General features: G+C 38.1%; 49 protein-coding genes (2 of these 49 running past the window's edge). 15 read left to right on the top strand and 34 right to left on the bottom strand.

Annotation, left to right across the window (positions count from 1 at the left end; genetic code table 11):
- The 11 genes from EG339_RS18200 to EG339_RS18150 all read right to left on the bottom strand — a co-directional run.
- On the bottom strand, positions 1-417 hold the beginning of the coding sequence (locus EG339_RS18200; protein ID WP_123871346.1) for a TonB-dependent receptor. 2,457 nt of this gene lie to the left of the window's left edge; the window shows 417 of its 2,874 coding nt (coding positions 1-417); it begins with the start codon at positions 415-417; the stop codon falls past the left edge of the window.
- A gap of 487 nt (positions 418-904) precedes the next feature.
- Complete coding sequence (gene cysI, locus EG339_RS18195; protein WP_123871345.1) at positions 905-2,578, bottom strand: assimilatory sulfite reductase (NADPH) hemoprotein subunit; 1,674 nt, start codon at positions 2,576-2,578, stop codon at positions 905-907.
- A gap of 32 nt (positions 2,579-2,610) precedes the next feature.
- Complete coding sequence (locus EG339_RS18190; protein ID WP_123871344.1) at positions 2,611-4,320, bottom strand: diflavin oxidoreductase; 1,710 nt, start codon at positions 4,318-4,320, stop codon at positions 2,611-2,613.
- Entirely contained in the window at positions 4,310-5,155 is an 846-nt protein-coding gene (gene cobA, locus EG339_RS18185; protein ID WP_123871343.1) for a uroporphyrinogen-III C-methyltransferase, read from the bottom strand. The genes EG339_RS18190 and cobA overlap by 11 nt, the downstream gene beginning before the upstream one ends.
- Positions 5,156-5,180: 25 nt before the next feature.
- Positions 5,181-6,092 carry a cysteine synthase A gene (gene cysK / locus EG339_RS18180; protein ID WP_123871342.1) on the bottom strand — a complete coding sequence of 304 codons (912 nt, stop codon included), beginning with the start codon at positions 6,090-6,092 and terminating at the stop codon, positions 5,181-5,183.
- A gap of 29 nt (positions 6,093-6,121) precedes the next feature.
- On the bottom strand, positions 6,122-6,952 hold the full coding sequence (epsC, locus tag EG339_RS18175; protein WP_123871341.1) for a serine O-acetyltransferase EpsC: 831 nt from the start codon (positions 6,950-6,952) through the stop codon (positions 6,122-6,124).
- 6 nt (positions 6,953-6,958) lie between these two features.
- Positions 6,959-8,197, bottom strand: a complete 1,239-nt coding sequence (locus EG339_RS18170) for a sulfate adenylyltransferase subunit 1 (protein WP_123871340.1) — start codon at positions 8,195-8,197, stop codon at positions 6,959-6,961.
- 84 nt (positions 8,198-8,281) lie between these two features.
- Entirely contained in the window at positions 8,282-9,190 is a 909-nt protein-coding gene (gene cysD / locus EG339_RS18165) for a sulfate adenylyltransferase subunit CysD (protein ID WP_123871339.1), read from the bottom strand.
- A 12-nt stretch (positions 9,191-9,202) separates the two neighbouring features.
- The gene (locus EG339_RS18160) at positions 9,203-9,916 is read right to left on the bottom strand and encodes a phosphoadenylyl-sulfate reductase (protein ID WP_123871338.1); all 714 of its coding nucleotides are present in this window, start codon (positions 9,914-9,916) and stop codon (positions 9,203-9,205) included.
- A gap of 80 nt (positions 9,917-9,996) precedes the next feature.
- Positions 9,997-10,377 carry an RrF2 family transcriptional regulator gene (locus EG339_RS18155; RefSeq protein ID WP_262706869.1) on the bottom strand — a complete coding sequence of 127 codons (381 nt, stop codon included), beginning with the start codon at positions 10,375-10,377 and terminating at the stop codon, positions 9,997-9,999.
- Between the two features lie 152 nt (positions 10,378-10,529).
- Positions 10,530-11,384 carry an AraC family transcriptional regulator gene (locus EG339_RS18150; RefSeq protein ID WP_123871336.1) on the bottom strand — a complete coding sequence of 285 codons (855 nt, stop codon included), beginning with the start codon at positions 11,382-11,384 and terminating at the stop codon, positions 10,530-10,532.
- Positions 11,385-11,473: 89 nt separating this feature from the next.
- Here EG339_RS18150 and EG339_RS18145 point away from each other — a divergent pair, with 89 nt between their 5' ends.
- Both EG339_RS18145 and EG339_RS18140 read left to right on the top strand, forming a co-directional pair.
- The gene (locus EG339_RS18145; protein ID WP_123871335.1) at positions 11,474-12,454 is read left to right on the top strand and encodes a polysaccharide deacetylase family protein; all 981 of its coding nucleotides are present in this window, start codon (positions 11,474-11,476) and stop codon (positions 12,452-12,454) included.
- Between the two features lie 44 nt (positions 12,455-12,498).
- On the top strand, positions 12,499-12,885 hold the full coding sequence (locus EG339_RS18140) for a DoxX family protein (RefSeq protein WP_123871334.1): 387 nt from the start codon (positions 12,499-12,501) through the stop codon (positions 12,883-12,885).
- Positions 12,886-12,949: 64 nt separating this feature from the next.
- Here the strand turns inward: EG339_RS18140 and EG339_RS18135 are convergent, their stop codons facing one another.
- The 7 genes from EG339_RS18135 to EG339_RS18105 form a co-directional block, all read right to left on the bottom strand.
- Positions 12,950-13,450: a GNAT family N-acetyltransferase gene (locus tag EG339_RS18135; RefSeq protein ID WP_123871333.1), complete on the bottom strand. Its 501-nt coding sequence runs from the start codon at positions 13,448-13,450 to the stop codon at positions 12,950-12,952.
- A 286-nt stretch (positions 13,451-13,736) separates the two neighbouring features.
- Positions 13,737-15,887 (bottom strand): M43 family zinc metalloprotease, encoded by a 2,151-nt coding sequence (locus EG339_RS18130; RefSeq protein ID WP_123871332.1) that lies wholly within the window; start codon positions 15,885-15,887, stop codon positions 13,737-13,739.
- An 82-nt stretch (positions 15,888-15,969) separates the two neighbouring features.
- Complete coding sequence (locus EG339_RS18125) at positions 15,970-17,235, bottom strand: NAD(P)/FAD-dependent oxidoreductase (RefSeq protein ID WP_123871331.1); 1,266 nt, start codon at positions 17,233-17,235, stop codon at positions 15,970-15,972.
- Between the two features lie 15 nt (positions 17,236-17,250).
- Positions 17,251-18,249: a 4-hydroxyproline epimerase gene (locus tag EG339_RS18120; RefSeq protein WP_123871330.1), complete on the bottom strand. Its 999-nt coding sequence runs from the start codon at positions 18,247-18,249 to the stop codon at positions 17,251-17,253.
- A complete protein-coding gene (locus EG339_RS18115) occupies positions 18,246-19,730 on the bottom strand; it encodes an aldehyde dehydrogenase (NADP(+)) (protein ID WP_123871329.1) in 1,485 nt (494 codons plus the stop codon). The genes EG339_RS18120 and EG339_RS18115 overlap by 4 nt, the downstream gene beginning before the upstream one ends.
- Before the next feature lie 16 nt (positions 19,731-19,746).
- Positions 19,747-20,652 (bottom strand): dihydrodipicolinate synthase family protein, encoded by a 906-nt coding sequence (locus tag EG339_RS18110; RefSeq protein ID WP_123871328.1) that lies wholly within the window; start codon positions 20,650-20,652, stop codon positions 19,747-19,749.
- Between the two features lie 88 nt (positions 20,653-20,740).
- Positions 20,741-21,625, bottom strand: a complete 885-nt coding sequence (locus tag EG339_RS18105) for an AraC family transcriptional regulator (RefSeq protein WP_123871327.1) — start codon at positions 21,623-21,625, stop codon at positions 20,741-20,743.
- A 187-nt stretch (positions 21,626-21,812) separates the two neighbouring features.
- Here EG339_RS18105 and EG339_RS18100 point away from each other — a divergent pair, with 187 nt between their 5' ends.
- The 5 genes from EG339_RS18100 to chrA all read left to right on the top strand — a co-directional run bounded on the left by EG339_RS18100 (position 21,813) and on the right by chrA (position 27,813).
- A complete protein-coding gene (locus EG339_RS18100) occupies positions 21,813-23,207 on the top strand; it encodes an aminopeptidase P family protein (RefSeq protein WP_123871326.1) in 1,395 nt (464 codons plus the stop codon).
- 14 nt (positions 23,208-23,221) lie between these two features.
- A complete protein-coding gene (locus EG339_RS18095; RefSeq protein WP_123871325.1) occupies positions 23,222-25,393 on the top strand; it encodes a S9 family peptidase in 2,172 nt (723 codons plus the stop codon).
- Positions 25,394-25,632: 239 nt separating this feature from the next.
- The gene (locus EG339_RS18090; protein ID WP_123871324.1) at positions 25,633-26,238 is read left to right on the top strand and encodes a DNA-3-methyladenine glycosylase; all 606 of its coding nucleotides are present in this window, start codon (positions 25,633-25,635) and stop codon (positions 26,236-26,238) included.
- Positions 26,239-26,264: 26 nt separating this feature from the next.
- The gene (locus EG339_RS18085; protein ID WP_123871323.1) at positions 26,265-26,693 is read left to right on the top strand and encodes a DoxX family protein; all 429 of its coding nucleotides are present in this window, start codon (positions 26,265-26,267) and stop codon (positions 26,691-26,693) included.
- Positions 26,683-27,813: a chromate efflux transporter gene (gene chrA / locus EG339_RS18080; protein ID WP_123871322.1), complete on the top strand. Its 1,131-nt coding sequence runs from the start codon at positions 26,683-26,685 to the stop codon at positions 27,811-27,813. Before EG339_RS18085 ends, chrA begins: the two co-directional genes overlap by 11 nt.
- Positions 27,814-28,267: 454 nt before the next feature.
- Here chrA and EG339_RS18075 read toward each other — a convergent pair whose 3' ends face one another.
- Positions 28,268-28,771: a TlpA family protein disulfide reductase gene (locus tag EG339_RS18075; RefSeq protein ID WP_228459649.1), complete on the bottom strand. Its 504-nt coding sequence runs from the start codon at positions 28,769-28,771 to the stop codon at positions 28,268-28,270.
- A 1-nt stretch (position 28,772) separates the two neighbouring features.
- Positions 28,773-29,201 (bottom strand): rhodanese-like domain-containing protein, encoded by a 429-nt coding sequence (locus EG339_RS18070; RefSeq protein WP_123871320.1) that lies wholly within the window; start codon positions 29,199-29,201, stop codon positions 28,773-28,775.
- 189 nt (positions 29,202-29,390) lie between these two features.
- On the opposite strand from EG339_RS18070, the gene EG339_RS18065 reads away from it, so the two are divergent.
- The 3 genes from EG339_RS18065 to EG339_RS18055 all read left to right on the top strand — a co-directional run bounded on the left by EG339_RS18065 (position 29,391) and on the right by EG339_RS18055 (position 33,118).
- Complete coding sequence (locus EG339_RS18065) at positions 29,391-30,494, top strand: SMI1/KNR4 family protein (protein ID WP_123871319.1); 1,104 nt, start codon at positions 29,391-29,393, stop codon at positions 30,492-30,494.
- A gap of 133 nt (positions 30,495-30,627) precedes the next feature.
- Positions 30,628-32,304, top strand: coding sequence for an FAD-binding dehydrogenase (locus EG339_RS18060; RefSeq protein ID WP_123871318.1), 1,677 nt, complete (start codon positions 30,628-30,630; stop codon positions 32,302-32,304).
- A 10-nt stretch (positions 32,305-32,314) separates the two neighbouring features.
- Positions 32,315-33,118 (top strand): SDR family oxidoreductase, encoded by an 804-nt coding sequence (locus EG339_RS18055; RefSeq protein ID WP_123871317.1) that lies wholly within the window; start codon positions 32,315-32,317, stop codon positions 33,116-33,118.
- A gap of 99 nt (positions 33,119-33,217) precedes the next feature.
- On the opposite strand, the gene EG339_RS18050 is transcribed toward EG339_RS18055, so the two are convergent.
- A complete protein-coding gene (locus EG339_RS18050) occupies positions 33,218-34,207 on the bottom strand; it encodes an aldo/keto reductase (protein WP_123871316.1) in 990 nt (329 codons plus the stop codon).
- A gap of 213 nt (positions 34,208-34,420) precedes the next feature.
- Here EG339_RS18050 and EG339_RS18045 point away from each other — a divergent pair, with 213 nt between their 5' ends.
- The 3 genes from EG339_RS18045 (at position 34,421) to EG339_RS18035 (ending at position 38,812) form a co-directional block, all read left to right on the top strand.
- A complete protein-coding gene (locus EG339_RS18045; RefSeq protein ID WP_123871315.1) occupies positions 34,421-35,695 on the top strand; it encodes an NAD(P)/FAD-dependent oxidoreductase in 1,275 nt (424 codons plus the stop codon).
- A gap of 40 nt (positions 35,696-35,735) precedes the next feature.
- Positions 35,736-36,734, top strand: a complete 999-nt coding sequence (locus EG339_RS18040) for an SDR family oxidoreductase (RefSeq protein ID WP_123871314.1) — start codon at positions 35,736-35,738, stop codon at positions 36,732-36,734.
- A gap of 230 nt (positions 36,735-36,964) precedes the next feature.
- Positions 36,965-38,812 carry a chloride channel protein gene (locus EG339_RS18035; protein WP_123871313.1) on the top strand — a complete coding sequence of 616 codons (1,848 nt, stop codon included), beginning with the start codon at positions 36,965-36,967 and terminating at the stop codon, positions 38,810-38,812.
- 135 nt (positions 38,813-38,947) lie between these two features.
- On the opposite strand, the gene EG339_RS18030 is transcribed toward EG339_RS18035, so the two are convergent.
- The 8 genes from EG339_RS18030 to EG339_RS17995 all read right to left on the bottom strand — a co-directional run bounded on the left by EG339_RS18030 (position 38,948) and on the right by EG339_RS17995 (position 51,003).
- Positions 38,948-39,892, bottom strand: coding sequence for an aldo/keto reductase (locus EG339_RS18030; RefSeq protein WP_123871312.1), 945 nt, complete (start codon positions 39,890-39,892; stop codon positions 38,948-38,950).
- A gap of 238 nt (positions 39,893-40,130) precedes the next feature.
- Complete coding sequence (locus EG339_RS18025) at positions 40,131-41,939, bottom strand: hypothetical protein (protein WP_123871311.1); 1,809 nt, start codon at positions 41,937-41,939, stop codon at positions 40,131-40,133.
- A 314-nt stretch (positions 41,940-42,253) separates the two neighbouring features.
- Positions 42,254-43,405, bottom strand: coding sequence for an efflux RND transporter periplasmic adaptor subunit (locus tag EG339_RS18020; protein ID WP_123871310.1), 1,152 nt, complete (start codon positions 43,403-43,405; stop codon positions 42,254-42,256).
- Between the two features lie 7 nt (positions 43,406-43,412).
- Positions 43,413-47,750 (bottom strand): CusA/CzcA family heavy metal efflux RND transporter, encoded by a 4,338-nt coding sequence (locus tag EG339_RS18015; RefSeq protein WP_123871309.1) that lies wholly within the window; start codon positions 47,748-47,750, stop codon positions 43,413-43,415.
- A 188-nt stretch (positions 47,751-47,938) separates the two neighbouring features.
- Positions 47,939-48,301 (bottom strand): hypothetical protein, encoded by a 363-nt coding sequence (locus EG339_RS18010; protein WP_123871308.1) that lies wholly within the window; start codon positions 48,299-48,301, stop codon positions 47,939-47,941.
- A 95-nt stretch (positions 48,302-48,396) separates the two neighbouring features.
- Positions 48,397-48,966, bottom strand: coding sequence for a Crp/Fnr family transcriptional regulator (locus EG339_RS18005; RefSeq protein ID WP_123871307.1), 570 nt, complete (start codon positions 48,964-48,966; stop codon positions 48,397-48,399).
- 83 nt (positions 48,967-49,049) lie between these two features.
- The gene (locus EG339_RS18000; RefSeq protein WP_123871306.1) at positions 49,050-49,655 is read right to left on the bottom strand and encodes a hypothetical protein; all 606 of its coding nucleotides are present in this window, start codon (positions 49,653-49,655) and stop codon (positions 49,050-49,052) included.
- Positions 49,656-50,196: 541 nt separating this feature from the next.
- On the bottom strand, positions 50,197-51,003 hold the full coding sequence (locus EG339_RS17995) for a helix-turn-helix domain-containing protein (RefSeq protein WP_123871305.1): 807 nt from the start codon (positions 51,001-51,003) through the stop codon (positions 50,197-50,199).
- 71 nt (positions 51,004-51,074) lie between these two features.
- On the opposite strand from EG339_RS17995, the gene EG339_RS17990 reads away from it, so the two are divergent.
- Positions 51,075-52,280, top strand: a complete 1,206-nt coding sequence (locus EG339_RS17990; protein ID WP_228459016.1) for a CynX/NimT family MFS transporter — start codon at positions 51,075-51,077, stop codon at positions 52,278-52,280.
- 65 nt (positions 52,281-52,345) lie between these two features.
- Here the strand turns inward: EG339_RS17990 and bioA are convergent, their stop codons facing one another.
- The 5 genes from bioA to EG339_RS17965 all read right to left on the bottom strand — a co-directional run bounded on the left by bioA (position 52,346) and on the right by EG339_RS17965 (position 57,231).
- Entirely contained in the window at positions 52,346-53,635 is a 1,290-nt protein-coding gene (gene bioA / locus EG339_RS17985) for an adenosylmethionine--8-amino-7-oxononanoate transaminase (protein ID WP_123871304.1), read from the bottom strand.
- Positions 53,636-53,848: 213 nt separating this feature from the next.
- Complete coding sequence (gene bioB, locus EG339_RS17980; protein WP_123871303.1) at positions 53,849-54,832, bottom strand: biotin synthase BioB; 984 nt, start codon at positions 54,830-54,832, stop codon at positions 53,849-53,851.
- Positions 54,833-54,834: 2 nt separating this feature from the next.
- Positions 54,835-55,446 carry a dethiobiotin synthase gene (gene bioD, locus EG339_RS17975; protein ID WP_123871302.1) on the bottom strand — a complete coding sequence of 204 codons (612 nt, stop codon included), beginning with the start codon at positions 55,444-55,446 and terminating at the stop codon, positions 54,835-54,837.
- 59 nt (positions 55,447-55,505) lie between these two features.
- Positions 55,506-56,615, bottom strand: a complete 1,110-nt coding sequence (locus tag EG339_RS17970) for an aminotransferase class I/II-fold pyridoxal phosphate-dependent enzyme (RefSeq protein ID WP_123871301.1) — start codon at positions 56,613-56,615, stop codon at positions 55,506-55,508.
- Positions 56,608-57,231, bottom strand: a complete 624-nt coding sequence (locus EG339_RS17965; protein ID WP_123871300.1) for a hypothetical protein — start codon at positions 57,229-57,231, stop codon at positions 56,608-56,610. Before EG339_RS17965 ends, EG339_RS17970 begins: the two co-directional genes overlap by 8 nt.
- A gap of 66 nt (positions 57,232-57,297) precedes the next feature.
- Between EG339_RS17965 and EG339_RS17960 the strand changes: the two genes are divergently transcribed.
- Positions 57,298-57,671, top strand: the 5' end (the start) of a protein-coding gene (locus EG339_RS17960; RefSeq protein ID WP_123871299.1) for an aminotransferase-like domain-containing protein. Its footprint extends 1,114 nt past the window's final position; only the first 374 of its 1,488 coding nucleotides appear in the window; it begins with the start codon at positions 57,298-57,300; its stop codon lies off the right edge, out of view.

Genomic DNA, 57,671 nt, shown 5'->3' with positions numbered 1-57,671 from the left:
AATATCAATCTTCTCAATAGCGATCGGAGATTTCAGTATTTTTTCCGGGATCCGGGATGCAGAAATAACCACATCATCAATGATGGTATTCTGAGGATTAAGCCCAATCGTAAGTTTATTGGAAAGTGAAAGTATTTCTACAGTTTGGCTGGAGAAGCCATCTTTATTGATAATCAAACGGAAAGGAATGGTAACTCTGGTTCTTATTTTAAAATTACCGAGCTTATCTGTTGATGCGGTGTCCTGGGTGTTTTCAACCTGAACTTTTACCGCGTCAAGCCCCTTTTGGGTTCCTGTATTTCTGATGATTCCGCTTAATTCTATAAGCTGTTGTGCTTCTGCCAGATTGCAGAATAAAAATGTGAATAGTATAACTCCTGTTTTAGGCAGGAAATATCCCTGTCTTTTGTTTTTCATTGTTCTTCTATTTTTAGGTGAGTAAGAATGGAGCTGTTTGGAACTTTTATTTTTTTAACCACAAAAGACACAAAAGTTATTATTTTAAACACTTTAGTTTACATAAGTTGAAAATCATAGATTTTCATAATGTTAAAGTGTACTTAATCCGCGCAAAGCTTGTTACTAAAAAAAACTTAAGTGTTTAAAGCTTTTGCTACTTTTGTGGTTTAAATTTTCCCACAGACAGCACAGATAACACAGATTGCTATACATTAAAAAATCTTAGATTTTAAAAACTTATGTGTACTTCTATGCGCAAAGTTTTTCACTTCAAATAACTTAAAAGTGTTTAAAGCTTTTGTAACTTTTGTGGTTAAAATAGAATTCAAACAGCCTGTATGCTGTCATTATTGATAATCAACAACACATACACATTCGCTCACTTAGAAGAAATGGTTGATGTTTTTTTAGTTTTTTCTGGTCATAAAAAAGGCTGATCATATTTTCAGTTTAAGGTTTGTAAATAACGGTATGAAAAGTCACCAAAGGTTTCTTCTGTATGTTTTTCCTGTACATAGATGCCGAAAAGCTCATCCAGAGTGGCCAGAATTTCTTCTTCACCGATGTTCTCTCTGTACTTTGTATTCAGTCGCATTCCCAGTCGGTCTCCTCCGATGTGAAGATTGTATTTTCCATAGGCTGTTCCTACAAATCCGATTTCAGCATTGGGAGATCTTCCGCAGCCGTTAGGACATCCGGTCATCCTGATGGTAATATCTTCTTCTAAAAGGCCATATTTTTCAAGAATAGGTTCTATTTTGGTCACCAGAGAAGGCAAATATCGTTGTGCTTCTGCTAAAGCCAAAGAACAGGTATTCAGGGCAACACATGCAACTGAGTTTTTACGTAGTGCGCTTGCTTTTTCTGTATGTTCTGAAATTCTATATTCCTTCAACAGGCTTTCGATCTTTGCTTTATCCTCTTCACTGATATCAGCAAGGATCAGGTTCTGGTTACATGTAAATCTGAAGTTTACATGTGCAGCCCGGGCAATCTTCAACAATCCTGATTTTAAAGGATAGCCTTCAATATCAAGAACTCTTCCATGTTCTACAAACAGGGTGTAAAACCATTTCCCTTCATGATTTTGAGTCCAGCCATAGCGGTCTTTTCTCTGTTCAAACTTAAATTCCCTGGCTGGTTCGAAGCTGAAGCCTGTTCTTTTTTCTACTTCAGCTCTGTACTGATCTATGCCAAGCTTATCAATAGTGTATTTCAGCCTTGAAAGCTTTCTGTCACTTCTATTCCCGAAATCGCGCTGTACCGTAATGATTTCATAAACTGCCTTTAAAGCTTTTTCTTCAGAATCTACAAATCCAAGCACAGAAGCTAATCTTGCATAAGTGGCTTCATTCCCGTGGGTCGCTCCTAATCCGCCTCCGGCAGCAATATTATAGCCTGCGATCTCATTATTTTCAATGATGGCAATAAGGGCAATATCATTAATGAATACATCTACATCATTATTGGGGGGAACAACAATGCCGATCTTCAGTTTTCGAGGAAGGTATCTGTCCTGATATAAAGGATCTTCCTCTGTTTTCCGGTCTACAAGTAATTCATCATCAATCCAGATATCATAATAGGATTTGGTTTTCGGAAGACACATTTCACTTATTTTACCTGCAAGCTCATACGTTTGTTGGTGTAGTGGTGATTCTGAAGGGTTTGCGGTACAGGTTACATTCCTATTTACATCACCACAAGCTGCAATAGAATCCAAATGATTCAGGTTGAAGCTCTGAATAGTAGGCCTTAAATGTGATTTTAAAATACCATGCAGCTGAATCGTCTGCCGGGTTGTTATTTTAATGGTTCCCGTAGAATGGTCATTTGCAATATCATTTACTCCTATCCATTGGTCTGAAGTTAAAAATCCTCCGGGAAGCCTAAGCCTTATCATGTAGGAATACAGCCATTCCAGTTTTTTAGCTACGCGCTCTTCCCTTCTGTCCCTGTCATCCTGCTGGTACATTCCATGGAATTTGATTAAAGTCTGATCGTCTTCTCTTATGGCTCCTGTAAAATCATCAGCAAGGCTTTCCTTTAAGGTTCCTCTGAGTCCGTTGCTTTGGGTTTTAATTCTTTCTACAGGGGAAAGATTATCTTTATGGTTCATACTTGTTTTCTTTTAAGGGTACGGTACTTTTTTTAATAAACATCTTTTGCATATCGGCCATTAAGCTCCATCTCTTCCAGATAATGAGCAGCCTCTTCTTCACTGCGCTTTCCCTGATGCTGAATAATTTGTAAAAGGGTATTTTCCACATCACGGCTCATAGGATCTTTGGTTCCGCATATATAGACTGATGCTCCGTTTTCCAGCCAGTAAAAGACCTCCTGCGCTTTTTGTTCCAGTTTGTGCTGAACATAAACTTTTTCTTCTGTATCCCTTGAAAAAGCAAGGTCTAAATGGGTTAAGCTTCCTGTTTTAAGAAAATCCTGAAGTTCTGCCTGATAAATAAAGTCTGATACAAAATTCCTGTCTCCGAAGAACAGCCAGTTCTTCCCTTCCGCACCAATGGCATCACGTTCCCAAAGGAATGATCTGAAAGGAGCGATCCCGGTTCCTGGGCCAATCATAATAATATCTTTATCCGGCTCCGGTAATCTGAAGTGTCCCGCATCCTGAATGTAGAACTCAATTTCACTGCCTTCCGTGAATTCACTCAGATAACCGCTGCATACACCATTGTGTTTCTGATGATCAATAAAGAATTCTGATCTGGCCACGGTAATATGGATCTCATTTTCGCCATGGGCTTCCGGAGAAGATGAGATGGAATATAAACGTGGTGCCTGAGCTGTTAATATTTGAATCACTTCTTCAAATTCTTCTGCATTTTTCACGGGATAAATCCTTAAAAGGTCAAGAAGGCTTAAACGGACTTCAGGGATGGAATGTCCTGTAATCTTAGCATATTGAGCCACTACGGTTTTGAGTAAATAGCTAATATTGAGATGTTTGTGTAAAAGCTCTTCTACAGTAGCTGTAGCTTTTGCAGTTTCGATGCGTTTTTGAGGATCCATTCCTGTTAGCTCAATAATTTCATTCACTACAGATTTTGAATTGAAAGGAATAACACCCAATGCTGCACCGGGCTGGTAGCTTATAGCATCTTCGGTTTCTATCTCAATGTGATAGGTCTCTTTTTCAGAGGTGATATCATTCAGATTAATGATAGCAGATACTTTTCCCCGGTATTTTTTTCTTCCTGTTGAAGCTTTCTGAACAGGTGTATTTTTAACACTGCTGGCCGCAGTTTTATTTACGGCTTCAAAGACATGTTCTATCCAGTTTTGAGCATCCTGTTCGTAATCAATATCACATTTTTTTAATGGGATAATACGTTGTGCTCCAAGAATTTCGAATCTGGAGTCTACGTCTTCTCCTGTTTTGCAGAATAAAGGATAACTGCTGTCTCCCAATGCCAGAACTCCGAATTTGAGAGTGCTGAGATTGATCTCGTTTTCATAAATATAATCATAGAACTTCTTAGCCAATACTGGCGGATCTCCTTCGCCCTGTGTACTAATTACGACAAAGAAAAATTCTTCTTTAGAAAGATCTTTGGGTTTATATTGAGACAGATCGGCTAATTTAACCTGAATGCCCTTCTTTTTGACGATTCCTGCAAGGGCTGTTGCCAGCTTTTTACTGTTTCCGGTTTCTGTACCGTAGGCCAGCGTAATTTTCTTAACCGTATTTTGTTCAGGAAGAGTGCCCTGTAAAGGTGGCTGTGCAGCGCTAAGAGGAACTCCTGCCAATCCCGCAAGGTATCCGCTTGCCCAGATGGATTCATCTCTGGAAAAATCGCTGGAGATTTGTTTAAGAATGTTTAATTTAGTTTCAGACAGCATATTCGAAGAAATTTTGAGTTTTGGGGATTAAGCTTCCATTTTCCACCGATTTGAAATAAAGACCTTCCTGTTCTGCATTTTCCAGCCAGGAAAACTCTTCATGAAGATTCACCACTTTTCCTATCACAACCAATGATGGTGAGGCAAAGGATTTATCTCCCAGTGTTTTACTGAAATCCTCAAAAGATGAGGTATACACTTTCTGGTATGGGGTTGTAGCCTGTTCAATCACAGCAATTTTTTTATCGTTTGAAATATTTAATTCAACGAACTTTTCTACAAGATCGGTCAGGTTGCCTTTAGACATATAGAATACAAGGGTATCCTGGGTGGCAGCAAGTTCTTTCCAGTAGCCTTCAGTAAGAATTTCAGACTTGTAATAAGTGAGAAAACGAACAGATGTTGAATATCCTCTGGCTGTTAAAGGCATTCCTGCATAAGCAGCAGCGCCCAAAGCAGCAGTAATTCCGGGAATAATCTCAAACGGAATATGATTTCTTTTCAAAGCCTGGAGTTCATCCAGGATATTGGAGAAAATAGAAACATCTCCGCCTTTAAGTCTTACCACCGTTTTATTCTGTAAAGCATAGTCTACCATTAAATTATTGATAAGTGATTGGGGGGTAGACGCATCTTTGCTGCATTCTTTCCCTACATAAATAAGCTCTGTGTCTTTGTTAACGTAAGTTTCTAAAATTTCAGGACTTACGAGGCGGTCTGCCAGAACAACATCTGCTTTGGCGATGGCTTTTACGGCTTTTACTGTGATCAAATCAGGGTTGCCAGGCCCTGCACCGATAAGGTAAACCTTAGGTGATTTTATAGTTGGATTCATTGAAATCGGTGTTAGTTAAAGGATTTTAGAAGAGTCCCTCAAGAGAAAGATATCGTTCTCCGGTGTCGTAATTGATAGTAAGAATTTTAGCTCCAGGCTGTATTTGCGGTAAATGTTTTGCGATAGCGGCTAACGCGGCTCCTGTAGAAACTCCCACAAAAAGGCCTTCTTTTTTAGCTGCATTAATGGCATACTCATACGCTTCATCCTTGCCTACTGTAATCACTCCGTCTAAAAGGGTAATGTCTAAGATAGAAGGAACAAATCCGGCTCCCAAACCTTGCAATGGATGTGGTGCAGGGCTTCCGCCGCTTAATACGGGGGAAAGTTCCGGTTCTACTGCAATCACTTTAAGGTTAGGATACTGTTCTTTTAATGCTTTGGCAATTCCTGTGATATGTCCGCCGGTTCCTACTCCTGTAATCACGTAGTCCAATCCTTCCGGGAAATCTTTCAAAATTTCCTGAGCTGTGGTTTCTACATGTATTTTTACGTTGGCAGGATTATCGAACTGTCTCGGGATCCATGAATTTGGGGTTTCTTCTGCTAATTCGTTAGCTTTCTCAATAGCCCCTTTCATCCCTTTTTCTCTTGGTGTAAGCACAAATTCGGCACCATAGGCTTCCATAATCTTACGACGTTCTATACTCATACTTTCAGGCATTACCAGAATAAGCTTATATCCTTTTACTGCAGCCACCAATGCCAGTCCAATTCCTGTGTTTCCACTGGTAGGTTCAATGATGGTACTGTCTTTATTTAATAATCCTTTAGCTTCAGCATCTTCAATCATGGCCAAGGCAATTCTGTCCTTGATGCTTCCGCCTGGGTTGCTTTTTTCCAATTTGATCCAGATTTCATGATCTGAATTGAATAAATTATTAATCTTTACAACTGGTGTATTTCCAATGGTTTCTAGTGCATTCTGAAATTTCATATCAATACAATTTTTTTGTTTTTTCTGTTTTATATTACAAAGGTTAATGATTCCGGTAATGGATTGTTATCCTTTATTCTTATTTCGCTTTTATTGTAAACCAGGGAGTTGGGCGGTACATCCTGTGTAATCCATACATTTCCGCCGATAATGCTTTCTCTGCCTATGGTTGTATTTCCACCCAGAATAGTTGCACCCGAATAAATAATGACATGGTCTTCAATATTGGGATGCCTTTTCTGGTTGGCTTTTTCTTTGGAGACATTCAAGGCGCCCAGGGTTACTCCCTGATATATTTTCACATGATTGCCAATGATGGTAGTTTCTCCTATGACAATTCCGGTTCCGTGATCGATGAAAAAATATTCTCCGATCACTGCGCCGGGATGAATGTCTATTCCTGTTTTACTGTGTGCATATTCTGAAATAACGCGGGGTAAAACAGGTACTTCCTGATTCCAGAGCTGGTGGGAAATTCTGTAAACATAGGTTGCAAAATATCCCGGGTAAGCAAGGTATATTTCTTCCAGAGAAGCTGCTGCCGGATCAAATTCAAGAATAGATTGTGCATCCTGAACGAGATGGCTATAGATTTGTGGCAGGGCTTCAAAAAAAGCATTTACCTGTACTTCGGTAAGATCTTCATCCTTTGTAATAGTATTGATCAGGATTGAAAGATGATCCTGCAGTTGGGCAAAATCCTGTTTCAGCTGATCGGAAGTATTGATTTGTTGTGGAAGAAACAATACTTTATACAATTCTTTTACAAAAATCTTTACCTTTGCTCTGTCAAAGAATCCATGGGCTTTATACTCTTTACTCTCTCGAATTCTTTCGATAAATTGGTTTGAAACTGACATTTTTCTTTACTGAATTATGCAGGCTGCAACCGTTGAATTGGATGTTTCATCTACCAAAATTGCAGAACCTGTTCTTTTGTTATTGATAAAACTATCATAGACCAAAGGCTGTGCCGTTCGCAGGGTTACTTTTACTACTTCATTCAGTTTTATGTTACCTTCAGCTTTCTCCTGAGTAAGTGTATTGACATCAATCTTGTAATCAATCTCTTTTACCACAGCTCTTATCAGCCTGCTGTTTTGCTGTAGCAGGTATTTATTACCAGGTTGCAGCGCTTTCTGGTCCAGCCAGCACAACAGGACTTCAAGGTCTTTTTCAACGGCAGGAAGTTGTTCTTCCGTGGCAAAAATATCGCCTCGGCTGATGTCTACATCATCTGCTACATGAAAAACCACAGGCTGCCCTTCAAAAGCTTCTTCTTTTTCAATCCCATTGATCTCTATTTTAACAATTTCACTGATAATGCCTGCCGGAAGAACCTGGATTTTATCTCCTTTCTGGAACTTACCACTCAAGACCTGACCTGCATATCCTCTGTAGTCATGCAGTGCTTCAGTTTGAGGCCGGATCACGTATTGCACCTGGAAACGGCTGCCGGTATTCTGTTCTTCATTCAATGTTACATTTTCCAGATATTCTAAAAGAGATGGACCCTGATACCAATCTGTATGAGAAGATCCGGAAACAATATTGTCTCCCTTCAACGCAGAAATCGGGAAATAGCTTACCTCTTTCAATCCAAGACTTGCTGCAATTTTAGCGTAATCTGCTTTAATGGTTTCAAAGACTTCCTGCGAGTAATCTACCATATCCATTTTATTAATGGCTACGGCTACTTTCTTCAGTTTTAATAATGAGGCGATGATGGAATGCCTTCTGGTCTGTTCAATCACACCTTGTCTGGCATCGATCAGAATGACCATCAGATCCGAGTTGGAGGCTCCGGTAATCATATTTCTGGTATACTGTACGTGTCCGGGAGCATCCGCAATGATGAATTTTCTTTTTGAGGTTGAAAAATACCTGTAGGCTACATCAATGGTAATTCCCTGCTCTCTTTCAGCACGTAAGCCGTCTGTCAGAAGAGCAAGGTCTACGCCGTCATCATTTTTATTTTTAGAATGTTTTTCCAGTATCTCTAACTGGTCCTGTAAAATACTTTTACTATCGTATAGCAGTCTTCCGATAAGGGTACTTTTACCGTCATCTACGCTTCCTGCTGTTATAAATCTTAATATATCCATCTGTTTTTGTTTATGAGTAATGATAAACATCCTAAGTAAAAAGCAGTCAATATGATTACTTATTACTCATTTCCGATTACTTATCTAAAAATAGCCTCCTTTTTTGCGGTCTTCCATAGCTGCCTCTGTAACACGGTCATCAATTCTTGTTTCTCCGCGTTCTGAAATCCTGGTGGCTACAATTTCTTCAATTACAGCATCAATGGTTGTTGCTTTAGATTCTACGGCTGCGGTACAGGTCATATCCCCTACTGTTCTGTATCTTATCTTTTTTACGGTAATTACATCATCTGTTTCCAGGGTGGCGTGGTCAGAGTTTGCGATCCATTGCCCATTCAGGTCTACCACTTCCCTTTCATGCGAAAAGTAAATGGAAGGAAGCTCAATTTTCTCTCTGCGGATGTAATTCCAGATATCAAGTTCTGTCCAGTTGCTGATCGGGAATACTCTTACATTTTCTCCTTTATGGATTTTTCCGTTGAAGATACTCCATAACTCAGGACGCTGTAGTTTTGGATCCCATTGTCCGAATTCATCACGCACTGAAAAGATTCTTTCCTTGGCACGGGCCTTCTCTTCATCTCTGCGGGCTCCTCCGATACAGGCATCAAATTCAAACTCTTCTATAGTATCCAGTAAAGTGAAGGTCTGCAGCCAGTTCCTGCTTGGGAATTTTCCTTTAGGCTCCGTTAAGCCTTTCTTTAGGATGGTATCTTCAACCTTACGAACCACTAAATCAACTTCTAATTGGTTAACAAGTTCATCCCTGAAGTTTAATACCTCTGGAAAGTTATGTCCTGTATCTACATGAACAAACCTGAATGGTATTTTTCCATAACGGAAGGCTTTTGAAGCTAAATGCGCCAGTACAATACTGTCTTTTCCTCCGCTGAACAGAAGTGCCGGGCGTTCAAACTGTCCTGCGACTTCCCTTAAAATATAAATTGATTCAGCTTCCAGCTGATCCAGATAATCTAAATGATATGTTGACATATTTTTTCTTTTTTATTGATGAATATGCAGACCGCATTCTTTTTTATTGGCATCTTCCCACCACCATCGGCCTGCTCTGAAATCTTCTCCTTCCTGAATGGCTCTGGTACAGGGTTCACATCCAATGCTTACAAATCCTTTTTTATGAAGATAATTGTAAGGAAGCTGATGAGTTTTAACGTAATCTGTCACCTGCTCTGTATTCCAGTGAAGAAGCGGATGAAACTTAATGATCTGATTATCTTCATCCCATTCCAGTGCCGGCATATTTTGCCTGTTTGGGGAATGTTCTGCCCGTAAACCTGTGATCCAGACCTTGTATCCTTTCAAAGCAGATTTCAAAGGATGTACTTTTCTGATGGTACAGCATGCTTTCCTCTGCTCTACGGATTGATAAAATGAATTGGGTCCGTTTTCTGAAACAAATTTTTTCAGTTCCTCAGTATTCGGATAATAGGCTTTGATCTCTTTTTTGAAGAAAGCTTTTGTAGAAGCCCAGGTTTCATAGGTCTGTTCAAAAAGTCTTCCTGTATCCAGTGTAAAAATATCCACATTCAGGTTTTTTACCAGATGAGTGATGACCTGATCTTCGTAGCTGAAGCTGGTTGAAAATACTACTCCATCCGGAAATTTTTCTGTCAGTAATTGCAGGAAATCTGTTTCAGAAGCCAGTGTAAGCGCTTCTTCTTTCAATTTTTCGAACTCGTTTTTCAGACTGTTTTCCATTTCCATTCAAATTTGTTGATGCAAATATATATAAAATTCTATAACTCCTATCAAAATAGTAGAATTTAAATGAAAAAAAATTATTTTTTATTGATAAACGAGGTCAGAGTGGCCTCCATCATGCTTTTTCTGGTTTTCTCACGAACGATCATTAATTCATTTCTTAAGTAACATTCTGCTTCATCTACACAATCGTCACAGGCTTCGTAGAAGTTTAAAGAAACACAGGGAGTCAATGCAATAGGCCCGTCAAAAATACGGTAGATATCTGCTAATGATACTTCATCAGGAGATTTTAAAAGGTAATATCCTCCTACTTTGCCCTGCTTGCTGTTAACAAGCTTGGTTCTTTTAAGCTCAAGAAGAATTTGCTCCAGAAACTTTTTGGGAATGTTTTCATCCTGTGCAATAACAGAAGTGGACAGATAGCCTTGATTGTAATTTCTTGCTAATCTGACCATTGCTTTTAGCGCGTATTTGCAACGTTTGGACATCATAATCATCGCAAGTTATAACAAATTATCTGATAAATGAAATGTTTTACGGAATGAAAACAACAGCAGTGAAATAATTTTTAGGTTAGGAATGGTTTATCAACCAAGCTTTACAGTATTTATATTGCTTTATTTTCTTTTTTAAAAGCAGATGGTGACTGGTTTCTATAGGTTTTAAATATTTTATTGAAATGGCTAACATCATTAAACCCAAGTCTGTCTGCAATCTCACTGATGTTATAAGTACTCTGAAGCAGAAGTTTTTCAGCCGCTTTCACCTTATATTGGATAATGTGCTGCTGGATGGAAAACCCCGTTTCTTTTTTCATATAGATACTGATGTAATTTGGTGAAAGCATAAATTCTCCGGCCATATTCTCTATTTTCATCCTGTCAGCATCCAGAAAATTGACATTGATGTAATAGAGAATTTTATCGATTCTGCTTAAATTTTTAGAAGCCCAGTTCTGATTCATTGTGTTATTCATGGTATTTCTGATGAAAATAGTGATAATTCCGGAAAAGAGATCAGTTGTAATTTCTTTATTGTATAAGTTTTTATGGCTGAATTCATACAGAAGAATTCTGGAAAGCTGAAGAAAATGTTCCCTGTCTGTTTTACTTTTAATCACTGATTCATATACAAAAGACCGGTCTTCCATCAGAATTTGCATCATTTGTTTCAGTTCATTTTTTTTGTTCATCAAAAGATTTTCCCGAATATAGTCTTCTGTGAATTTTATATAAATGAACCGGGTTTTGTTTTGAATGGTAAATTCATGAGCATCACTGGGCCTCAGAAGAAATACATCTCCTTTTTTATATGGGAATGTAATACCGTTCAGGTGGTGGGAACCTTTTCCGTTTTCTATGATAATCAGTTCATAGAAGTTATGGTTGTGATATTCAATGTCCCAGGCTTCTTTTTCGATCCTGAAAACGTTGAAGGAATTGAAGTTGACAATTCTTTTCATGAATAATGGATTTTTACAAATTTAAGATTAATTTTTACAATAATAAGAGATGCTTTATGAACCAATTTTGCAATGTAAATACATGTAAAATGAAATATATAAGACAATCGGTAATGATGCTTGCCGCAACAGTATTTTTAGTATCTGGTTTTAAAGCGAATGACAGAACCGGAAAAAGAGAACCGGAAGAAAAGAATCTTCCTGTAACCAAAAAAAATTGGCCCAATGGAGCCCAATTGGTCATTTCAGTATCTATGCAGTTTGAAACGGGAGGCCAGCCGGAAGGTGCAGAAAGTCCTTTCAGCAACACTCCGCTTCCTAAAGGCCAGCCGGACCTTCCTGCAGAAAGCTGGTACCGTTATGGTGGAAATGAAGGGATTTACCGCATGCTGGATCTGTGGAAAAAATATGATATCAAAGTAACTTCTCATGTAGTAGGAACGGCTGCAGAGAAATATCCTGAGATAGCGAAAGCAATTGCAGACGGAGGACATGAGATTGCAGCTCACGGGATCTCATGGGATAACCAGTGGAATAAAAGTTATGAGGATGAACTTCGTTTTGTAAAACAGGGTGTAGATGCTGTTGCTAAAATTACAGGACAAAAAGCCGTAGGTTACAACTGCAACTGGCTGAGAAGAAGCCCGAACACTTTAAAAGTATTACAGGAACTTGGATTTCTGTATCATATTGATGATCTTAGCCATGACGAGCCTTTCATTACCAAGGTGAAAGGAAAGAACTTTGTGGTGATTCCCTACACGCTTCGTAATAATGATATTGTGAATATTGAAGGTAAACACTGGAGTCCGGATCAGTTTCTTGCTCAGTTGAAATTTGAATTTGACAGGCTTTATGAGGAAGGTGCAACTAAAAGAAGAATGATGAGCATCAGTTTCCATGACCGGATTGGAGGAACGCCTGCAATGGTGCATGCGATGGAGGAATTTATAAAATATACCAAAGAGAAACAGGGAGTTGTGTTTATGAGAAAGGATGATATTGCTAGGATGGTGATGAATGATCCGGATACTCCGGTTGATAACAGTGAAGCAAAGTTCAATCATTAACAAGCTGTTTTTCAAATTAAAATAATAACTCAAAATATACTTTTATGAATACAAAAATAGCCTACTTTTTCCTTCGTTTATCAATGGGGATCAATTTTTTCGGACATGGATTGGTAAGATTAGCCAAGCTTCAGGATTTTGCTGATGGAATGGTAAAAGGCTTTGAAAAAAGCTGGCTTCCTGAATTTTTTGTACAGGTATTCAGTACAGCACTTCCCTTTTTGGAATTTTCCATAGGACTGCTGCTTATTATTGGCTTTAAAACAAGAATAGCGGCTATGGCAGGAGCTTCACTGATTATACTATTTCTATTTGGCAGCAGTACAGTTGAGAATTGGGAGGCAATGGGAATTCAAATGATCTATGCAGGACTGTTTTATATCCTGATCTCCAGAATAGATGACAATTATCTTTCTCTGGATAAAAAATAACCGGTAATAAAAGACAAAACAGGTTGGGATGATCCCAACCTGTTTTTGTTATCTTTTCTTCTGTCTATGCTTCTTCTCCTGAATATATAAAGTAAGCCAGTTCCCTGTTTTCTTCAATCAGATTTTCATTTCTGTTAAATCCATTTTTGAGAAGTACCTTTTGTGAGCCAATATTATCCAGATGCGTCACTGCAATGATATCTTTTTTGCTGTTTAAAGAATTACAATAGTTTACAAGGGCTTTACATACTTCAGTTCCCACACCTTTACCCCAATAGTTTTCACTCAATGTATATCCTATTTCTATCTGTTCCGGATTATGGAGGAAAATCCTGGCCAGCCCCATTCCAACGAAATCATTATTCCGGGCATTAAATATTCCCCATCTGCTAAGCGGTCCTTCTTTATAATCTGATAATGCTTTTTCAAACATCTGCTTAAATTCTTCCGGAGATTTATAAGGCAGATAACGGGTAACATTTTCGTTTGTAAACATATCCAGGAATAAGCTGAGTTCCTGTGAAGTGAACTCCCGTATAATGATGTTTTCGTTTTTAAAATACATAAAAATAATTTGCGTTTAAATGATTGAATAAAATTACAGAAATAAACTTATAATTGCTGACAAAATAGAATATAATTCGTTGTAAAATAAAAATGGACTTAATTTTTTAAGCCCATCTTTTATTCAACAAATGAATACTCACATATCAATACTCAATTATTTCATTAAATGTATCTGTTTAAAAAGTCTGTAATTGAAGTAGTAATCAGGAGACTGGCGGCCAAGAAGGGTTCCATTTCCAGAATACTGTCCATCTTCAATATTGTATCGATATAGCGTTTTGATCCTATTTTTTAATGAATTTTTGGGAAGATTTTCCTAAAGAAGTTTCAATATCAATTAAATAAGTTCCGCTTAGGAAGTGTTTAACATCAACCTTATCACCAATAACTTTAGCATTCATTTTTCTTCCAGACATGTCGTAAACAGAAATTGATTTAATTTTACCTTTTGTTTTAATATTCAATACATCAGAAACTGGATTTGGATAGATGGATGTTTCTGAGTTTGTTGTATCAATGTCTGAAGTGGATAATGAAGATAATGCACAAGGTGTTGTAATACTGCCATATGGTTGTGTATTGTATCCAAACTCAGTTACAGAATAGCCTGAACCATTGGCCCTAACAATAAGTTTGAAATAGCCGTTAATATTGTAACCTTCGAATTGGTTTCTAAAACCAACATAAGCGGTTTGGCCAGACCAGGTAGTGTATGTAGGGGTGTACACGTCAAGTTGTCCGGGAGTACCAGTTGGATACCCTATATTATTTGCATTAGTTATAGTGGTGCAGGCTGGAATTAAACTGATATTTCGTGTTCCTGTTTGGCAAACCAATCCTTTCCAATAGGTTTCCAATTTTAATTGATTGGCTCCATAGTACCAAGCGCCATACCCTGCATCATCACTAAGCTCCGGGTTAATGATAAAATATTTCCAAGGCGCTCCGGAGTTCGTTGTTACCGTTGTTGGTGTTGGGTTGGCATAACTTTCCAGAGGAGTTCCTGTAACTATTTTATAGGGATCTTTGTAAGAAAAAGTTAATGCCAAAGCTGTAGTTGATCCTAATGAAGTTACCCCTCCTGTTATAGCGGGATTCAGGAACATAATTGATGAATTCAGGACCTGACTTTTAGGATGACTGGTTGCCGCACCATTTATGGTAAGTGTAGCAGTAGTAGGACTTGTAACTACTATAGCTGCTGTTAACCCTGCTGGTAATGAAGAGGTGAAATGTGTTCCTGTAGCAAGAGTTGTTCCATTGGGTACGGCAAATGTTGCTCCGTTTAAGGTAATGGTTGATGTAGGAGCAGATGCTACTGTTCCATCTAATGATACGGCTCCATTATTGTTTAAGTTCTCAGTAAATGTACTGTTGCTAAGGGTTAATTTAGGAGGAGTATTGGCAACTCCGGTTGCGGCTAAGTTGGCAGGCTGCCATAAATTTATTCTTGACGGGTGATTTAATGCGGCTAACATTCTGTTAAATTGTCCATTGGTAAACATTTTATAACAACCAGCGGAACCGTTGTATCCCATATAGTTTTCAACGTTCACTTTTTGTCCAAGGCAATTGTTTCCAGCTGTACATCCTAATCCGGAAGAATTATTTTCTACAGGGGTGTCAGCAACTCCGTCACCATCATTGCCAGGGTTTGCCGTTGAACAAAGAACATTGAACGTGTGTTGAAGATTTAGCCAATGCCCAAATTCGTGAGTGAATGTATCCGAAAACTCGTTTGAAGCCACAGTTCCTGCAGCATCATATATATAACGGCCATTATAAACAACTCTGGCTGTATTTACTGAAGTCATGTATGAATCCGGATACCAGGCAACTCCCGATTGATATAAGTCTTTATCAGCATATAGATCATTTTGTATATACACATTCATATATTTTGTATTATCCCATGCATCTGCGCCAATTTGGGCATCATATCCGCCTCCGTTGCCATATCCGCTTTTGAAAGGGTGAAATACCACTCCGCTTGTTGCTTTTCCGGTTGGGTCAATTTTAGCTAAGCGGAATTCAATACTTAATGTGCCCCTAATAGGCTGGAAGTAAGAATCTATAGTGTTTGAATCAGTATTAGTTCCATTGAAATTTAAGTTGATTTGTCGCAGCAAGTCAACTACTTTTTGGTAATTTACTTTTATATTACTCTGAGATTCTCCATACACATGAAAAACCACAGGGATGATGTAGTTGGGAGCATTGACCTTTTGATTCAATGGAGTTTTGTTTGATTCCATTTTTTTTACAAAATCTTTGGTGAATTTTTCAAAATTTTCATATTCAGCCTTAGATTCAGGGTGCAGTTCAAAATGTTTTTTCATCATTTCATCTGCTTTACACTCATGAGGTCTGTTTTCTTGAGCAAAACCTATTATTGGAAATAGGGAAACAAGTAGTAGTAATTTAAATTTTTTCATGATTTTTGGATTTGTTTGTTAATAAATTGTTTAAATAATCAAATTGTTTTGGGCATAATTTTGTGTGTTATGTGATGTTTTTTTAACTAAATCTTTCAGGGTTGAATATCTTTATCTCAACCGTTGGCTTTTGGTCATTGGCAAGCTCAGAAACTGTTTTTCCAAAAATAGGTCCGAGACTTAAGCCCATCATTCCGCCTCCGCCTGCAATAATCAGGTTCTTTAATTTGGAAGACTGTCCCAGATAAGGAAGTCCATCTGGGGCACAAGGTCTGTATCCGAACCATATTTCAGGCTCTTTGGGCAATTTTACCTGAAAATCAGGCATGTATTTGGGGATAGAGTTGATGATTCCCTCTACTCTTTTCATATTCACTTTATCATGATGAGAAGCCAGTTCCATGGTTCCTCCAAAGCGAATCTGTCCATTCATGGGAGTTACGGCTACTCTTGCTTCCAGTAATAATGCCGCATGTTCTAATGTATTAACTGGATTTTCAGGGCTATGCATGAAAGAATAGCCTTTTCCTGGCATGAGCTGAATTTTAATCCCTGCTTTTCGGGCCAGTTCGGGTAAAAATGAACCTCCGGTCATAATGAAACGGTCCGCTGAAAACTTTTTACCATTGGCGATCACTGCTTTAATATTATTTCCAGCGATTTCATACTCTGTTACCTTATGTTGGGTATGGAAAATAACCCCATTGTTTTTAAGGTAAGAGATCATTTGCTTCATTAGTTTTACCGGATTCATATGTCCGTCACATTTGTAATTAATTCCTCCGATGACATCCAGTTGGGCATTGGGTTCCAGTTCCTGAATTCCTTTTTTGTCAAGAATATCAACAGGTAAACCCAAGCTGATAGCTTTATGAGCGAGCTCAGTTTCTTCTTCGGCTACTTTTTCGGTTTTATAGAGCATCAGAATTCCGTTTTGATTCAATTCAAAATCAAATTCTTCTTTTCCTGCAATTTCATTATAAAGACTGCTGCTTGCCAGATTAAGATCCCTGATGGCCTGTGCAGAACGATCTACATGCTTTTGATTGGAATATTTCAGAAATTTTAAGCCCCAGGATAAAAGTTGAGTGCTTAGCGATGGTTTCACATAAAACGGACTTTTACTATCAAACATCCACCGAATACCCTGTGCAACAACTCCGGGAGCGGCCAAAGGAGTAAAATGGCTGGGAACAATCATTCCTGCATTCCCATAAGAGCAATTATTGCCAAGATCATTCTGTTCCAGGATCTCTACCTGCCAGCCTTTTTCCAAAAGATAATAGGCTGAGCTTAATCCTGCGATTCCGGCACCTATAACCAGTGCTTTGCCTTTATTTTGTGTCATAATTCGTTGTAAATTTTACATTACCTGAAATCCTTGCCAGTAAGGATCTTCATCGTCAATAATAATCTGATTATAGCCGGTAATTCTTGCCCAACCTTCTACTGAAGGGATAATAGCAGGTTTACCATCTACAGTAGCTGTTCCTTCAATTCTGCCTATAAACTGGGACCCGATATAGCTTTCATGGATAAACTCTTCGCCTTCCTTTAATTTACCTTTTGCATACCATTGAGCCATTCTTGCTGAAGTTCCGGTACCACAAGGAGAACGGTCTAAAGCATTCTCACCTACTAATACGGCGTTTCTTCCGCTGGCTTTAGGATCTGTAGGATTTCCGGTCCATTGGATATGGCTTAATCCGGAAATATGTTCATTTTCAGGATGAACGAACTGGTATTTTTCGTTAAGCAGTCTTCTTATTATTTTCCCATAGTCAATAAGCTGACTAGCCGAGAAATCAGAAATATCTCTGAAATTTTCCTGAGGGTCAATAATGGCGTAAAAATTTCCACCATAAGCAACATCGGCTTTTATCAATCCAAGATCCGGGCATTCCACTTCAAGGTTTTCAGCATAAAGGAAAGATTTTACGTTGGTTAACTTTACAGATTTTACCTTTTTCCCTTCCTGGATATAATCTATGAGGATTAGTCCTGCTGGTGTTTCAAGGCGAAGTTTTCCCGGGATTTTAGGAACTACCAATCCTTCTTCTATGGCAATGGTAACCGTTCCGATGGTTCCGTGTCCGCACATGGGAAGGCAGCCGCTGGTTTCAATATACAGAACGCCGATATCATTTTGCTCATCAAGAGGTGGATAAAGAATGCTTCCGCTCATCATATCGTGGCCGCGGGGCTCAAACATGAGACCTTTTCGGATCCAGTCGTATTCTTTCATGAAGTGAAGCCTGCGCTCCATCATGGAATTTCCTTTTAAAATCGGCCCGCCACCTGCAACCAGGCGTACCGGACAGCCACAGGTGTGGGAATCTATGCAAAAAAATGTTCTGTTCATACGGTTTCTGGTTTTAATGATCCTGAATTCACTTCTCCATCTACGATTCTGCTGATCTGCAATGGATTTTGATTCTTCAGTTCTTCCGGTAAAAATTCATCCGGCCAGTTCTGAAAAGAAATAGGGCGAACAAATCGTTTTACGGCATCTGGTCCTACGGAAGTAAAACGGGCATCTGTTGTAGAAGGAAACGGCCCACCGTGTTGCATGGCATAAACCACTTCTACTCCGGTAGGCATTCCGTTGAAGAGCAGTCTGCCGCATTTATCTTTCAAAAGGTGAATCAGTTCTGCATTTTCGCGTACATCATCTGAAGTTGCTGCTACTGTAATGGTTAACTGTCCTTTTAAATGTCGAGCGATTTGTACAAGTTCTTCCTGATTTTCACAGGTTACAATGATTCCAAAAGGCCCAAAGACTTCTTCACTTAGTACAGGATTATGGAGGAAGTTTTGAGCATTGGTTTTTATAACCGTAGCACTTCCTTTTCCTTCTTCCTGTTGTTTTGAGGCAATTACTTCAATATCAGGCTGTGTAATGGCTGTTGTTTTATGCTTTTCAAAATTCTCATAGATTCCATTGTGAAGCATATGAGCAGGTGTAACTTCCTGAACTTCATTGTTAACTGCAGAGATGAAACGGTCCAGAGATTTTCCTTTCAAAGCAATAAAAACTCCCGGATTAGTACAGAACTGTCCTACTCCTAATGTTAATGAACTGATATATTCTTTTGCTAAAGCTTCTGCTTTATCTTCAATCAGGTTTTTAAGTGCAAATACAGGATTAATGCTACCCATTTCAGCAAATACCGGAATAGGGTTTTCGCGACGGCTGGCCATATCAAACAAAGCTTTTCCACCATTGAATGAACCGGTAAATGCTACTGCCTGAATTTCTTTGTGCTGCGTTAAGTAAGCTCCGGTTTCATAGGAGGTTTCGGTAATATGACTGAAAATTCCTGCCGGCCATCCGAACTCTTTTACTGCATTTGAGATTGTATCCGCCATCATTTGAGAGGTCTTAGGATGTGCCGGATGTGCCTTTACAATAACAGGACAGCCTGCTCCTATGGCACTCGCGGTATCACCGCCAGCAGTAGAAAAAGCAAACGGAAAATTACTGGCTCCGAAAACCAACACAGGCCCTAGACCAATATTATATTTTCTGAGATCTCCTTTCTGTTTTTCAGGCTGGGCTAGATCAATTCTTGGTTCTGTGTATATTCCTGAGGCTACTGCTTTTGCGTAACTTCTCCATTGTCCTACTGTTCTGGCTTTTTCACCCGTAAGTCTTGCCAGAGGTAATGAAGTTTCAGCATGAGCGGTAGTTAAAAGTTCTTCTCCTAAAGCTTCAATCCGATCGGCCACAGCATTCATCAATGCTGCCCGTTGTTTTATAGTGGTATTCTTCAGGAACTGGTATGCTTCGGAAGCCATCTGAATTCTTACCTCAATGTTTTGTTTTGATGTTTCTTCAATCATAGCTTTTGTTTTGGAATTAGTCTAATGTAGGGCGGTTAGCTCTGCCCTCTTCAATAACCTTATGGATTCTTTCAGCTTCTTCACCCTGAAGTTCAAGGCGTGGTGCTCTTACATACGGATTGCTGATTCCTTCAGCGGTTGCAGCCAGTTTGATATACTGGATAAGCTTAGGATGAATATCTAACTCTAATAATGGCATGAACCATCTGTAAATGGCCACCGCTTTATCATATTGCCCCGCTTTAACATAGTTGTACATGGCCATAGTCTCATGAGGGAAAGCATCTACCAATCCTGCTACCAACCCATCAGCACCAAGCATTAAGGTTTCAAGACAAATGGTATCTACTCCGCCAAGAATTTTGATTCTGTTTCCAAAACGGTTAATCATTCTGGTTACATTGGCCAGATCTCGTGTAGATTCTTTAACAGCCTGAATAGTTGGATACTTAATAAGCTCATCAAACATTTCCAGGGTCACGTAGATTCCGTAATCAACAGGATTGTTATAGATAAGGATAGGAAGATCTGTAGCAGTGGCCACCGCTTTGAAATATTCTACCACTTCGTGGCTGTCGGCTTTGTAACGCATTGGAGGAAGTAACATTAATCCATCAGCTCCCAATTCTTTTGCTTTTTGGGCAAAATGAACCGCATTTTTAGTTGTATTTTCAGAAAGGTTGAGGATAACGGGAATTCTGCCTTTTGTAATTTTTTTAGCATATTGAAGAAGTTCAAATTTTTCTTCAGTTTCCAACGCACTGGCTTCTCCCAATGTTCCGGCAAGGATAATCCCATGAACTCCGGCTTTAATCTGGGCCTCTGTATTGATCGTAAACATTTCAAAATCAATCTTTCCTTCTTTCGTAAAAGGAGTTAATACAGCAGGATAAATACCTTCCCAGTTTAGTTTTGTACTCATATCAAATAATATTTATTCAAAACTAAGTGAATTTTAAAACAGTAAATGTTAATATTTTAATGAATTCTAACCGTATTTTAACATGTTGTTATTCGTGGTCCATCGTTGCTTCTTTATAATGCTTCAGATATTCTTTTGGGGAATATTTCATAATGGATTTAAAAACGCGGTTAAAATTGGTTAAACTATTGAAGCCGCTGTTAAAAGCTACAGAAGAAATGCTGTACATATTGCTGGATGTTAATAATCTGCAGGCTCTTTGTACCCGCAATTCATTAAGATATTGAATATAAGTAATCCTGGTACGTTTTTTAAAGGATCTGCAGAATGCCTGCGGAGTCATACAGGCTTCTTTTGCAATGTTATCTAGGGTAAGCTTATGCTGAGTGAAATTTTTCTTAATATAGTTTTGTGCATCTATAATTCGCTGATCATTGTCTGAAATATGATTAGGAAGGTTCTTTTCTGAAGATAATGGAATATGCAGATGCCTGTTTTGCATCAGGTGGTTGAGGATTTTTATAAAATCTATGATCTGCTCTATTCCCTGTGTTTTCTGTAGGGCAGCCATGCTCCCGGCAACACTTTCTTTTAATTTTGAAACTACCTGGAATCCTACTTTTGAGTGTTCAATAAAGTTTTTAAGCTCTTCAAATTCAGGTAAATCAAAAAAAGCGGATATTTTTTTATCAGGATCGAAGAAAATAGAGATAGCATGAACCTTCTGCTTTTCATTTTCAGCGAAATCCCCCTTAAAAACGTGGGATTGATTGGCTCCAAGATAGAAAATATCTCCGGGCTTAAAGGTGAAGAGGTTTTGTTCTATAGCGAGCGTACCATGCCCTTTAAGGATCCACATGATTTGAGTTTCGGTATGCCTGTGGAAATAAGGATAGAAATTAGGCATAATATCTTCCTGGATGCGGATACTTTTGTTGGTGTCGGCCGGAACTGAGAACTGAAGACTCTTCATACAATCAATACTTTATGGAACTAATGAATAGGAAGGTTAAAATATTGCCGAATTTAAGCAAAATATGAACATTACATATCATATTAAAATCCAAACTTTACATCTTCATTATTTTAATGAATAAAGGACTTCAAATAGTACAAAATCGTAACTTTAACCTTTTAAAATAAAAACTATTCATAAATATATGTTTTCAGCAGAGACTTATCAAAACAGAAGAGCCGTATTGCAGAGTAATGTGGCGGGTGGAATCCTATTGTTTTTAGGAAATATAGAGAATCCTGTAAATTTTGAGCATAATCCTTATTATTTCCGTCAGGACAGTACTTTCCTGTATTATTTCGGAATTCAGGAGCCGAAGATTGCCGCTATTATTGATATTGATGAAAATAAAACCATTATTTTCGGAGATGAACTGAGTATTGATGATATTGTATGGATGGGCAGACAGGAAACCTTGAAAGAAAAGAGTCTGAAAGCAGGTGTAAAGGAAACCCTGCCTTATGCAGAGCTTGCCCAATACGTTTTAAAAGCACAAACATCCGGAAGAAAGGTACATTACCTTCCTCCTTACCAGCCTTCCAATAAAATTTTACTGACAGATCTTTTAGGGATAAAAATCGCAGAATTACAGCCTTCTGTAGAGATGATAAAGGCTGTGGTAAAACAGCGTTCTGTAAAAGAAGCCCAGGAGATTGTACAGATAGAAGAGGCGGTGAATGTATCCAATGAAATGCACCTTTTGGCGATGAGAATGGCCAGACCTGGTGTAAAAGAATATGAAATAGCCAATGCTATTCAATATCTTGCGGCCAATAAAGAATGCCAGATGTCTTATCCTCCCATTGTTACCATAAACGGAGGCATCCTTCACAACCATTACCGTCTTAATACGTTGAAAGAAGGAGATCTTTTCCTTAATGATTCCGGTGCTGAAACGGCGATGGGATATGCAGGTGATTTAACAAGAACATTTCCTGTGAGTAAAACCTTCAGCACTAAACAGAAGGAAATGTATGAAATTGTTCTGAATTCATTTAATAATGCCCACAACCTTTTGAAACCGGGAGTTAAGTTTAAAGATATTTACCTGAAAGCTTCTGAATATCTGGTAGAAGGGCTTGTTGATTTAGGCCTGATGAAAGGGAATCCTGAAGAGGCGGTGAAAAATAATGCCCATACCCTGTTCTTCCAATGTGGATTAGGGCATATGATGGGACTGGATGTACATGATATGGAAGATCTTGGTGAGCAGTACATCGGCTATACAGAAGAAGAACCGAAAGATACCAAAACATTTGGTCTTAAGTCTTTACGTTTAGGAAAAGCTTTAGAATCCGGTTATGTAGTAACGGTAGAACCTGGTATTTATATGATTCCTGAACTGATTGACATCTGGCAGGCTGAAAATAAAAATGCAGAATTTATTAATTATGATAAAGTAAATGAATACAGAAATTTTGGAGGTGTTCGTGTAGAAGACGATTTCCTGATTACAAATGACGGTTACAGGCTTCTTGGAAATGGGTTGATTACAACGGTTGATGAAATTGAAAACTACAGAGCAGAACATTTATATTAATTGAGATATCATCTATGAAGAATATTAAAAAAATTACGGCTATTGCCTTGTATTTTCTGTGTTTTTCGCCATTAGCTGCCCAGAAAACCCAATGGACTCCTGATGGCAATGCTTATTATTCATTTACTAAAAATGGCGTTGGAATTATTGATGTACTGAACCCCGGAAAAGACCAGGCTTTTTTAAGCAATAATGAATTGATTCCTGCCGGAAGCTCTACGGCTCTAGAGGTACAGAGTTTCCAGGTTTCTCCTGACAGCAAAAGTTTGCTGCTTTTCACAAATACCAGGAAAGTATGGCGGGATAATACCCGAGGAGATTACTGGATCTTTGATAAAAATACCAAGAAACTTACCCAGCTTGGAAAAAACTTACCAGAATCCTCATTAATGTTTGCAAAGTTCTCTCCTGATGGTAAAAAAGTAGCTTATGTATCTAAGCATAACATTTATATTGAAGATCTTTCCAATAATCATCTTGCTAAAATTACTGATGATGGTACAGACAGAATGATTAATGGTACCTTTGATTGGGCTTATGAGGAAGAATTCGGTACTCAGGATGGTTTCAGATGGTCGCCGGACGGAAGTAAAATTGCTTACTGGAAACTGGACGCACGAGGAACAAAAAACTTTCTGATGATTAACAATACAGATAGTTTATATTCATTTACCATTCCTGTAGAATATCCGAAAGTGGGTGAAAATCCTTCGGGATGCAGCATCTGGTTCTATGATCTTACCTCAAAGTCTACTAAGAAGGCAGATATCGAAGGTGATGAGGTACAGCATTATATTCCCAGAATGGAATGGGTACTGGATTCCAAATCTATTATTCTGCAGCAGCTGAACAGAAAACAGAATCAGAGTAAAATTATTGTGGTTAATGCTCAGTCAGGAGTCAGCAGAACCATTCATACGGAGACAGATGCTGCATGGATTGATATCAAATCAAGATGGAATGATAATGATCCAAGCGGTTGGGACTGGATCAACAATGGTAAAGAATTTTTATGGCTTTCTGAAAAAGACGGCTGGAGGCATATTTACAAAATAGATATGAGCGGTAAAGAAACTTTGCTTACAAAAGATGCTTTTGATGTCATAAAACCGGAGTTTTTTGATGTTCCGAACAAGCAGATCTACTTTTTGGCTTCTCCTGGTAATGCCACTCAGAAATATCTGTACAAAGTAAGCATGCAAGGCGGCAAAGCTCAAAGACTCACTCCTGAGTCCTACACGGGATCCAATCAGTATATGATATCTCCAAATGGGAAAATCGCGATATTTAACAATAGTAGCGTCAATGCATATTCAGCAGGAGCTGTGGTGTCACTTCCCGAACATAAGGAACTTGTTGCCGCCAAAAGTGCTTCAAAAGCTGATCCTGCAAGCTCTAAAACAGAATTTTTCCAGATCACAACACAGGATGGTGTTGCACTGGACGGGTGGGTTGTAAAACCTAAGGATTTTGATCCTAATAAAAAATACCCGATTGTTTTCATGGTGTATGGCGAACCGGGCTCACAGACAGTAACCGATAATTTCTATACAGGAAAGAATGGTTTGTACATTGGGGATATGGCTCAGGATGGTTACCTGTATGTCTCCCTTGAAAACCGGGGAACGCCTGCTCCCAAAGGACGTGAATGGAGAAAGTCCATTTACCGTAAAATAGGACAGCTCAATATTCGCGACCAGGCGATGGGGGCTAAAGCGTTATTTGCAAGATGGCCTTATGCAGATACTTCCAGAGTGGCTGTATGGGGTTGGAGCGGTGGCGGCTCATCTACATTAAATCTTCTGGGACAATACCCTGATATTTACCAGACGGGAATTGCGATTGCGCCTGTAGCCAATCAATTGTTCTACGACAATATTTATCAGGAACGTTATATGGGACTTCCACAGGAAAACAGGGAAGATTTTGTTAACGGTTCCCCATTGGCTTATGCTAAAAACCTGAAAGGAAACCTTCTATTGGTTCACGGAACCGGTGATGACAATGTACATTACCAGAATACGGAAGTTTATATTAATGAGCTTGTAAAATACAACAAACAGTTTCAGCTGATGTCATATCCTAACAGAACGCACTCTATCAGTGAAGGAGAAGGTACATCACTCCACTTGGCAACAATGTTTACGAAATACCTAAAAGAACATTGTCCTCCTGGAGGAAGATAATGATAAAAAGTCTCACAGGAATGTGGGGCTTTTTTTGTTGGGGTTGGGGCTGGGAGCTGGAAGATGGAAGTATCTGAGGTTGGTAGTGAGATGATCTCCTTTTCATAAATGTTTAAGAGGTTAAAATATTCTCCAGAACTTTTTTATATGCCAATAATAACTTCCTTCTCCCGGCTTTCCCCCTCTCATTTAACAAAATTATCACTAATTTTGAGTGAGAACTATTAAAAACCATCCATTTGAAATTACCACACTCCTATTACTCCAACCAAGATGTTCTTTTTCTGGCTCAGGATCTTCTTGGAAAAGTGCTTTTTACGGATATTGATGGTGCAATAACAGCCGGGATTATTGTAGAAACAGAAGCTTATTTTGGTGTGAAAGATAAAGCTTCTCATGCCTATGGCGGGCGGAGAACCCACAGAACTGAAACATTATACAACCATGGCGGGGTTTCCTATGTGTATTTATGTTATGGAATTCATCATCTTTTCAATGTAGTGACTTCTGTGGAAGATGATCCGCATGCTGTTCTGGTGAGAGCCGTTGAACCATTAATCGGGAAAGAAATTATGGAGCTCAGAAGAAATATGCCGGCTTCCAGAGCTGCGATTTCCTCCGGTCCCGGATCTGCTGCTAAAGCATTGGGAATTGACCGCTCCTTTAATAAAAAGGACCTGAATGGAAATGAAATCTGGATTGAGGATCATGGAATCCGGTATGCTTCTGATGAAATTGTTACGGCCCCCCGTATAGGTGTTGCCTATGCAGAAGAAGATGCTCTGTTACCCTGGCGTTTTTTTGTAAAGGGCAATCCATATGTAAGCAAACCCAGCAAAATATAAATTAAGGCCTTAATTCATGTTATAAAATGAAAAAGAATATTATCAAAACACACCCGCTGCCATTGATAATTCCAAGAATGATAATTGGCTTAATTTTCCTTTCAGAAGGAATACAGAAATTTGTTACCCCTGAAACAGTTGGTCCGGGTCGGTTTGCTAAAATAGGTTTTCAGAATCCTGAATTTTGGGCTGCGTTGGTGGGGCTGGTAGAAATTATATGTGGGGTTTTATTATTAATCGGTTTGTTATCCAGACTGGCCTCTGTATTTTTGCTGATTATTATGGCTGTAGCATTTATTACTACTAAAATCCCAATCCTTAGTGAAAAAGGATTCTGGAGCTTTGCTCATGAATACCGTACTGATTTTGCCATGACCTTATTATTAATTATGCTTCTTTATTTTGGAGGTGGTAATTATTCAGTTGATAAATATATAACAGACAGTGGAGAATAATTGTAGCCTGAAAGAACTGGCCCAACTTTTTCTGAAATTGGGATTTACGGCCTTTGGAGGGCCTGCTGCTCATATTGCTATGATGCAACAGGAAGTTGTTGTGAAAAGAAAATGGATCAGTGAACAACATTTTCTGGATCTGATTGGGGCTACTAATCTTATTCCTGGCCCTAACAGCACAGAAATGGCCATTCACATCGGCTATGATAAAGGGGGATGGAAAGGACTGATAATAGCAGGCTTATGCTTTATTCTCCCTGCAGTTTTTATTACTGGAATATTAGCTGTTTTATATCGTAATTATGGAAAAATCCCTGAAATACAGCCTTTTATTTATGGGATAAAACCAGCCATTATATCCGTTATTATTGGAGCAGTATATCCATTGGCAAAAAAATCGGTAAAATCAATATTTTTATGTGCAATAGGGCTTGTAGTGTTGCTTGCTTCTTTATTCGGTATTAGCGAAATATATTTAATGTTTGGAGCAGGTTCTTTAGCTTATATTTTGTATTTTTTTAAAAACAGCCGTGCTGATACTTTGCAAAGTTTTATACCTTTTGCTTATATCAAAATTTCACAAGTATCTTTCCGGAACACTACAGATGTTGAATTATTTCTGACTTTTTTAAAAATTGGTGCAATACTTTATGGAAGCGGCTACGTACTTTTTGCATTTTTAGATACTGAATTGGTACAAACCGGTTTGCTTTCGAGGACGCAGCTTATAGATGCAATTGCAATTGGACAGTTCACTCCAGGACCCGTTTTCTCATCAGTTACTTTTATAGGTTATCAGATTAACGGCCTGTCGGGGGCAATTGTTTCAACAATAGCAATATTTCTTCCTTCTTTTGTATTTGTAGCACTTTTAAATCCGTTAGTTAAAAAAATGCGCAATTCAAAAGGATTATCAGTATTTCTAGATGCTGTAAATGTAGCATCGGTAGCAATTATAGTATCTGTTTGTTTGACAATGGGTAAAGAAGCTATTACTGATTGGCGGGCTATTGTAATAGCAATTCTAAGTGGTATTATGGTTTTTAAATATAAAAAAATCAATAGTGCAATTGTTGTTGCAGGTGGTGCATTGTTGGGTTTTATCCTATTTCAATTTTAGGGTTTAAATATGAAATTCTGTGTTAACATCGCGGAAAAGTAATATTGAAGTAATTGTTTCCACAATAGTTCTTTTCACATTCTTTTTATATATTTTTTTTAAAGTAAAAGTGCCTAAATCTCACTTTATTAGGGATGTACCATATCTTTTTTACCTATACCCTTTTATTAATTAATTGTTATTAAAAGAAATTGAAAATTTAACATTTAAATTATTCCCTTAAATGTGATTTTTTATAGATTTAATTCTTATTTTTACGGCATTAATTAAAGAATTTAATAAAAGCTGGCTTAAAAAAACTTATACTTAATCGGGAGTTCTCATTGTTCCCTCCAATGTCCTTCCGGTAATGATGAAAAGTTATATCGGCCCCGATTCTAATACACAAATAACAGTTTAATGTAAAAAGAGTGGCCATCCTGACCACTCTTTTGTATAATTATTCTTTTTGAGATTAATGCTTGCTTAGATTCTTTCTTAGAAACTCTTCCAGCTCCTTTTCATGAAGGTTTTTAGCAATGATTGTCCCTTCTCCGTTAATGATGACGTTAAAAGGAAGCTCATCTATCTCATATGCTTTAGCAACAGGGCTTTTCCAGAATTTTAAATCACTGACCTGTATCCAGTTGATATTAAACCGTTCTATAGCTTTCTGCCAGCTTTCTTTGTTTTTATCCAAAGAAACTCCTACAATTTCAAATTGATTGGCTTTCACCTGTTCTGAGTAGGCATCATACAGTTTTTTCAATTCAGGCTGTTCTCCTACACAAGGAGCACACCATGTAGCCCAAAAGTCAATAAGAACCAATTTCCCTTTTAAGCTTGAAAGGGAAAACGGTGTTCCATCCGGTTTAGACATTGTTATTTCAGGAGCCTTCTTTCCTGTTTCAATCTTATTTTGAGCGAATGTAAATCCTGAGAAAAGGATTAAAAACAATATGGTAAAATTCGTTTTCATATTAATCATTTGTTGGATAATCCTTGTCCAGCCAATCTGTTTTTATATTTTTAGGAAGGTTTAAAAGTTTGGCATTTCTGAATCCCATTTCCATCAATAGATTAAATGCCGGACGGATATTCGGGCATTTTACAAAAGGACAGCATCCGCAGTAGATTACAATTTTCTTATTTTTAGGAATATTTTTAAGATAATTTCTTAATTTTTCCAGATTTTCAGGCTCATGGGTTGGGCCTATGTCTACAGATCCTTTGATGATTGCCTCAGGTCCTACTGAAATAATCAGTAAATCCTTGGTTTTTTGCTTTACAATTCTTGAGGCTAATAATGTAGGATCCATCAGCTGGCTGTCCTTCCATGGATTCTGTGTTTGCTGTGCCTGACTGAAAATGGAGCAGACAAAGCACACCATGATAAACAAATACTTCATACTTCTATTTTTCACAAATATAAATGATTTGCTTAATTTTAAAGGTGGAAGATTTAAATTCTTCCATCGTGATATGATTTTAGCAAAGATAGGACTTCAAATGAATCCTCTTTTGTATTTTAGCCGCGGAAACAAATCATACTTCATAATTGACAGTCGTTTCAATAATTTAAAGTATCCTTTCATACTATGAAAATCAATCTTCCCGGTCATTGGTCAGACTTTATAAATGTTTTTATTAAAAAATATAATGAAGAAATTGTTTATGATATAGTGCATGTATTCCGTACTGAAGAAGAAATTAGGGAGCGTTATGATACCTATGAGTTTGAAGACTTTCTTCCGGATTATATTCCGGTTGCAGATGATTCTGGCGGACAGGTGGCTGTTATTTCAAAAAATAATAGGGATACAAAAGTGTATCTGAGCTCATACGGTGTATTGCAGAAAGAAAACTTAGAGATTTTAGACCGGGATCTGATGCACTGGATGCAGATAAAATTTCCTTTTGAAAGAAAAGGAAATACAATCTCACCTATAGGAATTGAGGAAAGAGAACAGGAAAACACTTCATGGTTTCAAAAAATATCTTCATTTCCTGCCATTATTGAGTTTTTAAAGGCATCTATAAGTATTCCGGGGCTTGGATTACCGGAAAATTATGCCTCTCCAGAGTATATTTATTACTTTCAGGATGGATACCACTATAATTCTGCAGAGAATAAAATTCTGACAAGTGATGCTCCGGGAGAAATGAAACCAGGCTGGATTGTTTTAGCTTCTAATTATTTTGCAGACCCTTTTTTTATTGATCTGAATGAAGATGAAAATGATTTTCCTGTTTATTTTGCCTATCACGGGCAGGGAAAATGGACGCCTCTAAAAATAGCTGAAAGTTTAAGTATATTTCAGAAAATACTGCAGGATATTCAGGATATAAGATGGAATAAAGCTGAATTAATTGAATATTTTGATAAAAATATAGATCTTGAAACCTCTTTATGGAAGGAAGTATATGCAAATATTGCAGAGGAAGAAGAAGGAGAACCGGAACCTGTAAATAATTATGAATTAGGCCCCGAAGTCAGTTTATACATTACAGATATCGGCCCCAACAAAATGAAGGTTATTGCATTATTGAAGAAAAAGTTTAGTCTCTCCGGAACAGAAGCTCTTGAAATCAGTAAAAAACCTAAAATATTGTTCAGAACCGGTTACAGCATGTGGCTTGAATATGACCGTAAGCAATTGGAAGAACTTGGCGCAAAGGTTGAATTTGAGGCTTTGGGCTGAAATTACTCACCAGTTTTACAGGTTTCCGGGTATTATTATAATTTATTTTTATTTTTGAAAGTGTTTTATTCATTGAAGTACAAATAATTTATACATTTATATCAAGTATTGTAAATCAAAAAACACCTTTATCATGGAAGAAACATTCCAACCAGATGCCATTATCATAGGAACCGGATTGGCAGGGCTTACTGCAGCTATGGAAATCACCAATGCCGGGAAAAAAGTACTTTTACTGGACCAGGAAACTGAGCAAAATATTGGTGGACAGGCTTTCTGGTCCTTTGGTGGACTCTTCCTTATCAATTCTCCTCAACAACGAAGGATGGGAATCAAGGATTCTTATGAGCTGGCCTTACAGGACTGGAAAGGGACAGCAGGCTTTGACCGTGAAGAAGATTACTGGCCCCGCAAATGGGCCGAAGCTTATTTAAAGTTTGCAGCAGGAGAAAAATACAAATATATTTCCAGGCTTGGGATTAAGCTGATGTTTATGGTAGGTTGGGCAGAACGTGGTGACGGATCAGCTAGCGGACATGGAAACTCTGTTCCCCGTTTTCATGTAAGCTGGGGAACCGGAACAGGTGTGGTGAAGCCATTTGTGGAAAAAGCATATCAGGCAAAAGAGAAAGGATTATTGCAAATGAAGTTCCGGCACAGAGTTACAGAACTGATTGTAGACAAAGGAAAAATAACCGGTTTAAAAGGTGACATTCTGGAAAATGATACTCAGGAAAGAGGTGCTGCTACCAATAGAAATATCATTTCTCAATTTGAATATTCCGCTCCTCATATCATCATTGCTTCAGGAGGAATTGGGGCTAATCACGAGTTGGTAAGGAAAAACTGGCCTGAAAGATTAGGAAAACCTCCGGAAAGTATGGTTTGCGGAGTTCCGGCTTATGTAGATGGTAAAATGATCAGTATTGCCGAAGATGCAGGTGCGAATATTATTAATCGCGACAGAATGTGGCATTATACGGAAGGTTTACAAAACTGGAATCCCATCTGGCCTAATCATGGGATAAGGATATTGCCGGGACCTTCCCCGCTTTGGTTTGATGCCAAAGGAAAACGTTTACCTGCTCCTTTCCTTCCTGGATTTGATACACTGGGAACTTTGAAATATATTCAGGATACAGGTTATTCTTATTCGTGGTTTATTCTGACACAAAAAATTATCAAAAAGGAATTTGCACTTTCAGGCTCAGAGCAGAATCCTGATATTACGAATAAAGACTATGCCCTTTTTCTTAAACGTATTTTTGGAAAAAAGGCACCCGGTCCTGTAGAAGCTTTTAAAGAACATGGCAAAGATTTCATTGTTGCGGATAATCTTAAAGATCTGGTGGATAAAATGAATCTGCTGTCTGGAGATCACCTTCTGAACTATGAAAAAATAAGATCTCAGATTGAAGCCAGAGACAGAGAACTTGATAATAAATTTTCAAAAGACACACAGGTGAATTATATCAGAAGTACCAGAAGTTATTTAGGAGACAAATTGGGAAGAGTGGCTGCTCCCCATAAAATCCTTTCTCCTGAAAACGGGCCTTTAATTGCTGTAAAGCTGAATATTCTAACCCGGAAAACACTGGGCGGTATAAAAACCAATCTGAACGGACAGGTGTTAAGAGAAGACGATAGTATTATTGAAGGACTCTATGCTGCAGGGGAAGCGGCAGGTTTTGGCGGTGGCGGAATGCATGGCTACAGAGCGCTGGAGGGAACATTCCTCGGCGGGTGTATTTTCTCAGGAATGAAAGCCGGAAAATATATTGCAGGATTAAATAAAGATCATTCAATTTAAAATAGCCATAATGAGCAATTATTATAACGATAAGGTGATCTGGATTACAGGAGCATCATCAGGAATTGGGGAAGCCCTGGTAAAAGAATTGGTTCAAAAAAGCAATGCAAAAGTTATTCTTTCGTCCAGAAACGGACAGCAGCTTTATGAAGTGGCAGAAAGTGCCGGACTTACAGTTAGCCGGTATGCTGTAATTCCTTTGGATCTGAAAAATTATAAAGAAATGCCTGAGATAGCAGCTAAAGCCGTAGCTGCCTTTGGAAAAATAGATATTCTCATCAATAATGCAGGATTATCCCAGCGCTCTCTTGCCATAGAAACAGATATAGAAGTAGACAAGCGTTTAATGGATGTTGATTTTATAGGAACAGTGGCACTAACCAAAGCTGTTATCCCTTATATGATTCAAAATAAAGGAGGTCATATTGCGGTAGTCTCAAGTCTTATGGGGATATTCGGAGCGCCCATGCGTAGTGGCTATGCTGCGGCAAAGCATGCTCTTCATGGGTTCTTTGATGCTCTGCGTGCAGAATTGTACGCTCAAAATATTTTGATAACCATTATTTGTCCCGGATTTATACAAACCGATATTTCCATTCATGCGGTAACCGGTGACGGTTCATCTCAGGGAACGATGGATGATGCTACAATGAAAGGAATGCCTGTAGATATTTTTGCTAAAAAAATGCTGAACGCTATCGAAAAAAAGAAAAACCAGAAAGTCATTGGCGGCAAAGAAGTATTGGGCGTTTATCTGAAAAGGTTCTTCCCTGCCCTGCTGGCAAAAGTAATCAGGAAGGCAAAAGTAGTCTGAAAGGATTTCTATAAAGAATAAAATAAATAAGCTGTTGGTAATACTATAAAAACCACACGGGAAGTGTGGTTTTTATGAATATTAATTTGATGTATACCATTACTGAGGGACCTCTGCTTTTTCATAGATCAGACCTTCAGCTTTCAGTTCCTGCCAAAAACCCAGAGGGATCTGAGCGTGAAGTGCCTGTACGTTATTCTGCACCTGTTCAGGCTTACTGGCGCCCGGAATGATAGACACAAATTCTTCAGATGCCAATACAAAATGAAGGGCAGCATCTACAATATTGATCTTATATTTCTCTGCAATAGCCATAATTCTTGCCCTTTTTTGTTCCATTCCTTTCGGAATCACATCCTTATAATTATACCGCTCTTTTCCCGTAACATACCCTGAATTATATCCTGCTCCAGAAACCAATTGCACTCCTGCTTTTTTAACAGCAGGAAGAAGTCTGTCTACAGCATCTTCATGTTCCAATATAGAATATTGTGTGGCAGAGAGGCAAATGTCAGGGTCTGCAGATTCAATACAGTCCAGAATAGGTTCAATTTTGTTGACACCCATTCCCCAGGCTTTGATAACCCCTTCATTCCGAAGTTCTGAAAGCACTTTAAATGCTCCTTCCCTAGCCTGTTTCAGGAAATAAGGATAGCGGTCGCCTACCTGGTCTTCAGACAGATCATGAATATAGACGATGTCAATATGATCCAGACCCGTTCTTTGGAGACTTTCGTCAATAGATCGTTTTACAGCATCTGCTGTATAATTGTGCTCGAAATCATAGTTCAGAGGATTTTTCCACATTGTAGGCGGTACTTCAGATTCAGGAACCTGCCGGAAGAGTCTTCCTACTTTTGTTGAAAATATAAATTCATCGTGATCTTTATCTTTAAGAAAATCACCGAATCTTCTTTCGCTTTTGGTAAGGCCATACCACGGGGAAGTATCATAATATCTTATTCCGGAGTTCCAGGCTGTTTGAAGAATGTTATGGGCTTCTTCATCCGTAATGTTCTCAAAAGCAGTTCCTATAGCAACCCCTCCTATTCCTAATCTGTGTTTTTCTGTTAAAAGCAGCGTTTTCATATTGATAAATTTTATGGTGTTTTATATACGCTGCAAACATCATGCAGACCTAAAAAGAAAAGGCGGTAATAGTATTGTGTGCTTTTTCAGGCAGTTAAACAGGCTCTGAAAAATAAGATAAGAGGGTTTAATATTATGTTAAATATTTGTAATTGCCTCCTTTTGGTCTTGTAATTGAATGATTTAGGCTACACCATTTCAATATCACTTCATATGAAAAAGCACATTCTAATCGTAGGAGGAGGATTTGCGGGTATTAACCTTATCAAATCCCTCAGAAACGACAGCCGCTTCAGAATTACCCTGGTAGATAAAAACAATTATCACTTTTTTCCGCCATTGATCTATCAGGTAGCCACTTCTTTCATTGAAGCTTCCAACATCAGCTATCCTTTCCGGAAACTGTTTTCCAGTAATAAACATGTCAATTTTCATATGGGAAGCCTGCTGAAGATCAATGCTGAGGATAAAACCATAGAAACGGATACCGGAATTCTCAGCTATGATTATCTGGTATTGGCTTTGGGTACAGAATCCAATTTCTTCGGAATGGAAAATGTAAGAAAACATGCTCTTCCGATGAAGACTATAGAAGAAGCTCTTTACCTGAGAAATCATATCCTGTTAACCCTTGAAGAAGCAGCCCGCAATAAAGATATAAAACAGGCCGAAAAGCTTCAGAACATTGTTATTGCAGGGGGTGGCCCTACAGGAGTGGAACTGGCGGGAATGTTGGCGGAAATGGGGAAATATATTGCTCAAAAAGAATATCCGGAAATTAAATTAGGGCTTTCCAACCTATATCTGGTGGATGCTCTTCCTACCCTCCTTTCTCCTATGAGCGATATGGCTAAAAAAACAGCGTATGAAACCCTCAGAGAATTAGGAGTTAAGATCATCCTGAACGTATCTGTAAAAGATTATGTAGATTGTAAAGTTATCTTAAGCGACGGCAGAGCTATTGAAACAGAAACCCTGATCTGGACTTCCGGTGTAATAGGCCGTGAGGTTCCGGGCCTACCTGAAAAAAGCATTGGCAAAGGAAGAAGAATCCTTGTAGATGCCTATAATAAAGTAGAGGAAACCGACAATATATATGCCCTGGGAGATCTATGTCTGATGCTTTCTGAGAAAAAATATCCTAATGGGCATCCCCAGCTCGCTCAGGTAGCTATTCAGCAGGGAAAAAATCTGGCTGCCAATTTTAAACGGATTGAGGATGAGAAGGTGTTGGAACCTTTTCAGTATCATGACAAAGGAAGCATGGCAATTATCTCTAAATACAATGCAGTAGTGGATCTTCCCAAGCATTCTTTTAATGGATTTTTAGCTTGGCTTACCTGGCTTTTTATTCATATTATCCCTCTGATCGGTTTTAAGAATAAACTTCAGCTTGCTTTTGACTGGTTCCGTTTATTTATTACCAATAATCCTTCCATCAGACTGATTCTTTATCCGAAAAGAAATACTGAAAACGGATCTTCCTGAATTCAGTTGAAGAAGATTACTAACACTTAAACCCATTGATATGAAAAATCGTAGAAAACCTCCGTTTTTCGGAGAAACAGTTGTTATTACCGGAGCCTCAAGCGGGATTGGTAAAGCCACAGCAGAAGCTTTTGCTGAACAGGGTGCCGATCTTGTTTTGGCCGCCCGTAATGAAGAAGCTCTGAAAGAAACTGCTGAAATATGCAGAAGCCTGGGAGTAGCCGTTCTTGCTGTTCCTACTGATGTTTCTGTAGCAGAAGAAGTGGCTCATCTTGTGAATGAAGCGCTTCAGTTCAGTGGCAAAATTGATTATTGGGTGAATAATGCAGGTGTTCTGGCATTTGGAAAATTCGAAGAGATCCCGGTGGATGTTACCGATCAGATTATTAAGACCAATCTTTTGGGGTATATGCATTCGGCGCATGCAGTATTACCGGTTTTCAAACGCCAGAAAAAAGGAGTATTGCTCAATAATATTTCAATTGGCGGATGGATGCCGGCCCCTTACGGAACGGCTTATACCGCTTCAAAATATGGCATCAGGGGAATGACTGAAACCCTGCAGGGCGAAGTTTCTGATTTTCCGGATATTCATATCTGTGCGTTGTATCCGGGATTTCAGAAATCCTCAGGAATTGAACATGCTGCCAATTATTCAGGCATAAAACTCAGTACACCTCCTCCATCATTTGATCCCAGAAAGTTGGCTGCTTCTATTGTAAAAACAGCAAAGAATCCTCAGGAAGCATCTTATCCGGATTGGTCTTCCATAGTTTTTAAAGGTTTATATGAAATGTCTCCGGGATTAATCAGATATGTTTCTTCAGCAGTAATGCGGATGGTAATGAAAAAAGCGAATAAAGATCAGCGTTCGGGGGGAAATGTACTGGAACCTTCAAAAGGAAATATGGGAATTGACGGAAAATCGTTATTTTCTGTTTCTGCTAAGCCCCTGATATGGACTGCCGCCGGAATTTTAGGCATTGTTACTGTCAAATTTCTGTTTTCGGGAATTTCTAAAAGGGTTAATGAAGCTTAATTTAAAAAAATAGACCAGCTACAATGTTGAATCTTGTCAGAATTGTAGCTGTTTTTTTATGATTTTAAATGCTGTCTGAAGTAAAACGGATTAAGTATAAGATCAGTCATATATTCTATTTTGTTGTCCCTGGAAAACTTTTAAAATATCTTTTGGGAAAATTTTTATCAGATATTTCATAAATTTACAGAGCTGTTTCAAATTGAGACCCGCATTAAAATTCTTCCCAGGTGAAAATTCACAACAAAAAAAAGTACCTAAGCTTTCTAAAATTTAAAAGAGATTTCCAGAAATACGGACTGGAAAAAGCCCGTAGCTATGAGCTTATTCTGCACTGGCTGAATAACAGATTAAGCCGGAATCAGTTTCTTGTGCTTTCCGGAATTCTTGTAGGCTGTACTGCAGGATTGGCCGGGGTAATCCTGAAAACACTGGTGCATAACATCCACTATTTCATCACCAATAAAGTTCACTTTGAATATCAGATTCTTTTCTATATTGTTTTCCCATTTTTAGGAATTGTTCTTACTACTTTGATCGTTTTGACGCTATTTAAAGGACAGGACAGAAAAGGAATCGGTGCTATCCTCTACGAAATTGCCCAGAATTCGAGTATTGTAGCCTCGGTTAAAATGTATTCCCAGGTAATCCAGAGCGCAGTTACTGTCGGGCTGGGAGGATCTGCCGGACTGGAAAGTCCTATTGCAGTTACGGGTGCAGCCATAGGATCAAATTATGCGCAGACTTACAGACTGAATTATAAAGAACGTACGTTATTGCTTGCTGCAGGAGCTACTGCGGGAATTGCCTCTGCTTTCAATGCTCCTATTGCCGGGATTATGTTTGCTTTTGAAATCCTGCTGACCGGAGTGGTTTTTACCGATTTTATTCCATTAGTGGTTGCAGCAGTCTGCGGGAGTCTTTTATCCAGAATTCTGCTTCAGGAAGATGTCCTTTTCAGGTTTTATACCAGAGAAGCCTTTAATTATAAAAATGTACCGTACTATCTTATTCTTGGAATTGTAACTGGTTTATATGCCAGATATTTCGTTATTATTTCGCAAAAAGTAGAACATTTTATAAAAGGACTTCAGCTTTCTAAAATGCGTAAAGCCATGTTCGGAGGGGCGGTACTTTCCCTGCTTTGTGTATTGTTTCCACCTTTATTCGGAGAGGGATATGATACCGTGAAAGCTTTTACTAACGGAAATACCCATTCCATTATTGAAAACAGTCTTTTCAGATATTTTGAAATTGGAGAGTGGACGATTATCATATTTTTAGTGCTTGTCCTGTTATTAAAAGCTTTTGCCACATCTTTCACCATATTCAGTGGCGGGAATGGAGGAAATTTTGCTCCTTCCCTTTTTGCAGGCGGAACTTTAGGATATCTTTTTGCCCTGGTATGCCAGCACATAGGATTTACGGATGTTCCGGTAACAAATCTTGTATTGGTAGGAATGGCCGGAGCTATGAGTGGTGTTATGTATGCGCCGCTTACCGCCATATTCCTGATTGCGGAATCCAGTTTTGGTTATGATCTTTTTATTCCGCTGATGATTGTTTCCATTATATCTTATCTTATTGCCAAATGGTTCTCTCCAATCTCTCCGGAACTGAAATCTCTTGCCGATGAAGGAAAGATTTTTACCAATAAGCACGATAAAAACCTTCTTTTTGCTTTAAGAACAGATGATTTTATCGATAAATATTCACAGACGATTCAGGAAAATGCCTCTATTACAGATCTTTTCGAAATGGTAAAGAGCGGAGATAAGAATATTTTTGCGGTAGTGGATGATTCCAGAACATTAAAAGGGGTTCTGACGCTTGATGATATAAGGCCTTATCTTTTTAACAAAGAAATTGATGCTTCTCAGGCGGTAGTTCAGATTATGAAGGCTCCGCCGGCAGTACTTCATCCGGAAAATAAGCCGTTAGATATCCTCCAGACCTTTGATGATACGGGGGTATGGAATCTTCCGGTGGTGAATGAGAAAAACGGTTTTATAGGATTTATTTCCAAATCTTCTATTCTGATGAGCTATAGACAGTTACTGAAGGAATATTCGGATTAAATAATAACCATTCCGTAAAATCTAAAATTGTAATCAAACAGTTTAATAGTAACTTAAAATAACTTAAGTGTTAAAAAAACAAATCCGTTCAAATTAGTATTGAACGGATTTGTTTTATTTGATAAAGGGTTGAAATTAATGACTTACTTTATTGAGCAAATCAATATCTTCCTGATCTAAAATAAGCTTCGGTGCGTTGAAAAGTGTTTCAAGCTGTGAAGAACTTGTAGCACTTACAATAGGAGCCGTAACCAACGGATTGGACAATAACCAAGCTAAAGCTACTGTTCCCTGATTGCTGTGATGTTTTGCACTCACCTGATCTAATGCTTTTAGAACTTCCAGTCCCTTCGGATTTAAATATTTTCTTACGCCTTCTCCTCTTGCACTTTTAGCTAAATCTGCTTCATCACGGTATTTTCCTGTTAAGAATCCTGCAGCCAGTGACCAGTAGGGAAATACACTCAGGTTAAACTGTTCTGCCAAAGGAGCATAGTTTTTTTCAAAACCTTCTCTTTCCAATAAGTTATAATGAGGCTGTAAGGCAACATATTTAGGAAGGTTATTCTTTTCAGAAGCTTCAAAAGATGCTTTTAAGCGTTCAGGAGAAAGATTGGATGCTGCAATATAACGTACTTTTCCGGCTTTAATGATTTCGTCATACGCTGATAATGTTTCCTCTACCGGGGTTATATTATCATCAAAATGGGTATAATAAAGATCAATATGATCGGTCTGAAGCCTTTGCAGCGATTCATCTACTGATTTCAGGATATGCTTTTTGCTGATATCATAGCCATGCTCTTTGGTTTCGGAACCTACTTTGGTTGCCAGAACAATATCCTTACGGTTATTGCGGCTTTTCATCCATTTTCCTATGATCTCTTCAGACTGGCCTCCTTTTCCATTTACCCACCATGAATAAGTGTCTGCTGTATCTATAAAGTTGAATCCGGCTTGTGTAAACTGATCCAGTATGTCAAATGACTGTTTTTCATCCAGTGTCCACCCAAAGACATTTCCTCCGAAATTAACAGGAGCTACTTCCAAATCAGTGTTTTTAATCTTTCTTTTTTCCATAAAAATAATTTTACTAACTGATATCTAAGGTAAGGAATATTGTACTGTATGGCTATTCAAAATAACCATACGATGTATAGTTATTATAAATGGAAAGCCAATAGCTTTTACATAATGTGTAACAGCCATATTATTTATCATTCCGTAGGACTTTTACTTTGTTATTTGAATATAACGGTTAGGATTCCTACGGAATGATAATTAGAAGCTACATTCGCAAAATCTTCAGAAAAATCTATTACTTTTCAACTTGAGGAATTTCAATGGTGTTCAGCATCAGCTTATATTCCTGTAACTGATTATTAATTGTTGATAATCCCTGTTTGAAGAATGAAGATGTAGCAAAAAGCTGTTGATAATACTCTATTCCCTCCAGCATATTTTTTCTGAAGGTATTCCATTTCTTTGTTTGGGCATTTGTAATCTGTTGGGTTGTTGCTGCTATTTCTTTTTTCAGGTAATCAACATACATTTTCAGCTCGTTGATGAACATATTCGGACGGTTGTTATCGGGCAGAATATTGGTATTGCCATAAATATGCTTTACCATTTCCGAAAGAGAAACTTCCTTGTCAAAAAAAGCGATATTCGGCCCCGGGCAGATGACAACACCCTGCTTTTCTCCTTTAATTTCCATTCCCTGTTCCATATAGGCAGAATTGACAAGTCCAACGCAAAGGCAGGCTTTATCTGTAATTTCAGCTTTTCTTCTGTCAAATTCTTCTGTCGACAGTGTTTCTTTTTGGGTATAAAGTTCGTTCAGCTTAATATCCTGATATTTTCTGGAGGCTGTACACATCCCTTCCGGAGAATATTCTTTGCTTAATGCCAGTAGCTTTTTTGGACATGAACTTCCATACCTTCCTTTGGCTTCCTTTTGATTCTTCAACAGCTCATTAGAAGTTCCTTTTATGGTATTGAAAGGCACTCCCAAAGGGGAAATCTGGCTTAGATAAAAGTCTTTTTCTTTAGCTTTCAGAAGCAGATTCCGGGTTTCAGTATCTACGGAAGTGGCTTCAGGAACCAGTAAAAAAGGAGATCCCCATCCCACGCTGTCTACATTATAGGTATTTAATAAAAAATCATGCTCTTCAGAGGTGCCTACTCCTCCCTGTACGGTAATTTTCATTTCCAGAGGTTTGGACAGAACTGTTTTCCCTTTTTGTTCCAATGCACTGTTCATTAAAGTATAGGCAGACTGTATCAGCTCGTTCTTTTTCTGCCTGAATTCTTCCATGATAGGTCCCAATAGCATTCCTTCTGTAGCAAATGCATGACCGCCGCAATTCAATCCGGATTCTATTCTGTATTCCGAAACCCATAATCCTTTTTTAGCCAGATAATTTCCCTGGATCATTGCAGAACGGAAATCACTCACTTTAAGAATGATTTTCTTTTTCAGATATCCGTTTTCATCAGGATAAAAATCATCGAACTCCTCTATATAACTGTATAAACGAGGATTCATCCCTGCAGAAAGTACCATAGAGGAAGATAGTTTACTTTTTGCAAACCCGCGCAGTGAAGCATGCGCATCGTTATACATCACAGGAAGCTGTTCATTCTTTTTATAATTGTCTTTATCAACTTTTGTCATGATATTGACATCTATACTTCCCGGTAACAGGTTGGTTTCTATGAAGTTTTTGATTGCATCACTCCAGTTATCTGTTTGAGCAATAATGTTCTGAAGACTGTTTTTCAGGTCTGAAGTGTTGGGCAGCATGGCCACAAAATCTTTCAGAGCCTCTTTATTCTTACTGATTTCCTGTTTGAAAGATTCGAATTTTTCATTCACGATATCATCTACCATGTCCAGATAAGCAGTAATTCTTTTGGCTCTGTAATCTTCTGTTTTTGTTGATATTCCTGAATAATTTAAATTAAACTTCTGGTTGTAAAAGTTTTTCATTTTTTCCAGGATTTCATCATCAATGATGGAGATCACAGAAGAAATTCCATATTGTGCAACGCGGATTGGGCTGTCTATGGTATAAGCCAGTCCCATCACAGGAATATGGAAATTGTGTAACGGTTTAGTTGTCATTATGTTTCAATAAAAGTTTTACTTAATGCAACTAAAAATTCTTTCAACTAATTCACTGCCTAAAAATATTATTTTTTAATTAATTATGCATTAAATAATATCTTTAATATTAAAAATATGCTAAAAGTCATTTATAGGAGTTATTTGAATTTGTAGGATTACTTTTAAATAATTGAAAATTTAACATGTACTTTACAATCTAAAAAAAGTCTGCGAAATCAACAAGATCCGCGAGAGTTTATACCCTGTATAATAAAAAAGGTTTTATTTACCTTCAGTAAACAAAACCTTTAAAAATTATTAATGATAAGCAATTATTCCGCTTTATTTTTCAACATCATCAGGAGGCTGTAAGCTCCTTTCTGCACAATCTTTTTATCTTTTAAGAAGTCTGCTTTCAGAATTTCTGTAAACTGATCATCTGAAATTCCGGTAACCACAGGAATCATTTTATAGTTTGATTTTCCAAGGTCTTCAAAAACATAATTTTTGTTTTCAAAAGAAATTACGGCATCATTCGGAAGCCCTTGCGTATACCGGTTGCTGATATTCACTTCTGCATTCACGTACATTCCTTTTACGAATTCTGAGTTAACAGATGATAGTTTAGCAATAGCTGTTGCAGAGCCACCTGTTTCAATATTTGGAACTACACTAACAATTCTGGCACTGGACTTTATATCAGGCTTCTGATTATTGTAAACCAGAATTTCCCGTCCTACTTTTATATCATTAATATCATTTTCAAAGACCTTTAATTCTAAAAGTAACCCTGCCGGATTAATCAATTCAAATAATGTATCTGCCGGATTAATATACTGTCCGTTATTTACCATAATCTTACTTACAAAACCACTGAATGGGGCATACACATTAATTCTGCTTCTGATATTTCCTGTGTTTAAGCTTTTGGCACTGATGCCAATGATCTGTAATTTTTCTTCAAGCCCTCTCAATGTGGCATTTAAGGTTGAATAATCTGCCTGAGCGGTTTGAAGGGTTTTATCACTGCTTGCCTTGCTGGCATTAAGGTCTTTCTGACGGTTAAAGTTCAGCCTTGCAGCTTCAAGCTGTGCTTTGGTTACCAGATAATCCTGCTGAAGCTGGATGAATTGCGGGTCTTCTACTACAGCTAATACCTGACCTTTAGTGAAATGACTTCCATTCATCACATTGATAGATTTGATATGTCCGCCCATAATACTTGAAACGGAGCTGATATGGGATGGTGCAATCTCTGCTTTTCCATTCAGGCGGACCAGCTTTTCCATATTTCTGTCCTGGATGGATGTAGTGGTAATGCCTACAGACTGAATCTGCTGATTCGTCAGATGAACAGTATTTTCAGTTCCTTTAGCAAATTTTGTGTTTTCATATACGGTTTTTTCCTCTTCTTTTTTGCCTGTGCATGATGATAAAGCCAATATTAAAGCCAGACTGTATATTGATATTATTTTGAATTGCATGATTCTGTTATTTTGAAATTAAGAAATTAAGCTCTGCTCCTATCTGATTCAGCCTTTCAAGGCTGTCGATATAATCTGCTTTTGTTTTTACAGCCTGATTGACCAGTATTACCCAGTTCAGATAATCAATTTCTCCTACATCCATTTGTTTTTGGGCCGCTTTTAGGATGGTTTCAGATTTTGGGAGCTGTTTCTGTTTATAATTTTCAATGATTTTCTGCTGATTCATATAATTGCTCAGCTGTTGCACTAACCTGTTTCTCAGTTCAATTTCTTTTCTCTGGTATTGATTTTCAGAAATGGCAATTTTAGCTTCTGCGGCTTTTGCCAACGCTCTTTGTCCTTTGGTAAACAACGGAATTCCTACACCCACCTGAACTGAATTAAAGCGGTTGTTATTAATGTTTTTCATACTCTGATTGGTGTATCCGATAAGAAGTTCAGGCAGCAGTCTGCTTTTTTCAAGTTGTACTTCAGCCTCTCCTATTTTAATCTGCTGTTGCAGATACTGAAGCTCGGGATGCTTTTTTACCATTTCCTCCGAAACCTGAAGTCCGATATTCATTGTTGGCTGATCTGCAATGGGCTGATAAGCTGTTTCCGACTGAAGAAGCAGCTGGAGCTGCAATTTTGTAATATTCAGATCATTTTCAAGGGTATTCAACTGTACTTTTATCTGTTCTTTTTGAATTTCAGCAGTAGATTCTTCTAAGATATTGGCTTCTCCTTTTTTTAATCTTAAGCCGGCTTTATCAGCAAAGTTGGTGTACAGTTTACTGATGTATTCCAGCACTTTTTTCTTTTCCTGAAGCACCAGGATTCTGTAAAAAACATCACTGACCTCTTTGGTAAGCTGAGCTTTTGTAAGGTTCTGATTGATAACGCTTGCCGTCCATTCCGCATCCAGCATCTGTTTTCTCTTTGAATAAACGGTTGGAAAACTAAACCTTTGAGAAATTCCGAATGAATTATCCGTTTCTTCACCTTGAATCTGCCCGAATGCTCCTGTTATTTCCAGTTGGGGAAGATTAAGGTAACTGGCTTTTAATTTTTCCTGATAGTCAGAGATTAATTTTGAGTTTTTAAGTGTTCCGTTTTGTTGATAGGCTCTTTCAAGTGCCTGTTCAAAGGTGATATTTTCCTGAGCCTGGAAGCTTCCGAAAGAGATCATCAGTAAGAAAGCAGACCGTTTTTTATAGTTTATTTTTTTGGAGAATTTCATTTTATCTTTATTAATTTGTTCAAATAAGACGTAAAGAATTGGGAGTACAAACAGGGTTAAAAGTGTTGCAAGCATCAGCCCGCCAATCACTACTGTGGCTAGCGGTCTCTGTACTTCAGCTCCTGCTCCGTTACTGATCGCCATTGGAAGGAATCCTAATGAAGCTACAAAAGCAGTCATCAGGACCGGACGAAGCCTGATTCTTGTTCCCATTAATACAATTCTGCTGGTGTTGTTTATTCCGTTGTTTTTCAATCTGTTAAATTCTGATATCAAAACAATTCCGTTAAGTACAGCCACTCCAAATAATGCAATGAATCCAACCCCTGCACTGATGCTGAAGGGCATTCCTCTTAAAGCAAGGAAATATACACCGCCAATGGCTGATAATGGTATTGCTGTATAAATTAATAAGCTGTGTTTTACAGATCCAAATGCAAAGAATAGCAGTAAGAAAATCATCACCAGGGAAATAGGAACGGCAATGCCTAATCTTGCTTTAGCCTCATTTAGGTTTTCAAAAGTTCCTCCATAGGCAATGGTATATCCCGGTGAGAATTTAAGGTTTTTCCCTACTTTTTGCTGCAGTTCTTCCACAATGCTCTGAACATCCCTTTCTCTGGCATTAAATCCTATGATGATCCTTCTTTTGGTGTCTTCTCTCTGGATCTGGTTAGGGCTGTCTTTAAGTTCTACTTTTGCCAGCTGGGATAATGGGATCTGCTCTCCTGAAGCAGTAGGTACCAACAGATTCTGAATGCTGGTAATATCTTTTTTATAATCATTATCCATACGGACAACAATGTCAAATTTTTTCTCTCCTTCGTATAAAGCTCCTGCCGTCTGCCCGGCAAAAGCCATATTAATCACTCTGTTGATCTCTCCCACAGAAATATTGTATCTTGATAATTCTGAGCGGTTGTAATCAATAACAACCTGTGGAGCTCCTTCAACAGGCTCTATATAAAGGTCCTGTGCTCCTTTTACCGTATTGATGATGCTTCCAAGCTTTTTGGCATAGGTAGTGAGGCTGTCAAGGTCTTCCCCATAAATTTTACAGACCACATCCTGCCTTGCCCCGGTCATCAGTTCATTAAAACGCATCTGTACCGGGAACTGGAAGCTGGTAGTTAACCCGGGAATGACGCTTAATGCCTTGCTCATCTTTTCAGAGAGTTCAGGGAATGATTTTGCAGAGGTCCATTCTTTTTTAGGTTTTAAAACAATAATCATATCACCAGCATCCATTGGCATAGGTTCTGTCGGGATCTCGGCACTTCCGATCTTTACAACGATCTTCTGAACCTCGGGAAACTGCTTCAACAAGATACCCGAAGCCTGTGTGGTTACCTTTTTGGTCTCATTGATATTACTTCCCTGAAGAATTCTCATTTCAACTGCGAAATCCCCCTCTTCCAGAGATGGAATAAACTCTCCACCCATTCTTGATAGAGTGAAAACAGCTCCTGCAAAAAGAATAAGAACACCCAAAATGATTGTTTTTCTGTATTTCAGAGCTTTTATCAGGAATTTCTGATGTCCTGTTTCCACTTTGGCCATTACCCTGTCGGAAATATTGTCTTTTTCTTTTTTCTTTCTGCTTAATACCAGTGAACTCATCATAGGAATATAGGTAAGGGAAAGGATAAATGCTCCAATTAATGCAAAAGCTACTGTTTGAGCCATAGGTTTGAACATTTTTCCTTCAATCCCCTGCAGGGTAAAGATCGGAAGGTATACGATAAGGATAATGATCTGCCCAAATACCGCACTGTTAACCATTTTGGTAGCAGAACTGGATACCTGGCCATCCATTTCTTTTTTGCTGAGCATGTTGTCCTTTCCAAAATGTTTTTTATGAGCCAGCTGATGCAGAACAGCTTCCACAATGATAACGGCACCATCTACAATAAGGCCGAAGTCCAAGGCTCCAAGGCTCATCAGGTTACCTCCAACGCCGAAGATATTCATCATAATAATGGCAAACAGCATGGCTAAAGGAATTACAGAGGCTACCAATAACCCAGCTCTAAAGTTTCCAAGGAATACAACCAGGATGAAAACTACGATCAATGCACCTTCCATAAGGTTAGTTTTTACCGTACTGATGGTATTGTTCACCATTTTAGCACGATCCAGGAAAGGTTCAATTACAACACCTTCCGGTAAAGATTCCTGGATCTTCTCAAGCCTTTGCTTAATGTTACCTATAACTTCGTTGGCATTTTCTCCTTTAAGCATCAGTACAATGGCTCCGGATACCTCTCCCGAATCATTATAGGTCATGGCACCATACCTTGTTGCATATCCGATCTTTACAGAAGCTACATCTTTAATGCGAACCGGGATGCCTTCTCTGGTTTTAGCTACCTGAATATTCCCTATATCTTCTTTGGTTCCCAAAAGTCCTTCACTCCGGATAAAAAGAACCGTTTCTTTCTTTTCAATATAGGCCCCTCCGGTATTCTGGTTATTACTTTCCAATGCAGAAAATACATCGTTGATATTGATATTAAAGGCCTGAAGTTTATTGGGGTTGATAGCAATCTCATACTGCTTCAGTTTTCCTCCGAAACTGCTGACGTCTGCCACTCCTTTGGTTCCGAGCAATTGTCGTCTGACTACCCAGTCCTGAATAGTTCTCAGTTCCGTTTCGTCATATACGTTTTCATAGCCTTTCTTGGCTCTCACCACGTATTGGAAGATTTCTCCCAACCCGGTTGAAATAGGTCCCAGTTCAGGCTTCCCAATTCCAGCGGGAATATTGTCCTGAACGAGCTGCAATCGCTCCTGAACCTGTTGGCGGGCCCAATACACATCGGTATCATCGTCAAAAACAACAGTTACCAGTGATAACCCAAATCTTGAAAGACTTCGGAGTTCGGTGATTCCGCTGATGTTGCTGGTTGCCTGCTCAATGGGAAATGTTACGAGACGCTCTATATCTGCAGCTCCGTAAGAAGGTGCGGTGGTAATAATCTGTACCTGGTTATTGGTGATATCAGGCTGAGCATCAATGGGTAATCTGGTGGTTTCATATACTCCGAAAAGGACTAATCCTATAGTGAACAGAGCAATGATGAGTTTATTCTTTACAGAAAACTCAATAATTTTGTTTAACATGAAAAATTATTAATGGCTAATCTGTAGTATGCTTATTCCGGAAGTTTACAAAAGAAGAAAATCAAAGATTTTCATAGATCTATTGAATAAACAGGCAGAATGATATTATACTGCAGATTTGATTGATAAGTAATAAGAATCTGTTGTTTCAAGTAAAACTTAAAACATTAATTTTTAATTTAAATCCGTTAAGAAAGCCGTGGAGGCTGGAAAATACTGGAAAGGTAAAGGTCTGAGAAATCTTTTTCCTTGTAAATACTGTTTTTTTGAGGAATTCGGACTTCCTTAGGTTTTTTGATCTCAAAGGTATAATCAGGAAGCTGAGCATGTACAGTAAGTACGATAGGTGGATTGATAAATGGTAGCTCTTGGTCCAGATCCCAGTCAGCATCTTTTTTATGGTTATCATAATGTTCCATAACGAACTCTGAAAGATTTCCTTCATATTCCATAAAATGTTCGATAAACATAGGCACCTTCAATACTTCCCCCATATTGGTGGTAGCCAGCACATACATCATTGAACATATTATGGAGAACCATTTTAACATTCCTGCAAATATAAGGCTTAAATTTTTCCTGAGAAAAATGTAAAAGATTAATTTTTGTTTAATAAAGAGGTTTTTTGACCGTTTTATACAATATCTCAAAGCTTAGATTTAAGCCTGCTCAAGGTTTCCTGGGAAATATTAAGATAAGAAGCCACCATTTTATTGGAGAGTCTGCGGACAATCATAGGATTTTCTTTCAGTAGCTGACGGTATTTTTCCAATGCATCCTGAACAAGAAAAGACATCAGCCGTTTAGTATTGGTTATATAAGCTATTTCCAGGTAAATTCTGTAGAATTTTTCCCATTTTGGTACAATGTCCAGCAGGTGGTAAAAGTCTTTGTGAGTAATATAATAGATTTCAGTGTCTTCCACAGCCTGAATGAACTCTTCGGATGGCTCGGAAGTGATAAAGCTTACCAATGCCGTTGCAAACTGATTTTCAAAAGCAAAATAACGGGTAGATTCTTGCCCGTCTTTATTGATGAAGAATATTCTTAGGCAGCCTTTAGCCACAAAAAAAGTCTTTTGGCTGAATTGTCCGTTAGTGAGCAGCAGTTCATTCTTTTTTAATGCAATAGGCTTAAAATAAGACAGAATAGTTTCCATCTCGTTATCTGTTACCGATATTTTATCTTTAATATATAAAACCAGTTGTTCTTGCATGTATTTGAGCTAATCATCAGCAAATGTAGTGATAAATGCTCTGTTTTTGCCTGTTTGTTTTACGTAGATAAAATAAGTATTGCTCAGTCGAAATCTAAAAATCCGTTGGTAAGCTGTCTCCACTGAATTTTAGCGATTCCCATCATTCCTCCTATGGCTACTGCTAAATTTCGTATAATATCAATGAAGTTGGCATTAAGGTTTGGAGATTCATTCCTGCCGTATACAGCTGCCTTTAAATGAGTGGAATACCTCTGGATCACAAAAGAAGAAGTGGCTTTAGAACTGTAAAAATGGGCAATATGACTGCTTTTATCAGTAGGATTCCTGGAAGGTCTGCAGGTCATTACAATACTTTCCGAATGGCTATCTTCATAATAGCAGATATCAACCACTTCTACCCAATCATACCCTTTGGCTTCTGTTTCTCCGGGACCGGGAATGTTAATCCTGACAAAGTCTCCTTTTTGTGGATCCCGCTCAACCGGACTGCCATTGGATGAATAGAGTTTAAAATCTGCAAACGCTTCTCCGCAATAGCTCTTCCATTGATTGACTGAGAAAAACCGCTTTTTTAAGGCCTCATATTTTAGCGGAATTAATGCCTTTTCAAACTTCACATATGTTTCTGTGTCATGGAATCCCCCTGATTTTTGTTCTGGAACTCCTTTAATCTGTTTTGGCTTCATCTCTTTTTGACCAAATTAAAATAATTTATTCACTTTTTTTTATGACCCGGATCACGTTTTTACTTTTCATTGTAAAGATTCTGTCTTTTTTGATGGTCAGTTCAAATGAGTGGTATTTTGCTTTTAGATTATCGATTATCTTGATGTTATATTGAGTCCAGAGTTTTTTTTGTAAAAACTGCTTTATAGATGAATTGTGGTTTGGTGGAGTTATTTGTATGATGGGATTATGTTTCAAAATGTTAAGGAAAATCAGAATATTTTAATGAATGATGATTTTTATCTAAAATCAATATTTTTTAAAAAAAATACACATACGATGTATTGCATAATATAAATTTTGCTTATATTTGTGAATCGAAATAATTTTTTTTCATCATTTGTGTTTTTTTAAGGTCTCCACACTTGGAGGCCTTTTTGCTTTAATTAAGTATATAGTTAAGAATTTCCTATTAATGTGATAAATGATAAAAAAGAGAATTATTCTTTACAATAGAAGATATAAGTGCTTTTATATAGCCGGATATAATTATTTTTAATGTTAATAAATCCCTTTTACTGTTCCTAGGTTAATGTTTTTCATAAAATCTGTCGGTCTGAAATGCATTACAGACTGGAAACTTCTGGTGTATGCCTGTACACTCTTATACCCTACTTTAAAAGCTGTTTCTGAAATCGTAAAACTTTCTGAGCTTAAAAGTTCAAGGCTTTTAATAATACGGAGCATCTGTTGGTATTTGCTTACTGTGAGACCTGTCTCTTTTTTGAATATTCTTTCCAGGCTCCGGGAAGAAACCAGGGCAAGTTCACTTAGGCTTTCTATTTTTATTGCTGTATTATAATGACCATGAAGGTATTCAATTACTTTTTCCAGGCGTTTATCTTTTGGCAGACAGATGTGTAACTTCAGAGAATGTTCTACAAAGTGAGGAAGTTCATTAAAAAGTGCTTTTAAGAATACCATTTCATCTGTATTTTTTTCCTTTAATTTAGACCACTTTTCAGCATACTTTATCATTTCCCTCAATACCGGAGGAACAGAAAATACAATTACCTCATCATAAAAGGAATTGTGTCTGTCTGTATCGGCAAACATAATCATCAGCTTGATCTTTTCAGAATGGGAGTTGGTCTTATGTATGGCATTTGACGGGATCCAGGCTGCGTGATTTTGAGGAAGAAGATAAATTCTTTCCTCAATCGTGATATACTGAAAGCCGCTTTCTACAAAGACCAATTGACCTTTTTTATGCTGATGGAGAACATTGTCATGAACCCAGTTTTCTTCAAACCATACAAAATAAGGCTTTTTAAGTTCATCTATTTTGATACTGTCGTTAGCATTCATGTCGTTTCAGGTTAAAACTTTGGCAAAATTAAACAAAATTACTATGTTAATTTTGTGCAAAAAGTTTTACTATGATGAAGAACGAAGTAAGAAAGAATGTTTCTTATGGTTTAATGATCCTGAATGTGTTGGTGGTAATACTGATCTCCAGTAATCTTCGATCGCCTATTGTTGCTGTGTCTCCGGTACTTGGGGATGTGAGGGATGCTTTGAAGCTGGATAATTTCCAGGTGAGTCTTTTAACTTCTATTCCACTTTTTATGTTTGCAGTGTGTTCCGTTTTGGTGAGCCGTTTTTCCAATAAGTTCGGGATCAGTAAACTGCTGATGTATTCTCTTATTATTCTGAGCTTTGGCCTGTTCCTGAGAATCTCAGGCTCTCTTTGGCTGTTGTTTGCAGGTTCGGTATTTATTGGTTTGGGAATCTGTATCGGAAATGTGGTGACTCCCGGATATGTTAAAAATAATTTTCCGAAGCAGATTGGTTTAATGACCGGAATTTTTGCTGTTTCTATGAATCTTACGGCTGCTCTGGCTTCAGGTTTCAGTGTTAGAATCGGAGAATGGACAGGATTCGGATGGAGAGGTTCTCTTGGGATCTGGCTGGTGATTGCTGCTTTAGGTTTTGTGGTGCTGATTCTTGAAATGCTGTTTAACAGAAAGAATTCTGAACAGCCTAAAACAGCTTTGGGAACTTCTGATTTTAATATGTTTAAATCTTCCCAAGCCTGGAATATCAGTATTTTTATGGGGTTACAGTCTTTGTTTTATTATTGTATGGTGACATGGCTGCCTTCATTTCTCACAGATTATAACATGTCTGGTGAAAGTTCGGGATGGGTACTTTTTGTGATTCAGGTTACAATGATTCCGGTAACATTCTGCTGCCCGATTATTGCCAGTAAAATGAAAGATCAGAGAATAATGATTCTGTTTATCTGTACACTGATGTTTGGAAGCACCATGATGTTTGTATTTCTGAAATCTCAATGGATCTATGTAAATGCTGTTATTATAGGGCTTTCTAACGGATTATCATTTAGCCTGTCTATCCTGTTTTTCTCTACAAGAACCCAAAGCAGTATCAATGCAGTTAAGATTTCCGGAATGGCGCAGTCTGTAGGTTACCTGATCGCAGCATTCGGACCTCCGGTATTTGGAAAGCTGCATGACTGGGATATTTCCTGGAATACTTCATTTTACTTTCTGAGTGTTGCCGTATTAATAATGCTATATTTCGGACTGAGAGCTGCCAGGAATAAATATGTAGAAGATTAGGATTAGATTCAAACAAACCTTATAGGCTTTCGGAATCTATAAGGTTTGTCTGTAAAAAAAGATACCTAATCTTTAAACTGATCCAAAACTTCCAGAATATTTTGATATACTGTGTTTAATTCTTCAGAAGATATACAATACGGAGGTACCAGATAAAGAATGTTTCCTAAAGGCCGCATGATAATTCCTCGCTGTAAAAACTCATTATAGAGCTTTTTCCCAATTTCATTAAAATATGATGTTCCCTGTCCGGTTTGAAAGTCAAAAGCCAGAATAGTTCCTATCTGACGCGCGTTTTCAACTTTTGGATGTGAAGTCAGTATTTTGATAAACTCTGAATGTTGCTGAGAAATACGTTTGATATTCATTTGGGTTTCTTTTTGAAGTAATAATTCCATGCTGGCTAATGCTGCGGTACAGGCTAATGGATTAGCGGTAAAGGAATGTCCGTGGAATAAAGTTTTATATTTGTCATCAGACCAAAACGCGTCATAAACCGTTTGGGAACATGTTGTAATTCCCATAGGCATGGTTCCGCCTGTAAGTCCTTTAGAAAAGCACATAATATCCGGCTTTTCGGTAAGATAATGGGCCGCGAAGAGTTTTCCGGTTCTTCCAAAGCCTGTAAAAACCTCATCCTGAATCATCAGGATTTCCTGTTCTCTGCAGAATTTCATCAGGTTATTAAGGTCTTCAGCATTATACATCAACATGCCTGCTGCACCCTGAATTAATGGCTCGTAAATGAAACAGGCCACTTCATCGGCGATCTCTTTAATCTGAGACTGTAAACTCTTTAGGTTTTCTGCATTGGGAGTATCAATAAAAACCACTTCAAACAGTCTGCTTTCAAAAGGTCTGGTCCAATAGCTTTTTCCGCTTACAGACATAGCTCCAAAGGTATCGCCGTGGTATGCATTTTTAAAAGCAAGGATTTTTGTTTTTTCTTTTCCCTGATTGTGTGCATATTGAATACACATTTTTAAAGCAACTTCCACCGCAGTAGAACCATTATCAGAATAGAAAACCTTGTTCTGATTGTCAGGCAGAAGTTGTAGTAAATTCTCTGAAAGCTGTGTAGCTGGTTCATGGGTGAATCCTGCAAAAATAACCTGTTCCAGCGTATTAAGCTGTTCAAATATCCGTTGGGCGATATAAGGATGTGAATGGCCATGCAGGGTTACCCACCAGGATGAAACAACATCCATATATTTTTTACCTTCATTATCATAAAGATAAAGCCCTTGTCCTTTAACAATTGGGATAATTTCATCAGCCGTTTTCATCTGGGTGTAAGGATGCCAGTTGACGGCTTTATCTCTTTGTTGAAGGCTTATTTGTGTTACTGTATCCATATATTGGAGTATTGATGATTTTAAAGTTACTGTTGAATTTTTCGGTTTAACGCAGCGTTCGTAAAGGCATTTCATTCAGCCAGATTTTGTCAGATATGCTTTTTTTGCCGAATGCAATGCCAATATGCAGTTTCATTATGTATCGCTGCGGTCTTAACGTTATAAAATTCAAGATGCTCAATGTTAAAATTCAGAAACTCATCTTTTTAATTTTTAACAATAGGTTTCTTTTTTCACCATGGGTTTTAATCCTAGGGTCTGCAGCATTTGCATATCTTCGGAAACACCCGGATTAGGTGTTACCAGTAATGTTTCTCTTTCACCGGTAAAGATAGAGTTGGCGCCGGCCATAAAACACCATGCCTGTTCTGTTTCAGTCATTTCTATACGGCCAGCACTTAGTCTTACCATAGATGATGGCATTACGACTCTTGCAGTAGCGATCATTCTTACCATTTCCCATGGATCTACTTTCTCGTTATTTTCCAATGGAGTTCCTTCTACCCTTGCCAATGCGTTAATTGGTACAGATTCCGGATGCTTAGGCATTGTAGCTAATGTTAAGAGCATGGAAATTCTGTCTCTGTGGGTTTCTCCAAGCCCGATAATTCCACCGGAACATACTGTAATGCCTGCTTTTCGGACGTTGTTAATAGTATTGATCCTGTTGTCAAAAGTTCTGGTGGATATGATTTCTTCATAATATTGCTCTGAAGTATCGAGGTTGTGGTTGTAAGCATATAATCCTGCCTCCTGAAGTCTTATAGCCTGCTCTTCGGTAAGCATTCCCAGGGTGCAGCATACTTCCATGCCAAGGTCGTTCACTCCTTTTACCATATCGATGACCCTGTCAAAATCGCGGTTGTTTCTAACCTCACGCCATGCTGCTGCCATGCAGAATCGGGATGATCCATTATCTTTTGCCTTTTGAGCATGGGCAATCACAGTTTCAGTGGGTAACAGAGCCTGTACTTTGATATTGGTATGATAACGTGCAGCCTGCCCGCAGTATGAGCAATCCTCCGGGCAGCCTCCGGTTTTAATGGATAATAAAGTTGAAATCTGTATCTCGGATGGATCATGCCATTCGCGGTGTACAGTGGCTGCCTTATAAATAAGTTCCATGAGTGGTAAATGATAAATTTCCTCTATTTCTTCTTTGGTCCAGTTGTTTCTGATGCTTGTTGTTTTATCCATTATCATAATTTTGTTATTGTTAATTGTTTTGTAATAGCTGTGATGTGTTCTTTATCCAAACTTTTTATTTCGGGTATTTTGATAATTTTTGTTTCTTTTGTAATGAAGTTTAAGATCACCCTTTCGGTATCTTCGGGAAACTCACCGTTGAAGATTAGGTAATCCAGTGTAATATTTCTTTGCTGTAAGGCTGATATTGATAATAAAGTATGGTTAATACAGCCTAGATAGTTTCTCACTACAAGTGCAGCAGAAAGTTGTAGCTTTTTAATCAGGTCAATCATAAAAATATCATCTGAAAGCGGTACCATAAGGCCTCCTGCTCCTTCTACGATCAGTGTATTCTGAGTTTCCGGGAGTTGAAAATCATCAAGACGGATCTGTATGTTTTGAGCCCTTGCGGATTGATGGGGGGATGCGGCCAATTGGAGACGGTATGTTTCAGGATGGCAGAACGTATGGTCAGTCCAGGTTTCGATTTTATTCGTGTCTGTATAATGCAGGTCTCCTGACTGTATCGGTTTCCAGTAATCTGCTTTAAAATATTGTACTAAAATGGCGGAACAGACTGTTTTTCCAATTTCAGTTCCTATTCCTGTTATAAATAATTTCATACGGTATATTGAGTTAAGTCATGTGAAGGTCTAAGGCTCCATTTTCTGCGTTGTTATTTTTAAATGAAATCTTTAATTATTTCTGTAAGCCTGATAATCTCCTTTTCTGTATTAAAGCTGTGGAGGCATATCCGGAGTCTTTCGGTTCCTTCTTTTACGGTTGGGCTGTAGATGGCATAAGTTAAAAATCCTTCCTGTGATAAGGTATCCTGTAAAAATTGTAATTTCTGATTGTCTGGAATGATAATCGCCTGCACCGGACTGCCTTCCCAGGATGGAGACCGAAGTTCCCGGCTTCGGAATATTTTTATATTTTCCTGAAGCTGTATGGATAATTCTTTATGATCTTCCAGAAAATCGTAACCTGCTTTGATGCTCATCCATTGAAAGCTTTGGGCGGAAGTGGTATAAATAAATGGAGAAGCAAAATTGACCAGATAAGATTTTATAATATCATTGCACAATATTGCTGCACCATGAGAGCCTAAAGCCTTGCCATAAGTGATTACATTAGCTGTTACCTTATCCTGTAAACCGTATTGACTCACCAAACCATTTCCAAAAACACCGAATGCGTGGGCTTCATCTACTATTAAATATGATTCATACTGCTTGGCCAGATCTGCAATCTCACGAATCGGAGCAAGATCACCTTCCATAGAATAAAGACTTTCTATAGCAATATAACAATGTCCTTTCTGTCTTTTTAAAATACTTTCCAGACCTTCAATATCATTATGCCTGAACTTTAATTTTCTGGCATTTGACATTTTACAGGCATCATGTACGGAACGATGAATCTGTTCATCTGCAATAATTGTATCATGACGGTCCGGAAGTGTGGAGAACAAGGCTAAATTGGCATTATAACCTGATGGAAACAGTAATGCAGAAGAAAACTGATGTTTTTCCGCAATAAAATCCTCTGTAGAATCTGCGATCTGACTGTTTCCGCTGATCAGCCTTGAACCTGTGCTTCCGGAAAGCCATTGAGGGTTCTTATTAATCTTCTCCAGCATTATTGTTTGAAGTTTTTTATTTCCTGCCAATCCTAAATAATCATTGGAACAGAAATCAATTCCTTCAGCTTTTTGCTTTAAAGTTCTTAAGGTTCCCAGCTGATTTCTTTTACGGAGTGCTTCCTGAAAACGGGTTATGTTTTTAAGCATAGTTCAGTAAGGTAACTTCTTCTGTAATAGCATTAATCCATTGCTGATGCAGTTTTTTTTCTATTTCCAGAATATGATCTGCATGCAGCTGCCAGTTTTGAGAAAATTCATGGAGTTGGTTAATCATTTCTTCCAGATGTCCTTCTTCTTCCAGGATAATAGATTTTACCATGATTTTAGAGGCTTCTTCTGTAAGAACTTCCTGATAAACAGGATAAAGTTTATCAGCACGTACTTCAATAGCATAGGTTACAAAAAGGTAGGCGGCATATTTGAGGTCTTCTTTGCTAAGCTTAAAAGCCTCCTGAAGGTATCTGCAGGCCTTAATATCCAATGCGTGCAGATATTGCCTGGTAGCAACGGCAGCAAGAAGTTCCCTGCTTTCATAGGTTTTGCAGAGTTCCTGATCTATTTTCCCGATCTGTTTTTTTAGATAATAGGCATGACGGTGTTCTTCGGCAGCATGTTTAAGCTGAATCTGGGTAACCAAAACCGGATGTTCACATTTTGATATTTTTCTTGCACCGGCATTTTCCATAAAAGAAAGGGTGTTCAGCCATTTGGCATGGGTACGCTCATCCTGTACTATTCTTTTGAGCAGATGATGAAATTCCATAGATTTTTATTTTGAGGTCAAAAGTAGTATATTGCCGGATGGTTCTATGGTGCCAGTTTTTACATTATGGATAGTCCGGTTAAAATTCCTTATGAAAGTTTTATTAAAATAGATAGAAAATCTGAGACTTCAATCTATCTGCAAATTGCTAATCAATTGGTGAATGCCATTCAAAGAGGTTTTTTGCCGTTTGGAACCAAGCTTCCGGGCACCAGAGCCTTCAGTGAGATCCTGGATGTACACAGAAATACAGCAGTAGCAGTATATGATGAACTTTCTGCACAGGGCTGGGTGGAGAGTTTTCCCAATAAAGGAACATTTGTGATTGGAAAAGAGCAGGAAAAGCCCGTTAAAGTTAAAGATTTTGCAGAAAATAGCCTTCAGAACTACCCTAAGACCACCGGTTTCACTTTTAAAACCTCTAATATCTTAGATAATCC

The organism is Chryseobacterium bernardetii (assembly GCF_003815975.1).
GTDB lineage: Bacteria > Bacteroidota > Bacteroidia > Flavobacteriales > Weeksellaceae > Chryseobacterium > Chryseobacterium bernardetii.
This window is presented reverse-complemented; position numbering and strand designations above follow the sequence as displayed.

Excerpts from the sequence above, each read along its gene's own strand:
- cysI (WP_123871345.1), bottom strand. The coding sequence starts at position 2,578 with ATGAACCATAAAGATAATCTTTCCCCTGTAGAAAGAATTAAAACCCAA.
- EG339_RS18190 (WP_123871344.1), bottom strand. The coding sequence starts at position 4,320 with ATGCTGTCTGAAACTAAATTAAACATTCTTAAACAAATCTCCAGCGAT.
- cobA (WP_123871343.1), bottom strand. The coding sequence starts at position 5,155 with ATGAATCCAACTATAAAATCACCTAAGGTTTACCTTATCGGTGCAGGG.
- cysK (WP_123871342.1), bottom strand. The coding sequence starts at position 6,092 with ATGAAATTTCAGAATGCACTAGAAACCATTGGAAATACACCAGTTGTA.
- epsC (WP_123871341.1), bottom strand. The coding sequence starts at position 6,952 with ATGTCAGTTTCAAACCAATTTATCGAAAGAATTCGAGAGAGTAAAGAG.
- EG339_RS18170 (WP_123871340.1), bottom strand. The coding sequence starts at position 8,197 with ATGGATATATTAAGATTTATAACAGCAGGAAGCGTAGATGACGGTAAA.
- cysD (WP_123871339.1), bottom strand. The coding sequence starts at position 9,190 with ATGTCAACATATCATTTAGATTATCTGGATCAGCTGGAAGCTGAATCA.
- EG339_RS18160 (WP_123871338.1), bottom strand. The coding sequence starts at position 9,916 with ATGGAAAACAGTCTGAAAAACGAGTTCGAAAAATTGAAAGAAGAAGCG.
- EG339_RS18155 (WP_262706869.1), bottom strand. The coding sequence starts at position 10,377 with ATGGTCAGATTAGCAAGAAATTACAATCAAGGCTATCTGTCCACTTCT.
- EG339_RS18150 (WP_123871336.1), bottom strand. The coding sequence starts at position 11,384 with ATGAAAAGAATTGTCAACTTCAATTCCTTCAACGTTTTCAGGATCGAA.
- EG339_RS18145 (WP_123871335.1), top strand. The coding sequence starts at position 11,474 with ATGAAATATATAAGACAATCGGTAATGATGCTTGCCGCAACAGTATTT.
- EG339_RS18140 (WP_123871334.1), top strand. The coding sequence starts at position 12,499 with ATGAATACAAAAATAGCCTACTTTTTCCTTCGTTTATCAATGGGGATC.
- EG339_RS18135 (WP_123871333.1), bottom strand. The coding sequence starts at position 13,450 with ATGTATTTTAAAAACGAAAACATCATTATACGGGAGTTCACTTCACAG.
- EG339_RS18130 (WP_123871332.1), bottom strand. The coding sequence starts at position 15,887 with ATGAAAAAATTTAAATTACTACTACTTGTTTCCCTATTTCCAATAATA.
- EG339_RS18125 (WP_123871331.1), bottom strand. The coding sequence starts at position 17,235 with ATGACACAAAATAAAGGCAAAGCACTGGTTATAGGTGCCGGAATCGCA.
- EG339_RS18120 (WP_123871330.1), bottom strand. The coding sequence starts at position 18,249 with ATGAACAGAACATTTTTTTGCATAGATTCCCACACCTGTGGCTGTCCG.
- EG339_RS18115 (WP_123871329.1), bottom strand. The coding sequence starts at position 19,730 with ATGATTGAAGAAACATCAAAACAAAACATTGAGGTAAGAATTCAGATG.
- EG339_RS18110 (WP_123871328.1), bottom strand. The coding sequence starts at position 20,652 with ATGAGTACAAAACTAAACTGGGAAGGTATTTATCCTGCTGTATTAACT.
- EG339_RS18105 (WP_123871327.1), bottom strand. The coding sequence starts at position 21,625 with ATGAAGAGTCTTCAGTTCTCAGTTCCGGCCGACACCAACAAAAGTATC.
- EG339_RS18100 (WP_123871326.1), top strand. The coding sequence starts at position 21,813 with ATGTTTTCAGCAGAGACTTATCAAAACAGAAGAGCCGTATTGCAGAGT.
- EG339_RS18095 (WP_123871325.1), top strand. The coding sequence starts at position 23,222 with ATGAAGAATATTAAAAAAATTACGGCTATTGCCTTGTATTTTCTGTGT.
- EG339_RS18085 (WP_123871323.1), top strand. The coding sequence starts at position 26,265 with ATGAAAAAGAATATTATCAAAACACACCCGCTGCCATTGATAATTCCA.
- EG339_RS18075 (WP_228459649.1), bottom strand. The coding sequence starts at position 28,771 with ATGAAAACGAATTTTACCATATTGTTTTTAATCCTTTTCTCAGGATTT.
- EG339_RS18070 (WP_123871320.1), bottom strand. The coding sequence starts at position 29,201 with ATGAAGTATTTGTTTATCATGGTGTGCTTTGTCTGCTCCATTTTCAGT.
- EG339_RS18065 (WP_123871319.1), top strand. The coding sequence starts at position 29,391 with ATGAAAATCAATCTTCCCGGTCATTGGTCAGACTTTATAAATGTTTTT.
- EG339_RS18060 (WP_123871318.1), top strand. The coding sequence starts at position 30,628 with ATGGAAGAAACATTCCAACCAGATGCCATTATCATAGGAACCGGATTG.
- EG339_RS18055 (WP_123871317.1), top strand. The coding sequence starts at position 32,315 with ATGAGCAATTATTATAACGATAAGGTGATCTGGATTACAGGAGCATCA.
- EG339_RS18050 (WP_123871316.1), bottom strand. The coding sequence starts at position 34,207 with ATGAAAACGCTGCTTTTAACAGAAAAACACAGATTAGGAATAGGAGGG.
- EG339_RS18045 (WP_123871315.1), top strand. The coding sequence starts at position 34,421 with ATGAAAAAGCACATTCTAATCGTAGGAGGAGGATTTGCGGGTATTAAC.
- EG339_RS18040 (WP_123871314.1), top strand. The coding sequence starts at position 35,736 with ATGAAAAATCGTAGAAAACCTCCGTTTTTCGGAGAAACAGTTGTTATT.
- EG339_RS18030 (WP_123871312.1), bottom strand. The coding sequence starts at position 39,892 with ATGGAAAAAAGAAAGATTAAAAACACTGATTTGGAAGTAGCTCCTGTT.
- EG339_RS18025 (WP_123871311.1), bottom strand. The coding sequence starts at position 41,939 with ATGACAACTAAACCGTTACACAATTTCCATATTCCTGTGATGGGACTG.
- EG339_RS18020 (WP_123871310.1), bottom strand. The coding sequence starts at position 43,405 with ATGCAATTCAAAATAATATCAATATACAGTCTGGCTTTAATATTGGCT.
- EG339_RS18015 (WP_123871309.1), bottom strand. The coding sequence starts at position 47,750 with ATGTTAAACAAAATTATTGAGTTTTCTGTAAAGAATAAACTCATCATT.
- EG339_RS18010 (WP_123871308.1), bottom strand. The coding sequence starts at position 48,301 with ATGTTAAAATGGTTCTCCATAATATGTTCAATGATGTATGTGCTGGCT.
- EG339_RS18005 (WP_123871307.1), bottom strand. The coding sequence starts at position 48,966 with ATGCAAGAACAACTGGTTTTATATATTAAAGATAAAATATCGGTAACA.
- EG339_RS18000 (WP_123871306.1), bottom strand. The coding sequence starts at position 49,655 with ATGAAGCCAAAACAGATTAAAGGAGTTCCAGAACAAAAATCAGGGGGA.
- EG339_RS17995 (WP_123871305.1), bottom strand. The coding sequence starts at position 51,003 with ATGAATGCTAACGACAGTATCAAAATAGATGAACTTAAAAAGCCTTAT.
- EG339_RS17990 (WP_228459016.1), top strand. The coding sequence starts at position 51,075 with ATGATGAAGAACGAAGTAAGAAAGAATGTTTCTTATGGTTTAATGATC.
- bioA (WP_123871304.1), bottom strand. The coding sequence starts at position 53,635 with ATGGATACAGTAACACAAATAAGCCTTCAACAAAGAGATAAAGCCGTC.
- bioB (WP_123871303.1), bottom strand. The coding sequence starts at position 54,832 with ATGGATAAAACAACAAGCATCAGAAACAACTGGACCAAAGAAGAAATA.
- bioD (WP_123871302.1), bottom strand. The coding sequence starts at position 55,446 with ATGAAATTATTTATAACAGGAATAGGAACTGAAATTGGAAAAACAGTC.
- EG339_RS17970 (WP_123871301.1), bottom strand. The coding sequence starts at position 56,615 with ATGCTTAAAAACATAACCCGTTTTCAGGAAGCACTCCGTAAAAGAAAT.
- EG339_RS17965 (WP_123871300.1), bottom strand. The coding sequence starts at position 57,231 with ATGGAATTTCATCATCTGCTCAAAAGAATAGTACAGGATGAGCGTACC.